Annotated in this window: 37 protein-coding genes and 5 pseudogenes (1 of these 42 cut by a window edge); 19 read left to right on the forward strand and 23 right to left on the reverse strand. The window is 71.4% G+C overall.

The genetic code is table 11. The features are described 5' to 3' along the window. Positions 1–11 precede the first annotated feature (11 nt). The 3 genes and pseudogenes from FPZ22_RS13075 to FPZ22_RS13085 all read right to left on the reverse strand — a co-directional run bounded on the left by FPZ22_RS13075 (position 12) and on the right by FPZ22_RS13085 (position 3,318). Positions 12–1,553, reverse strand: a complete 1,542-nt coding sequence (locus FPZ22_RS13075; RefSeq protein ID WP_144893645.1) for a pseudouridine synthase — start codon at positions 1,551–1,553, stop codon at positions 12–14. 5 nt (positions 1,554–1,558) lie between these two features. After that, a pseudogene (gene scpB, locus FPZ22_RS13080) lies at positions 1,559–2,356 on the reverse strand (SMC-Scp complex subunit ScpB); the annotation flags it as partial. A 31-nt stretch (positions 2,357–2,387) separates the two neighbouring features. After that, positions 2,388–3,318: pseudogene (locus FPZ22_RS13085) on the reverse strand (segregation and condensation protein A). A gap of 348 nt (positions 3,319–3,666) precedes the next feature. Between FPZ22_RS13085 and FPZ22_RS13090 the strand changes: the two are divergent. From FPZ22_RS13090 to FPZ22_RS13125, 7 genes are all read left to right on the forward strand, one after another. Next, entirely contained in the window at positions 3,667–3,966 is a 300-nt protein-coding gene (locus FPZ22_RS13090; RefSeq protein ID WP_144893647.1) for a YciI family protein, read from the forward strand. An 86-nt stretch (positions 3,967–4,052) separates the two neighbouring features. After that, positions 4,053–5,636 carry a glucoamylase family protein gene (locus tag FPZ22_RS13095; RefSeq protein ID WP_144893649.1) on the forward strand — a complete coding sequence of 528 codons (1,584 nt, stop codon included), beginning with the start codon at positions 4,053–4,055 and terminating at the stop codon, positions 5,634–5,636. Between the two features lie 20 nt (positions 5,637–5,656). Next, entirely contained in the window at positions 5,657–6,937 is a 1,281-nt protein-coding gene (locus tag FPZ22_RS13100; RefSeq protein WP_484177340.1) for a sugar ABC transporter substrate-binding protein, read from the forward strand. After that, entirely contained in the window at positions 6,927–7,805 is an 879-nt protein-coding gene (locus FPZ22_RS13105; protein ID WP_144893653.1) for a carbohydrate ABC transporter permease, read from the forward strand. The genes FPZ22_RS13100 and FPZ22_RS13105 overlap by 11 nt, the downstream gene beginning before the upstream one ends. After that, the gene (locus FPZ22_RS13110) at positions 7,802–8,638 is read left to right on the forward strand and encodes a carbohydrate ABC transporter permease (protein ID WP_144893655.1); all 837 of its coding nucleotides are present in this window, start codon (positions 7,802–7,804) and stop codon (positions 8,636–8,638) included. Before FPZ22_RS13105 ends, FPZ22_RS13110 begins: the two co-directional genes overlap by 4 nt. A 125-nt stretch (positions 8,639–8,763) precedes the next feature. Beyond that, complete coding sequence (locus FPZ22_RS13120; RefSeq protein ID WP_246120754.1) at positions 8,764–11,907, forward strand: discoidin domain-containing protein; 3,144 nt, start codon at positions 8,764–8,766, stop codon at positions 11,905–11,907. Beyond that, positions 11,904–12,620 carry a hypothetical protein gene (locus FPZ22_RS13125; protein WP_144893659.1) on the forward strand — a complete coding sequence of 239 codons (717 nt, stop codon included), beginning with the start codon at positions 11,904–11,906 and terminating at the stop codon, positions 12,618–12,620. Before FPZ22_RS13120 ends, FPZ22_RS13125 begins: the two co-directional genes overlap by 4 nt. Positions 12,621–12,636: 16 nt before the next feature. Here FPZ22_RS13125 and pgl read toward each other — a convergent pair whose 3' ends face one another. Then, on the reverse strand, positions 12,637–13,401 hold the full coding sequence (pgl, locus tag FPZ22_RS13130; RefSeq protein ID WP_144893661.1) for a 6-phosphogluconolactonase: 765 nt from the start codon (positions 13,399–13,401) through the stop codon (positions 12,637–12,639). A gap of 58 nt (positions 13,402–13,459) precedes the next feature. Further along, positions 13,460–14,836, reverse strand: coding sequence for a GH1 family beta-glucosidase (locus FPZ22_RS13135; protein WP_144893663.1), 1,377 nt, complete (start codon positions 14,834–14,836; stop codon positions 13,460–13,462). A gap of 115 nt (positions 14,837–14,951) precedes the next feature. Between FPZ22_RS13135 and FPZ22_RS13140 the strand changes: the two genes are divergently transcribed. Continuing rightward, positions 14,952–16,043, forward strand: coding sequence for an ABC transporter ATP-binding protein (locus FPZ22_RS13140; RefSeq protein WP_144893665.1), 1,092 nt, complete (start codon positions 14,952–14,954; stop codon positions 16,041–16,043). Between the two features lie 26 nt (positions 16,044–16,069). On the opposite strand, the gene FPZ22_RS13145 is transcribed toward FPZ22_RS13140, so the two are convergent. Further along, a complete protein-coding gene (locus FPZ22_RS13145; protein ID WP_144893667.1) occupies positions 16,070–17,011 on the reverse strand; it encodes a DNA ligase in 942 nt (313 codons plus the stop codon). Positions 17,012–17,254: 243 nt separating this feature from the next. Between FPZ22_RS13145 and smc the strand changes: the two are divergent. The 8 genes and pseudogenes from smc (at position 17,255) to pbpC (ending at position 36,422) form a co-directional block, all read left to right on the forward strand. Beyond that, positions 17,255–20,759: pseudogene (smc, locus tag FPZ22_RS13150) on the forward strand (chromosome segregation protein SMC). A 19-nt stretch (positions 20,760–20,778) separates the two neighbouring features. Beyond that, positions 20,779–21,534, forward strand: coding sequence for a cell division protein ZipA (gene zipA / locus FPZ22_RS13155; protein WP_144893669.1), 756 nt, complete (start codon positions 20,779–20,781; stop codon positions 21,532–21,534). Positions 21,535–21,613: 79 nt separating this feature from the next. Then, on the forward strand, positions 21,614–23,962 hold the full coding sequence (gene ligA / locus FPZ22_RS13160) for an NAD-dependent DNA ligase LigA (RefSeq protein WP_144893671.1): 2,349 nt from the start codon (positions 21,614–21,616) through the stop codon (positions 23,960–23,962). 5 nt (positions 23,963–23,967) lie between these two features. Continuing rightward, positions 23,968–24,941: pseudogene (gene epmA / locus FPZ22_RS13165) on the forward strand (EF-P lysine aminoacylase EpmA). 54 nt (positions 24,942–24,995) lie between these two features. Further along, entirely contained in the window at positions 24,996–26,063 is a 1,068-nt protein-coding gene (gene mtnA / locus FPZ22_RS13170; protein ID WP_144893673.1) for an S-methyl-5-thioribose-1-phosphate isomerase, read from the forward strand. Between the two features lie 181 nt (positions 26,064–26,244). Further along, positions 26,245–28,932: a DNA gyrase subunit A gene (gene gyrA / locus FPZ22_RS13175; RefSeq protein WP_144893675.1), complete on the forward strand. Its 2,688-nt coding sequence runs from the start codon at positions 26,245–26,247 to the stop codon at positions 28,930–28,932. 178 nt (positions 28,933–29,110) lie between these two features. Continuing rightward, positions 29,111–34,033 carry an alpha-2-macroglobulin family protein gene (locus FPZ22_RS13180; protein WP_144893677.1) on the forward strand — a complete coding sequence of 1,641 codons (4,923 nt, stop codon included), beginning with the start codon at positions 29,111–29,113 and terminating at the stop codon, positions 34,031–34,033. 7 nt (positions 34,034–34,040) lie between these two features. Beyond that, positions 34,041–36,422: a penicillin-binding protein 1C gene (pbpC, locus tag FPZ22_RS13185; RefSeq protein ID WP_144893679.1), complete on the forward strand. Its 2,382-nt coding sequence runs from the start codon at positions 34,041–34,043 to the stop codon at positions 36,420–36,422. 3 nt (positions 36,423–36,425) lie between these two features. Here the strand turns inward: pbpC and FPZ22_RS13190 are convergent, their stop codons facing one another. Next, positions 36,426–36,905: a peroxiredoxin gene (locus FPZ22_RS13190; RefSeq protein ID WP_144893681.1), complete on the reverse strand. Its 480-nt coding sequence runs from the start codon at positions 36,903–36,905 to the stop codon at positions 36,426–36,428. 142 nt (positions 36,906–37,047) lie between these two features. On the opposite strand from FPZ22_RS13190, the pseudogene FPZ22_RS13195 reads away from it, so the two are divergent. Beyond that, positions 37,048–37,954: pseudogene (locus FPZ22_RS13195) on the forward strand (DnaJ C-terminal domain-containing protein). 40 nt (positions 37,955–37,994) lie between these two features. Here FPZ22_RS13195 and pilH read toward each other — a convergent pair. The 6 genes from pilH to FPZ22_RS13225 all read right to left on the reverse strand — a co-directional run bounded on the left by pilH (position 37,995) and on the right by FPZ22_RS13225 (position 45,798). Next, the gene (gene pilH, locus FPZ22_RS13200; protein ID WP_144893683.1) at positions 37,995–38,384 is read right to left on the reverse strand and encodes a twitching motility response regulator PilH; all 390 of its coding nucleotides are present in this window, start codon (positions 38,382–38,384) and stop codon (positions 37,995–37,997) included. Positions 38,385–38,452: 68 nt separating this feature from the next. After that, a complete protein-coding gene (locus FPZ22_RS13205) occupies positions 38,453–39,445 on the reverse strand; it encodes a YhdH/YhfP family quinone oxidoreductase (RefSeq protein WP_144893685.1) in 993 nt (330 codons plus the stop codon). 71 nt (positions 39,446–39,516) lie between these two features. Continuing rightward, positions 39,517–40,110 (reverse strand): LOG family protein, encoded by a 594-nt coding sequence (locus tag FPZ22_RS13210; RefSeq protein WP_144893687.1) that lies wholly within the window; start codon positions 40,108–40,110, stop codon positions 39,517–39,519. A gap of 101 nt (positions 40,111–40,211) precedes the next feature. Next, a complete protein-coding gene (gene lpdA, locus FPZ22_RS13215) occupies positions 40,212–41,648 on the reverse strand; it encodes a dihydrolipoyl dehydrogenase (RefSeq protein ID WP_144893689.1) in 1,437 nt (478 codons plus the stop codon). A 16-nt stretch (positions 41,649–41,664) separates the two neighbouring features. Next, complete coding sequence (sucB, locus tag FPZ22_RS13220) at positions 41,665–42,891, reverse strand: dihydrolipoyllysine-residue succinyltransferase (protein WP_144893691.1); 1,227 nt, start codon at positions 42,889–42,891, stop codon at positions 41,665–41,667. Between the two features lie 36 nt (positions 42,892–42,927). Next, on the reverse strand, positions 42,928–45,798 hold the full coding sequence (locus FPZ22_RS13225; RefSeq protein ID WP_144893693.1) for a 2-oxoglutarate dehydrogenase E1 component: 2,871 nt from the start codon (positions 45,796–45,798) through the stop codon (positions 42,928–42,930). Between the two features lie 277 nt (positions 45,799–46,075). Here FPZ22_RS13225 and FPZ22_RS13230 point away from each other — a divergent pair, with 277 nt between their 5' ends. Next, positions 46,076–47,125 carry an alpha/beta hydrolase family protein gene (locus tag FPZ22_RS13230; RefSeq protein WP_144893696.1) on the forward strand — a complete coding sequence of 350 codons (1,050 nt, stop codon included), beginning with the start codon at positions 46,076–46,078 and terminating at the stop codon, positions 47,123–47,125. 3 nt (positions 47,126–47,128) lie between these two features. Here FPZ22_RS13230 and FPZ22_RS13235 read toward each other — a convergent pair whose 3' ends face one another. The 3 genes from FPZ22_RS13235 to purB are packed head-to-tail and all read right to left on the reverse strand — an operon-like array spanning position 47,129 to position 50,760. Continuing rightward, positions 47,129–48,037: a GNAT family N-acetyltransferase gene (locus FPZ22_RS13235; protein WP_144893698.1), complete on the reverse strand. Its 909-nt coding sequence runs from the start codon at positions 48,035–48,037 to the stop codon at positions 47,129–47,131. 3 nt (positions 48,038–48,040) lie between these two features. Further along, positions 48,041–49,360: a cupin domain-containing protein gene (locus tag FPZ22_RS13240; protein WP_144893700.1), complete on the reverse strand. Its 1,320-nt coding sequence runs from the start codon at positions 49,358–49,360 to the stop codon at positions 48,041–48,043. 29 nt (positions 49,361–49,389) lie between these two features. After that, the gene (purB, locus tag FPZ22_RS13245) at positions 49,390–50,760 is read right to left on the reverse strand and encodes an adenylosuccinate lyase (RefSeq protein ID WP_144893702.1); all 1,371 of its coding nucleotides are present in this window, start codon (positions 50,758–50,760) and stop codon (positions 49,390–49,392) included. 546 nt (positions 50,761–51,306) lie between these two features. Between purB and FPZ22_RS13250 the strand changes: the two genes are divergently transcribed. Further along, entirely contained in the window at positions 51,307–52,701 is a 1,395-nt protein-coding gene (locus tag FPZ22_RS13250) for a class II fumarate hydratase (protein ID WP_144893704.1), read from the forward strand. A 28-nt stretch (positions 52,702–52,729) separates the two neighbouring features. Here FPZ22_RS13250 and FPZ22_RS13255 read toward each other — a convergent pair whose 3' ends face one another. The 7 genes from FPZ22_RS13255 to FPZ22_RS14205 all read right to left on the reverse strand — a co-directional run. Further along, a complete protein-coding gene (locus FPZ22_RS13255) occupies positions 52,730–53,623 on the reverse strand; it encodes a universal stress protein (RefSeq protein ID WP_144893706.1) in 894 nt (297 codons plus the stop codon). A 91-nt stretch (positions 53,624–53,714) separates the two neighbouring features. After that, a complete protein-coding gene (locus tag FPZ22_RS13260) occupies positions 53,715–54,539 on the reverse strand; it encodes a DUF4097 family beta strand repeat-containing protein (RefSeq protein ID WP_144893708.1) in 825 nt (274 codons plus the stop codon). 22 nt (positions 54,540–54,561) lie between these two features. Next, on the reverse strand, positions 54,562–55,263 hold the full coding sequence (locus tag FPZ22_RS13265) for a hypothetical protein (RefSeq protein WP_144893710.1): 702 nt from the start codon (positions 55,261–55,263) through the stop codon (positions 54,562–54,564). A gap of 24 nt (positions 55,264–55,287) precedes the next feature. Beyond that, positions 55,288–56,334, reverse strand: a complete 1,047-nt coding sequence (locus FPZ22_RS13270; protein ID WP_246120763.1) for a hypothetical protein — start codon at positions 56,332–56,334, stop codon at positions 55,288–55,290. Continuing rightward, on the reverse strand, positions 56,331–57,203 hold the full coding sequence (locus FPZ22_RS13275; RefSeq protein ID WP_144893712.1) for an ABC transporter ATP-binding protein: 873 nt from the start codon (positions 57,201–57,203) through the stop codon (positions 56,331–56,333). Before FPZ22_RS13275 ends, FPZ22_RS13270 begins: the two co-directional genes overlap by 4 nt. Next, on the reverse strand, positions 57,200–57,562 hold the full coding sequence (locus tag FPZ22_RS13280; RefSeq protein WP_144893714.1) for a GntR family transcriptional regulator: 363 nt from the start codon (positions 57,560–57,562) through the stop codon (positions 57,200–57,202). Before FPZ22_RS13280 ends, FPZ22_RS13275 begins: the two co-directional genes overlap by 4 nt. Positions 57,563–57,565: 3 nt before the next feature. Then, positions 57,566–57,671, reverse strand: partial view of a hypothetical protein gene (locus FPZ22_RS14205; protein WP_281287419.1) — the 3' portion only. 20 nt of this gene lie beyond the right edge of the window; 106 of the gene's 126 nt are visible here — the last part of the coding sequence; its start codon lies off the right edge, out of view; its stop codon occupies positions 57,566–57,568.

Below are 57,671 nucleotides of genomic sequence, written 5' to 3' on the forward strand. Positions count from 1 at the left end.
CCCGGCGCGGGTCAGGCTCCGCGCCGGCCGCCGCCGCCGCGAGGGCCACGGTTTCCGCCGGGGCCCGGAGGCCGGCCGCCACCCGGACCGGAAGGCCTTCCGCCGCCCGGCCGGGCGCCGGAAGGGCGTGCGCCACCGGGCCTGCCGCCGCCGGGCTTGCCGCCACCGGGCTTGCCGGAGCGGGGACCGCGCGGACGGTCGTAGGCGCCGCCGCCGCCCGGAGTGGCATGGTCGGACGGGAACACCGGTGCATTGCCCGGATGCCCATAGGGATGCGCGGCGCGCGTCGGCTTGCCCGGCCCGCCAGCGCCCGGGCGCCCGCCGCCGGCGGGCTTGCGGCCGCCCGGCTTGCGCGCTCCGGGGCCGGCGTTGCGGTGGCCGGCCGGGCCGGTGTCGACGCCGTCGGGCACGTACCAGCTGCGGAACGCCGCGGGGTTGCCTTCGGGCAGGGCGCGCTTGTCCTTGCGCTGCTTCAGGGGCTTGTGCGACTGGCGTGCGGCGGCCTCGCCGGATACCGTCAATCCCCCGGACGGCTTGCGCTGCCCGCGGCGGCCGCGGTCCTCGCGGACGTGGTCGAAGCGGCGCAGCTCGCGGCCCTCGTCGGCGGTGCTGTGGCCTCCGATGTAGCCGGCGCTGCGGTGCTGGCCGCCCACCTGCACGGTGGACTTGCCGGCGCGGCGCTGGCCGATGACCGGCAGCAGGGTGAGCGCGGCCGGCGCACCATCCTCGAGCCCGAGTTCGGCCCGCAGCGCCTGCACCTTGTCGGCCGCGAGCTCCTGCGACTGCCCGCGCAGCAGCGGCTGCGGCAGTTCCACACTGCCGTAGCGGATGCGCTTGAGGCGGCTCACCTGGCAGCCCTGCGACTCCCACAGCCGGCGCACCTCGCGGTTGCGCCCCTCCTTGACCGTCACCTGGAACCATTCGTTCGAATCGGTGCCGCCGATGCGCTTGACCTCGTCGAACTTGGCCGGACCATCGTCGAGCGCCACGCCCCGACGCAGCCGGTCGACGATGTTCTCGGGCACGGTCTCTTCGCCCTCTGGCGCGCGAACGCGGCAGACGTACTCGCGTTCGACCTCGAACGAGGGATGCATCATGGCGTTGGCCAGCTCGCCGTCGGTGGTCAGCAGCAGCAGGCCGGTGGTGTTGATGTCCAGGCGGCCGATCGCGATCCAGCGCGCGCCCTTGAGCGCGGGCAGGGCGTCGAAGATCGTCGGCCGGCCCTCGGGGTCCTCGCGCGTCGTGACCTCGCCCTCGGGCTTGTTGTAGATCAGCACGCGCGCCGGCTCGGTCAGCGCGCTGGCGACGAAGGTCTTGCCATCGAGCTCGACGCGGTCGCCGCCGCGCACGCTCATGCCCACCTGGGCGACCTCGCCGTTGACCTTCACCAGGCCGTCGGCGATGCGCTGCTCCAGCGCCCGGCGCGAGCCCAGGCCGGCCTGCGCCAGCACCTTGTGCAGGCGTTCCTCCAGGCGCGGAGCCTCGGTTCCGGGGGTTGCGGCCTCGCCGCGCTTCAGCGACAGCTTGCGGCCGCCGGTCTTGTCCTGCGTCATTCTTCTTCCACTCCAGTGCTGTCGCCTTCCACGGCGAGGGCATCGTTTTCGTCGGGTGCCGCGTCGAGCGGCGGAAGGCCTCCGTCGTCCGTGGTGTCCACGGCGCCGGATCCAGTGTCTGTGTCTGTGTCTGTGTCTGTGTCTGTGTCGCCGGGATCGGCGGGGCCGTCGGCATCGTCGTCGCCCGGCAGGTCAGCGGCGATGTCGCCGACCGGCATCGCGCCGCCGTCATCGTCCTTCGACTCCCGCTCGAAGGGCAGCTGCGGCTCCAGCTCGCCGAAATCCTTCAGCTCCGACAGGGGAGGCAGTTCGTCCAGGCGCTTGAGGCCGAAGTAGTCGAGGAAGCCCCTGGTGGTGCCCAGGAGCTCCGGCTTGCCGGGCATGTCGCGGTGGCCGACCACGCGGATCCACTCGCGCTCCTCCAGCGCCTTGATGATGTTGCTGTTGGTGGCCACGCCGCGGACCTGCTCGATCTCGCCGCGCGTGATCGGCTGGCGGTAGGCGATCAGGGCCAGGGTCTCGAGGGTGGCGCGGGTGTACTTCGTCTGGCGCTCGGTCCACAGCCGGGCCACCCAGGGATGCACCTCGGCCTTGACCTGGTAGCGCCAGCCCGAGGCGACCTCGACCAGCTCCACGCCGCGGCCTTCGCATTCCGCCTGCAGCGCCTCCAGCGCCTGGCCGATGCCGCCCTCGGGCGCCGGTTCGTCGAGCGTGAACAGCGCATTGAGCTGGGCCACGGTGAGCGGCTGGCTGGCCGCGAGCAGCGCGGCCTCGACGATGCGTTTGATCAGTTGCGGGTCCATGTGCGTCCTGTTGCGGGAAGCGGGCGGCGACTCAGTGCGCCGCGCCGTCGTTGGCGACGGTGTCGTCGTCGAACTCGCTGGCGAACTCCAGCGGCGGCCCGTCCTCGCGGGACAGGGCCAGCGACTTGACGTAGATCGGCGCCAGCGGCGCCTCCTGCACCACGTCGAGCAGACGCTCCTTGGCCAGCTCGAGGATCGAGAGGAAGGTCACGACCACGCCCAAACGCCCCTCGCGGGCCTCGAACAGCTGCTCGAAGCGGTGGAAGGCGCCGTCCCGGAGCCGCTCCAGCAGTTCGCCCATGCGCTGGCGCACGCTCAGCGCGTCGCGCTTGATGGCATGCCCGGTGAAGAGCTCGGCGCGCTTGAGCACGTCGTGCAGGGCCAGCAGCATCTCGCGCAGCTCGACCGGCGGCGGCTCACGCAGCACGGTGCGCTCCGGCACGAAGGCATGCGCCGGCGAGGTGTCCCGATCCATGCGGGGCAGGGAGTCGATGTCCTCGGCGGCCTGCTTGAAGCGCTCGTATTCCTGCAGCCGGCGCACGAGGTCGGCGCGCGGATCGTCCTCCAGGCCCTCCTCGGACGGCGGCCGCGGCAGCAGCATCCGCGACTTGATCTCGGCCAGGATCGCGGCCATCACCAGGTACTCGGCGGCGAGCTCGAAGCGCAGCTCCTGCATCACGTCGATGTAGGCCACGTACTGGCGGGTGATCTCGGCCACCGGGATGTCGAGGATGTCGAGGTTCTGGCGGCGGATCAGGTACAGCAGCAGGTCCAGCGGGCCTTCGAAGGCCTCGAGGATCACTTCGAGCGCATCCGGGGGGGATGTAGAGGTCCTGCGGCACCTGCAGCAGCGGCTGGCCGTGCACCATCGCCAGCGGAATTTCCTGCTGCGTCGGGCGGGTCGCCGGCGCGGCGGCGTCGGGCGCGGGAACGGCTGCGGTGTCTGGGCCGGCTTGGATCATCGGGTCGCGGCCCCCTCCGGGCCACTTGAACTTGGGACGTCGCGCGCCGCGCTCCTGTCGGGAGTCGGGTCGCGCCTCTGCGGCAGGCTGCCGCGGGCAATGCAGCCCTGCCACTCCGGCCGGCGCGACGGCAATGCTGCCGTGGCGGCGCGGTGGCGGTGGCGGTGAAGTCGCGGGGCGGACCGGTTGGGGGCAGGACGGGCGGACTTTGCGCCGCCGCTGCGTTCCGGTGCCGGAACCGGGCCTTAGGGTACGGGCTGCGAACATGTCTTGTCCAGCCCGCCGGCGGCTGGCTTCATCGCGGGTTGGGGCTAGCATGTCCGCCCTTGCCGCAGTGGAGCATGACCGATGTGGTACGCGATCGAAGGGCGCGACGGCGCCGATGTGCTGGACCGGCGCATGGCCGCGCGCGGCGCCCACCTCGCGCGCCTGGAGGCGCTGCGTGACGAGGGCCGGCTCCTGGTGGCCGGGCCGTGTCCGGCGGTGGATGCCGAGGATCCGGGACCGGCGGGCTTCAGCGGCAGCATCGTGATCGCGCGCTTCGAGTCGCTCGACGACGCGCGGACCTGGGCGGAGGCCGATCCCTACATGGCGGCCGGGGTGTACGCGAGCGTGGAGGTGCGCCCGTTCCGCAGAGTGCTGCCCTGACGCCGTCCGGGGGCACGAGCTTCCACCCGGCGCTCACCGGCGGGCGGGTAGACAGGAGCGGGCCGATCGGATTCGATGGGTAAGCCATGCCCCGAACCTGGTTCCGAAGCGGCCTCGCCGCCCTTGCGCTGCTGCTGCTCGCCGCCTGTGGCCGCGAGCGGCAGCCCGAGGTGGAGCCGCCCCGGCCGGGGCCGATCGAGGAGATGGTGGTGACCGCGCCGGCCGACCAGCCCCCGCTGCCGCCACGGCCGGAGCCCCTGCCACCGCTGTTCCGCGACATCGAGAAGCGCACCTTCCAGTTCTTCTGGGACACCACGGACGAGCGCAACGGCATGACGCCCGACCGCTTCCCCTCGCGGCCCTTCGCCAGCGTGGCGGCGATCGGCTTCGCGCTGACCGCGTACCCGGTGGGGATCGAGAACGGCTGGATCGGTCGGCGCCAGGCGGTGGACCGCACCCTGCTGACGCTGGAGTTCCTGCACGATTCACCGCAGGGGCCGGCGGAGACCGGCACCATCGGCCACCGCGGCTTCTTCTACCACTTCCTCGACATGCGCAGCGGGCATCGCTACGAGCCCTGGGTGGAGCTCTCGAGCGTGGACACCGGGCTGATGATGCTGGGCGTGCTGTTCGCGCAGAGCTATTACGATCGCGACGACCCCGCCGAGCAGCGCATCCGCGAGCTGGCCGACGCGCTCTACCGGCGCATCGAATGGCCCTGGCTGCAGGTGCGCCCGCCGCTGGTCTCGATGGGCTGGTATCCCGAACGTGGCTTCATCGACCACGACTGGACCGGTTACGACGAGGCGATGCTGGTCTACATCCTGGCGCTGGGCTCGCCCACGCATCCGGTGGAGCCCGAGGCCTGGACCGCGTGGACTCGGACCTACGACGACAGCTGGGGCATCTTCCAGGGCCAGGAGTACCTGAGCTTCGCGCCGCACTTCGGCCACCAGTACAGCCATGTGTGGATCGATTTCCGCGGCATCCGGGATGCCTACATGCGCGGCCGCGGCATCGACTACTTCGAGAACTCGCGGCGCGCGACCTACGCCCAGCGCTCATACGCCATCGAGAATCCGATGGGCTGGAAGGGCTACGGCGCCGACATCTGGGGCCTGACCGCGAGCGACGGCCCGCAGCGCACCGACCAGGAGTATGGCGGCCGGCTGCGCGAGTTCCGTCACTACAGCGCACGCGGCGCCGGCATCGCGGTGGCCTTCGACGACGGCACCATCGCGCCCACCGCGGCCATCGGCTCGCTGCCGTTCGCGCCGGAGCTGGTGGTGCCGGCCACCCGCGCGCTGGTCGAGCGGCACGGCGAGTACCTGTATTCCAGCTACGGCTTCCTGGACGCCTTCAACCCCAGCTTCGAGTACGACATCCCGCTCAAGACCGGGCGCATCGTGCCGGGCAGGGGGTGGGTGGCCAGCGACTACATCGGCATCGACCAGGGGCCGATCCTGTTGATGATCGCCAACCATCGCAACGGATTCGTGTGGGAGGTGATGAAGCGCAATCCCTACATCCGCCGGGGCCTGGAACGCGCCGGCTTCACCGGCGGCTGGCTGGCGGAGCTGCAGGCGCAGGAAGCGGCGGAGGCGGAAGCGAGCGCGCGCGAAGCGTCCGCGGAAGACGGCCGCGTCGATGCGCCGGCGCCCAAGGACTGACCGGAATGCGGCATTGGCGCATCGCTACCCTGCTGGTGCTGCTGCTGGCCGCCGCGCTGGCCGCGCTGGCGGGCTGCACGCGGCGCGACGCCCCCGGCACGACCACGATCCGCTTCTGGGCGATGGGCCGCGAGGCCGAGGTGGTCGCCGAGCTGCTGCCGGAATTCGAGCGCGCGCATCCCGGCCTGCGCGTGGAAGTGCAGGCGATCCCGTGGAGCGCGGCGCACGAGAAGCTGCTGACCGCCTGGGCCGCCGACGCCATGCCGGACCTGCTGCAGCTGGGCAATACCTGGATCCCCGAGTTCGGCGCGCTGGGCGCGCTGGAGCCGCTGGATGGACGGGTGGCGGCGTCGGAAGCGGTGGACGCGAGCGACTACTTCCCCGGCATCCTCGACACCAACATCGTGGAGGGACGGCTGCTGGGCGTCCCCTGGTACGTCGACACGCGGCTGCTGTACTACCGCAAGGACATCCTGAGCGGCGCGGGTGTGACTGCGCCACCACGCACCTGGGACGAGTGGGCCGCGGCGATGGAGGCGGTCACGCGCCACGTCAGCCCCGACCGCTACGCGATCCTTCTGCCGCTCAACGAGTTCGAGCCGCAGCTCTCGCTCGCGCTGCAGCAGTCCGATCCGCTGCTGCGCGAACAGGACACCCGCGGCAACTTCGACAGTCCGGGGTTCCGCCGCGCCCTGGCCTTCTACGCGCGGATCTTCGAGGAGGGCTGGGCGCCGGCGGTCTCGGAAACCCAGGTCTCCAACGTCTGGGACGAGTTCTTCCGCGGCACGTATGCCTTCTATCTCTCCGGGCCCTGGAACATCCGCGAATTCCGCCGCCGTGCGCCGCCGGAGCTGGCGGGCGAGTGGGGGACGATGCCGCTGCCGGGTCCCACCGGCCCGGGCGCCGGCATCGCCGGCGGCACCAGCCTGGTGCTGCCGCGCGGCGGTGCGCACGCGGACGCTGCGTGGCGGCTGGTGGAACACCTGTCCCGCCCCGAGGTGCAACGGCGCTTCCACGCACTCAGTGGCAACCTGCCCCCGCGCCGCAGCACCTGGGAGCATCCGGACCTTGCCGGAGATCCGCTCGCCGCCGCCTTCCGCGACCAGCTGGAACGCGTGCGCGCCACGCCCGGAGTGCTGGAGTGGGAGCGCATCGCACAGGAGCTGCGCCTGGTGACCGAGCGCGTGGTGCGCGGCAGGCTGTCGCAGGACCAGGCGGTGCGCGAGCTCGACGCCAGCGTCGACGCGATCCTTGCCAAGCGGCGCTGGATCCTGGCGAAGGAGGTCCGCGATGCGCGCTAGCAGCGCGGGATGGATGTTCGTGGCGCCGGCGCTGATCGTGCTCGGGCTGTTCTTCGCGCTGCCGGTGGCCTCGGCCCTGCTGCTGAGCCTGACCGACTTCGACCTTTACGCCCTGGCCGACCGCGAGCATCTGCGCTTCGTGGCGCTCGGCAACTACCTGGAGCTGCTGCGCACGCCGCTGTTCTGGAAGGCGCTGTGGAATACCGTCTACTTCGTGGCCGTGGGCGTGCCGCTGTCGATCGCGGCCTCGCTGGCCGCGGCGCTGCTGCTCGATTCGCGTCTGGCGCGCGCACAGGCCTTCTTCCGCACGGCGCTGTTCGCACCGGTGGTGACGACCCTGGTGGCGGTGGCGGTGATCTGGCGCTATCTCTTCCATGCCAGCTATGGCCTGGTGAACTGGGCGCTGGGACACGCCGGGATCTCACCGGTGGACTGGCTGGGCGACCCCCGCTGGGCGATGCCGACCATCATCCTGTTCGCGGTGTGGAAGAACTTCGGCTACAACATGGTGATCCTGCTCGCCGGCCTGCAGGCGATCCCGCGCGAGCTGTACGAGGCCGCGCGCATCGACGGCGCATCGACCTGGAAGCAACTGGTCCACATCACGCTGCCGGCGCTGGGTCCGGTGCTGCTGGTGGTGTCGGTGATCACGGTGTCGGGCTATTTCCAGCTCTTCGCCGAACCCTATGTGATGACTCGCGGCGACCCGCTGCAGTCGACGGTGAGCGTGCTCTATTTCATGTTCGAGGAAGGCTTCAAGTGGTGGAACCTCGGTCGCGCCTCGGCGGTGGCGTTCCTGCTGTTCCTCCTGATCCTGGCGGTGACCACCCTGCTGCTGCGCGCCGGACGCCGGAGGGACCTGGTATGAGCCGGCCGCCGAGCGGGGTAGCCCTGGACGCGCTGCTGGTCAACGGCGCGCTGGTGCTGCTGTCGTTGCTGGCGCTGGCGCCGCTGGCGTGGATGGTCTCGGTCTCGTTCATGCCCATGGGCGAGGCCAGCCGCTTCCCGCCGCCGTTGCTGCCCGCGACGGCCACGCTCGACAACTACCGCGAGCTGTTCGCACGCACCGGCTTCGGCCGCGCCTTCGCCAACAGCCTGGCCGTGTCGCTCGCGATCACCCTGGGCTCGCTGCTGTTCAACACCGCCGCCGGCTACGCCTTCGCCAAGCTGCGCTTCCGTGGCCGCGAGCGGCTGTTCCAGCTGCTGCTGGCCGCGCTGGTGGTGCCGGCCCAGGTGGCGATGCTGCCGCTGTTCCTGCTGATGAAGGAGCTGGGCCTGGTCAACAGCCTGGGCGGGGTGGTGGTGCCGGCGCTCGCGGGCGTGTTCGGGATCTTCCTGGTGCGCCAGTACGCGCGCTCCATTCCGGACGCACTGATCGAAGCGGCGCGCATGGACGGTGCCGGGGAGCTGCGCATCTTCGTGCAGGTGGTGCTGCCGATGCTGAAGCCGGTGCTGGTGACGCTGGCGGTCTTCACCTTCCTGGCCGCCTGGAACGACTTCATGTGGCCGCTGATCGTGCTCGCGGACCAACAGCAGTACACGCTTCCGGTGGCGCTGGCGGCGCTCTCGCGCGAGCACATCATGGACGTGGAGATGATGATGGCCGGCGCCGTGGTCACGGTGTTGCCGGTGCTGCTGCTGTTCCTGGCGCTGCAGCGCTGGTACATGCAGGGGCTGCTGTCGGGCAGTGTGAAGGGCTGAAGGGAAGGTGGGCATGGGGGGGGCATGGCAGGGACGGGCGGCAACGGGCACGGACAGTGCGCCCGGCGGAAACGCGTGCACGGAAACGGACGGGGGCGCTTCTGGCGGCGCTGGCAGCGGCGTCCGTGCTCGCGCCGGCCACGGCGCAGGAGGTGCTGTCCACGCGCCTGCTCGACGGCTTCGATGATCCGCGGGCGTGGACCGTGGTCGCCTCCGACCAGGTCGACGCGGCGATCCGCGAGGTGGAAGGCGCCGGCGAAGACGCCGGCCCGGACGGGCGCGCGCTGTGCCTGGACTACGACTTCAACGGCGTGTCCGGCCATGCCGGACTCCAGCGTCCGATGCCGATCGAGTATCCCGGCAACTATCGCTTCGACCTGCGCCTGCGCGGCGACGCGCCGGCCAACGACCTGCAGTTCAAGTTGGTGGACGCCAGCGGCGACAACGTCTGGTGGGTCAACCGCACCGCCGTCGAACCCCCGGCGGAGTGGGCTCCTCTGCGCTACAAGGCGCGCCACGTCACGAAGGCCTGGGGCCCGGGAGCGGATCCGGTGCTGCGCCAGAGCGCGAGGCTGGAGCTGGTGGTCCACAACCGCGTCGGAGGCAGGGGTTCGGTGTGCTTCGACGATCTGAGCTTCAGCGAGCTCGCGCCGGCCGACCACAGCCCGCTGCGGGCCGACGCGATGGCGACGGCGGGCGACGCCGCCGCCGCGGTCGACGGCAATGCCGCCAGCGCATGGCGCGCGCCGGTGGTCCCGGGCGGGCAGCGCCTCGTGCTCGACCTCGGCAGCGTGCGCGAGTTCGGCGGGCTGATCCTGGACTGGCTGCCGGGCGGCCACGCTTCGCGTTATCGCGTGCAGCACTCCGCCGATGGCCTGGCCTGGCAGGACGGGCGCGAGGTGAAGGGCGGCAATGGCGGCCGCGACTGGATCGCACTGCCCGAATCCGAAGCACGCTGGCTCGCGCTGGACTTCCTGGACGGCGCGGGTGCGGACTTCGCCCTGGCGGAAGCCACGGTGCAACCGCTCGGTTTCAGCGTGCACCCGAACGATTTCGTGCGCGCGGTGGCCGCGGACATGCCGCGCGGCCGCTGGCCCCGCGGTTTCAGCGGCGAGCAGCCCTACTGGACGCTGCTGGGTCTCGATGGTGGCCTGCAGCAGGGACTGATCAGCGAAGACGGCGCGGTCGAAGTCGCTCGCGGAGGCTTCACGATCGAGCCCTTCGTGATCGCGGACGGACGACTGGTCAGCTGGGCCGACGCCATGCCACGGCAGTCGCTGCAGGACGGCTACCTGCCGATCCCGAGCGTGGACTGGCGTCAGGCGGACTTTTCCCTGCGCACCACCGCCTTCGCCGCAGGCAGTCCCGAACGGTCACAGCTGGTGCTGCGCTACCGGCTCGCCAATACCAGCTGCCGTGCGCAGGACCTGCGTTTGACGCTTGCGGTGCGGCCGCTGCAGGTAAATCCCCCGTCGCAGTTCCTCAACACGATCGGCGGCGTCAGCCGGATCCAGGACATCGAGGTCGACGGCGGCATGGTCTCGGTGGCCGGCGTCCCGCGGGTGTTCGCCAAGCAGGTTCCGGATGCGGCCTTCGCCTCGGCGTTCGATGCCGGCGATGCCGTCGCCCATCTCGCGACCGGCCGGCTGCCGTCGACCACGCGCGTGGTCGGCGATCCCACCGGGCTCGCGTCGGCCGCACTCGTGTACCGGATGCGCCTGGATCCGGGCGAAGTCGGCAGCGTGGAAGTGATGGTGCCGATGACCGGCGGCAGCGCGCCGGCGCGCCGCTGGTGGGACGGCGAGACGCTGCAGCAGCAGGTCGCCGCGGACTGGCGCGACAGGCTGGACCAGGTGCGCCTGGACCTGCCGCCGCAGGGCCAGGCGCTGGCCGACAGCCTGCGCACCGCGCTGGCGCACATGCTGGCCTCGCGCTTGGGCCCGCGGCTGCAGCCGGGCACGCGCTCGTATTCGCGCAGTTGGATCCGCGACGGCGCGATGATCTCGGAAGGGCTGCTGCGGCTGGGTCGCGCCGACGCCGTGCGCGAGTACCTGCAGTGGTACGCGCCGTTCCAGTTCGACGATGGCAAGGTCCCCTGCTGCGTCGACGACCGCGGCAGCGACCCGGTGCCCGAGAACGACAGCCATGGCGAACTGATCTTCGGCATCGCCGAGTACTGGCGCCACACCCGCGACGGGGTCTTCCTCGAACGCATGTGGCCGCACGTGCTGGCCGCCTGGCGGTACATGGAGGCGCTGGCGCTGAGCGAGCGCACCGAAGGCAACCGCGCGCTCGATCCCGCCTTCCACGGAATGATGCCGGCCTCGATCAGCCATGAGGGCTATTCCGCCAAGCCGATGCACGCGTACTGGGACAATTTCTGGGCGTTGCGCGGCTACAAGGACGCCGTGGAGATCGCGGAAGCACTGGGCAGGACGGAGGACGCCTCGCGCATGGCCGCCTCGCGCGATCGCTTCCGCGCCGACCTGCTGGCCTCGCTCGACGCCGCCGCGGCGCTGCACGGCATCGATTTCCTGCCCGGCGCCGCCGAGCTCGGCGACTTCGACGCCACGTCGACCACGATCGCGCTGGCGCCTGGCGGCGAACTGGCCAACCTGCCGCCCGGTCGCGTACGCGCCACCTTCGAGCGCTACTGGCGCGAGTTCGTCGAGCGCCGCGACGGGCTGCGCGCATGGGATGCCTATACGCCTTACGAATGGCGCAACGTCGGCGCCTTCGTGCGCCTGGGCTGGCGCGAGCGGGCCTGGGAGGTGGCGCGCCACTTGCTGGCCGACCGGGCACCGCCGGCCTGGAACCAGTGGGCCGAGGTCGTGACGCCGACGCCCCGGCAACCGTTCTTCCTCGGCGACCTGCCTCATGCCTGGGTGGCCTCGGACTTCGTGCGTTCGGCGCTGGACATGTTCGCCTACCGCCGCGAGTCCGACGACAGCCTGGTGCTCGCGTCCGGGGTGCCGGTGGACTGGCTCGACCATGGCATTGCGGTACGCGGACTGCGTACGCCGGGCGGCACGCTCGCGTATTCCCTGCGGCGCGTCGAGGACCGCCTGGTGCTCGAGGTGGAGGACGGTCTGGAACCGCCGTCGGGCGGCCTGGTCCTGCCCTGGCCCTGGCCGGACGAGGCGCCGGGCACCACCACCATCGACGGCCGGCCCGTCGCCTGGAAGGACGGCGAACTGCGCATCCCGCAGCTTCCGGTGCGCGTGGAGATCGCCGGCGCGCAGGGGCAACCGGACGGCCGCGGTCGATGAGGACGCCTGCCGGCCACGAGGGGGGCGGCATTCCGCTGTGGCCATTGCCATCCGCGATCGCGGCGCTGCTGGTGGTGGCCGTGCACGTCCCGCTGTGGCTGTCGCTGCGCGATGGCCACGTGCCGGCCTGCGTGCCCTACCTGGAAGGATGCACCTCGATCAGCCGGGCCGCACGGCATGGCCTCGGCAACCACGTCTTCCGCCTGTTGGTGCTGCCGTGCGCGGCGCTGTTGGCGCTGCACTGGTGGACGTCGGTGCGTTGGCTCGCGCTGCGCGGAGCGCTGCGCGGCGGCCGCGTGCTGCTCGCGCTCGGCCTGCTCGCGGCGGTGGCGCTGGCGGTGTACGCGACCTTCCTCGGCAGCGACGGTGCCGGCTACCGTTTCATGCGCCGCTACGGGGTGGTGCTCTACTTCGGCGCCAGCTACCTGGCGCAGCTCGTGTTCCTGCGCATGGGACGCGACGCGCTGCCGCCGGCCCTGCGCGCCGCGATGGTCGCGACCTGCGTGCTGATGCTCGCGCCGGGGCTGGGCAACGTCGCCGCTTCGGCGCTGGTCGGCGATGCGCTGCTCAAGGACCGGGTCGAGAACGCGCTGGAGTGGCAGCTGGGCGTGCTGCTGGTGGCCTGGTACCTGCTGCAGGCCCGGCTGTGGTGGATCGAGGGCTATCGCTTCGGCCTTGACACCGGCCGCCCGGGCGGCCGCGCGGCCGGCTGAGCTGCGGCGGCCCGGTTCAGGGGCACCACAGGATGCGCAATGGTGCACCCGGCGTGGTGAAGGCCAGTCGCACCGGGAACTCCATCGGGTCGTCGCCGGCCAGCACGCGGTCGAGCAGCGCGCGCTTGTGCGCGCCGCGGATCAGCAGCAGCCGCGTCTGCGCCGGCGCCAGGCCGGCAGGCGTCAGGCTCACCCGGCGCGTCCACGGGCCCGCCCCGGGACAACCGGTGGCGTCGACGGCGACATAGGGCCTCGGAGAGGCGATCGCGTCGGCGAGCCCGATCATGTTCGGGAACAGGGAAGCGACATGGCCGTCCTCGCCCATGCCCAGCACCACGACCGCAGCCGGGTGCGCGGCGTGCATGTTCGCGGCGGTGACGGCCTCGTCGATGCTGCGTCCCGGGCGGGTGATGGATTCGAAGCGCGCTGCGGCCGCGGCGTTGGCAAGCAGGGACTCGCGCACCAGGCGCGCATTGCTGTCCGGATCGTCGGGCAGCAGCCAGCGTTCGTCGACCAGGGCCACGTCCACCCGGTCCCAGGCCAGTGGCGCACGGGCGAGGGCGGCATAGGCCGGTCCCGGCGTGGTGCCGCCCGACAGCAGCAACCGCACCCGGGGGCCGGTCTCGAGGGCGCGGCGCAAGGCCGCGGCCACGGTCACGGCCGCCGCCCAGGCCCACTGCGTGCTGTCCTGGAACGCTTGCAGCTCGACCCCCGGACGCAGTCCGGTACCGCCGTTGGTGCTGTTGGTGCCGTTGGCGCCGGTGCCGCCGTGCGCGCTCATGCCGGAATTCCGGGGTGCTGGCGGGGAGTGGGGTGCATGCCGGCGCCGGGATCCTCGATCAGGGCAGGGGGTCCGACAGCGTGCGCCCGTTGCTGGCGATGACCCGCGAATACCAGCGCGCGCTGTCCTTGGGCGTGCGTTCCTGCGTTCCGTAGTTCACGTGCACGATACCAAAGCGCTTCGAGTATCCAAGCGACCACTCCAGGTTGTCCAGCAGCGACCAGGCCATGTAGCCGCGCACGTCGACCCCGGCGTCGATGGCGTCCAGGATGGCGATGAGGTGCTTGCGCAGATAGTCGGTGCGCAGCGGATCGCGCACCCGGCCGCCCTCGGCCACGGCCGGATCGAAGAAGGCCGCGCCGTTCTCGGTGATGTAGACGGGCAGCGTCCCGTAGGTGTCCCTGAACCAGACGAGCAGGTCGGTCAGGCCCTGCGGGAACACCTCCCAGCCGGTCTCGGTGTAGGTGCCCAGTGGCTGCCGCACCACGCGTGTCTTCAGCGGCCAGCTGTCGCCCGCGGCGGTCACGCTGCGCGTGTAGTAGTTGATGCCGACATAGTCCAGCGGCTGGCGGATGAGTGCGAAGTCCTCCGCCGGCCAGTCCGGCCAGGCGTCGCCGAAGATCTCCTTCAGTTCCGGCGGGTAGTGGCCGAGCAGGGCGGGGTGGAGGAACTGCTCGTTCATGTAGGCGTGCGCGCGGCGCACCGCCGCGGCATCTTCCGGCGAATCGCTGGCGGGATACTTCGGCTCGATGTTCACCACCAGGCCGATCGCGTGCCCGCCCTCGGCGCGATAGACCTGCACCGCGGCCCCGTGCGCCCGCATCAGGTTGTGCGCGGCGATCGGTGCCTCGTAGCGGTTGCGGTGGCCCGGCGCCAGCGCGCCGTGCAGGTAGCCGCCGTCGGTGACCACCCAGGGCTCGTTGATCGTGGCCCACTTCTTCACGCGGCCGTCGAGAGCGCGGTAGAGCGTGGTGCCGTAGTCGGCGAACCAGTCGGCGCAGTCGCGGTTGAGCCAGCCGCCGCGGTCGTCCAGCGCCGCCGGCAGGTCCCAGTGGTAGAGCGTGACGAGGGGCTCGATGCCGTTCTCCAGCAGTTCGTCCACCAGCCGGGAGTAGAAGTCCAGGCCGGCCTGGTTGACGCGCCCGGTGCCTTCGGGATGGATGCGTGACCACGAGACGCTGAAGCGATAGGCCTTGAGCCCCAGCTCGCGCATCAGCGCCACGTCCTGCTTCCAACGGTTGTAGTGGTCGCAGGCCACGTCGCCGGTGTCGCCGTTGAGCGTCATCCCCGGGGTGTGCGCGAAGCGCGTCCAGATGCTCGGGCCGGCGCCGTCGGCAAGCGGCGAGCCTTCTATCTGGTGCGCGGCGGTGGCGGCGCCCCAGAGGAAGCCGTCGGGGAGGCCGAGGTCCCGTGAGCGTGACGACGGATCGGTCATGGAAGCGGGCGCCCGGTTGCGCGAGGGGTGCGGGAGAGGCGTTACATTGCGAGGATAGCGCAGGGGATCCGGCGGCATCATTGCGGCTTCCCGTGCGAACCGTCGAGGAGCGGCGATGGCGCAGGTCCGGCTGGAACACGTCCGCAAGACCTATCCGAACGGCTTCGTCGCCGTGGACGATGCGAGCTTCACCGCCGACGACGGCGAACTGCTGGTGCTGGTCGGTCCCTCGGGCTGCGGCAAGTCCACCCTGCTTCGGATGATCGCCGGCCTCGAGGACGTCGACGACGGCACCATCTCGATCGGCGACCGCGTGGTCAACGAGGTCGCCCCGCGCGACCGCGACATCGCCATGGTGTTCCAGAACTACGCCCTGTACCCGCACATGACCGTGGCCGGGAACCTGGCCTTCGGGCTGACGCTGCGCGGCATCGGCAAGGCGGAGATCGCCGCGCGCGTGGGCGAAGCGGCGCGGATGCTGGGGCTGGAGGAGCTGCTCGAGCGCAGGCCCGCGGCGCTCTCCGGCGGGCAGCGCCAGCGCGTGGCGCTGGGGCGCGCCCTGGTGCGGCAGCCGCAGGTGTTCCTGCTCGATGAGCCGCTGTCCAACCTCGACGCCCGCCTCCGCGCGGCGATGCGGGTGGAGATCGCGCGCCTGCACCGCAGGCTCGGCACGACGATGGTCTACGTCACCCATGACCAGGTGGAGGCGATGACCCTGGGGGAGCGCATCGTTGTGCTCGACCGTGGCCGCGTCCAGCAGATCGACACGCCGATGGCGCTGTACGAGCGGCCGGTGAACCTGTTCGTGGCGACGTTCCTGGGCAGCCCGGCGATGAACGTGATCCATGGGCGGCTGGAGGCCTCGACCGGAACTGGCGATGCGGCCCTGCTTGCCGGGAGCGGACTGCGCATTCCGCTGCCGGGGCTGCAGGTCCCGACGGAATGGCAGGGAAGGGAGCTGGCCGTCGGCGTGAGGCCGGAGCATCTCGTGCCTGCGGACGGCGCGGAGGGGGAAACGATCGAGCCGGTGATCGAGGTGGTGGAGCCGGTCGGCAGCGAGGTCTTCGTCAACCTGCGGCTGGACGGACAGGTGCTGGTGGCGCGGCTTCCGCCCGGCCCGCTGCCGCGCGTCGGAGAACGGCTGGCGATGCGGGTGTCCGGCGGCAAGTCCCATGTCTTCGATGCCGGCGATGGCCGCAGGCTGTGAGCCGGGTGACGCTTTCCTCACCACCCTCAACGAGTTCCCCCGCCCTCCACGGGCTCCGGGCGCAGTCGCAGGTAGCGGGGGAAGCGCGGCAGGCCGTTCACGGTGAGGCCGTTGTGGCGGTAGGTGACCAGGCTGCCGACGGGCGGAGGGTCGGCGCGCAAGGCGTCGCTGAGGCCGCTGCCGATACGGAAGCGGACGCCGTCCTCGCGCTCCACCAGCAGGGCGCCCGCAAGACCGGCGTATTTGCCGCGGCCGGGCAAGTGGGCGACCACGCGGGCCTCGGCGTCGTCGTGGGGCTTGAGCTTGAGCAGGGCGTCGCTGCGCCCCGGCACGTAGCGGGCGTCGCCGCGATGGAGCATCAGGCCCTCGCCGCCGGCATCGAGCACGGCGCGCAGCCGGGCCCGCAGCCCGGCGCGGTCGGTGACCCGGGACTGGGCCACCGGGCGCAGCCACGGGGGGACGCCGGTGCCCGGCAGCGCGCGCATCGCCCGGACCCGCTCGTCGAAGCGCCCGCCATGGCCGGGCAGGTCGAAGACAAGGAAGCGGACCTCCCTCCATGGGGCATCGTCGGGCGGCGGGTTCCGCACCAGGCCGCTGATCTCCTCGAAGCGCCCGCGGCCGAGCCAGAGCTCGCCGTCCAGGGCCCGCTCAGGCCAGCCGGCGGTGAACCAGGCCGGGGCGTCCACTGGAAGGCCGCCCCGGGTCCACAGGCGACGGCCGTCCCAGCGGCCACGCAGGCCGTCCAGCTTCTCGCTGACCCAGTAGGCGGACAGCGGGTGGGCGCCGGTCGGCGCAGCGGCGATCGGCACTGCGGAGGCGTGCATCAGGCCCCCGGGCGGCTCCGCCGCGACCACGGGTGCCGCGCAGGAGGCGGCCAGCGCCAGCGCAAGCGCCACCGGCAGCGTGCTGCCGCGGAATCCGGGAGCGGTTGCCGGAGCGAAGTCGGGCGGGCGGTGTGGGCGGTGCATGGGGCGATGGTCCGCGGTCCGCGCGACGGCGTCCGTCGGCGTCCGCCGCGACCGGTGATCGGCATCCGTCCACGAACCGGGTAGGCGTCCGGCGGTTCCAGGTCCGGCGCGGGCGCCCGGTCCCTCCCCCACCTGCCGCTATACTGCGGCGCTTGCGGCCCGGGAGGCCGCATTCCCGCTGCATTCCCGCAACCGACCGCCGCCACGGCCCGCCCGTGCGCCGCCGAGGCATCCGACCGCCGCATGCGCCTGTCCACAATCAAGCTTTCCGGCTTCAAGTCCTTCGTCGACCCGACCGTCCTGCACCTGCCGACGAACATGACCGGCGTGGTCGGCCCCAACGGGTGCGGCAAGTCCAACATCATCGACGCCGTGCGCTGGGTGATGGGAGAGAGTTCGGCCAGCCGTCTGCGCGGCGACTCGCTGACCGACGTCATCTTCTCCGGCTCGACTTCGCGCAAGCCGGTGTCGCAGGCGACCGTCGAGCTCATCTTCGACAACTCCGACCACAGCATCAGCGGCGAATTCGCGGCCTTCAACGAGATCTCGGTCAAACGCTCGGTGTCGCGCGACGGCCAGAGCAACTACTACCTCAACGGCGCGCGGTGCCGCCGCCGCGACATCACCGATCTGTTCCTCGGCACCGGCCTGGGCCCGCGCAGCTATTCGATCATCGAGCAGGGCATGATCAGCCAGATCATCGAGGCAAGGCCCGAGGACCTGCGCGTCTATCTGGAAGAGGCCGCCGGCATCTCCAGGTACAAGGAGCGCCGGAAGGAGACCGAGACCCGCATCCGCCACACCCGCGAGAACCTCGACCGCCTCAACGACCTGCGCGAGGAGGTCGGCAAGCAGCTGGGCCATCTCGCGCGGCAGGCGCGGCAGGCCGAGCAGTACACCGCCATCCAGGAAGAGCGCCGGGTGCGCGACGCCGAGTGGAAGGCGCTGGAATACCGCGCGCTCGACGCCAAGCTGTCGCGGCTGCGCGAGGGCCTGTCGCAGGAGGAGACCCGTCTGCAACAGCTGATCGCGGAGCAGCGCGAGGCCGAGCGTGCCCTCGAAGAGGGTCGTGTGAAGCGCGAGGAGGCGATGGACGCGCTCAGCCGGGCCCAGGCCGCGGGCTACGAGGTGGGGGGGCGCGCTGGCACGCATCGAGCAGCAGATCGCCCACCAGCACGAACTGTCGCAGCGCCTGGAGCGCGCGCGCGAGGAGGCCGAGGACGCGATCGCCGAGCTGGCGCAGCACATCAGCGGCGACGAGGAGCGCCTGGCGATCCTCGAGGAGTCGATCGCCGACGCCGAACCGGCGCTGGACACCCTCCGCGAAAGCGACGAGTCGCGGCAGGAGGCGCTGCGCGAGGCGGAGGCCGCGCTGGCCGCGTGGCAGCAGCGCTGGGACGCACACAGCCGCGAGGCGGCCGAGGCCGCGCGCGCCGCCGACGTCGAACGTACCCGCGTCGACTACCTCGACCGCCAGTCGCTGGAGTCCGACCGCCGCCGCGAGGCGCTGTCGGCCGAGCGGGCGGGCCTCGACCTCGACGCCCTGGCCGAGGCCTTCGCCGCCGTGTCCGAGCGCCACGAGGAGCAGAAGCTGGCGCTCGACGGCCTCAACGAGAGCCTCGAGGAACGCAGGCAGGCCGCGCTCGACCTGCAGGACCAGCAGCGCGCCGCGCAGCAGGAAATCTCCGAGGTCCGCAAGCAGGCGCAGGAGGCCAGGGGCCGGCTGTCGTCGCTGGAAACGCTGCAGCACGCGGCGCTGGGCCAGGAGCAGGGCGCGGCCATGGCCTGGCTGCGCCAGCGCGGCCTGGATTCGGCCACGCGCGTCGGCGAAGCGCTCGAGGTGGAGGCCGGCTGGGAAAACGCGGTCGAGGGTGCGCTCGGGCAGATGATCGAGGGCGTGCTGGTCGACAGCCCCGAATCGCTGGTCGAAGCGCTGGCCGACCTCGGCGATGGCCGCCTGGCGCTGGTCTCGGCCGAGCGCGGTGATGCCGGGTTCGCGCCCACTTCGCTGGCCTCGCGCGTGCGCGGTCCGCTGGCGATCCGCCGCCTGCTATCGCGCCTGCACGTCGCCGATTCGCTGGCCGAGGCGCGCGCGTTGCAGGCACGGCTGGAGCCCGGCGATTCCGTGATCACCCGCGACGGCGAGCGCCTGGGCGCCGGCTGGCTGCGGGTGCTGCGCTCGGGCGCCGCGCGCCAGGGTGCGCTGCTGCGCGAACGCGAGATCCAGGCCCTGCGCGAGCAGATCGAACAGCTGCAGGAGCGGGAGGCCGGGCTGGAAGAGGCCCTGGCCAGCGGCCGGGAGCGCCTGCTGGCCGCCGAGCAGGCGCGCGAGGATGCGCAGCGCCAGCTCTACCACGCCCACCGCAGCGTGTCGGAGCTCGCCGGCCAGCTGCAGGGCCAGCAGGGCCGGCTCGACGCGGCCCGCAACCGCATCGAACGCATCGACGCCGAGCTTGCGCAGCTGGGCGAATCCATCGCCAGCGGCGGCGAACAGGCGCGCGAGTCGCGCGGCCGCCTCGAGGACGCGGTCACGCGTATGGCGGATCTCGAAGCGGTGCGCCGCGAACTCGACGCGGAGCGCGCGCGTCTGTCCGCGGCCCGCGACGAGGCCCGCACCGCCGCCCGCGAGTCGCGCGAGCAGGCCCACGTCCTGGCACTGCAGCTGGAGACCCAGCGCACCCAGGCGGCCGGCCTGCGCCAGGCGCTGCAGCGCATGAGCGGCCAGCGCGGCCAGCTCGACGCCCGCCTGGGCGAGATCAGCACCCAGCTCGCGGCCGGCGACAGTCCGGTGGACGAGCTGGAACAGCAGCGCCAGGCCGCGCTCTCGCAGCGCGTGCACGCCGAGCAGCTGCTGGCGCAGGCGCGCAGTGCGCTCGAGGACGTCGACGCCAGCCTGCGCGGCCACGAGCAGGTCCGCCACCAGCGCGACGAGCAGGCCATCGCCCAGCGCGAGGCGATCGCCCAGCGCCGGCTCGACCAGCAGGCGCTGGCGATCCACGCCGAGCAGCTCGGCGCGGCGGTGGTCGAGGCCGGCTTCGTGCTCGACGAGGTGATCGCGGGACTGGCGGAGGATGCCGGCGCCGACGCCTGGGGCCGCATGGTCGCCGACCTCGATGCGAAGCTGCGGCGGCTGGAGCCGGTCAATCTGGCCGCGATCCAGGAGCATGCCGAGGCCGCGCAGCGCAAGGAGTACCTCGACAGCCAGGACGCCGACCTCAACGCCGCGCTGGAAACGCTGGAGGACGCCATCCGCAGGATCGACCGCGAGACCCGCGGCCGCTTCAAGGACACCTTCGATCGGGTCAACGCGGGCGTGCAGCAGATCTATCCGCGTCTGTTCGGCGGCGGCCATGCCTACCTGGAGCTCACCGGCGAAGACCTGCTCGACACCGGGGTCGCGATCATGGCGCGGCCGCCGGGCAAGCGCGTGTCCAACATCTCGCTGCTCTCGGGCGGCGAGAAGGCGATGACCGCGGTGGCGCTGGTGTTCGCGATCTTCCAGCTCAACCCGGCGCCGTTCTGCCTGCTCGACGAGGTCGACGCGCCGCTGGACGAGGCCAACGTGGGACGCTTCAGCGCCATGGTCACCGAGATGAGCGAGAAGGTGCAGTTCCTGTTCGTCACCCACAACAAGGCGACGATGGAAGCCGCGCAGCAGCTCTCGGGCGTTACCATGCGCGAGCCCGGCGTCAGCCGGCTGGTGTCGGTGGACCTCGCGGAGGCCGCGCGCCTGGCCGGTGCCGCCTGAATCAACACGGGAGAACACGATGAGCGACGTCTGGATGCTGCGGATCGGAATCCTGGTCGCCGGCGTGCTGCTGTTCGCCGCCATCTGGTACTTCGGCACCAGGCCGCGCAGTCCCCAGGGTCGCCGCGTACCCGCGAGGACCGCGCCCGCGGCGCGCGAGGAGCGCATGGAGCCGACCCTGGGCGCGCAGCTCGAGCGCGAGTTGGGCGAAGGTGGCGAAGCGCCGGATGCGGAGGCCGTGCAGGCCGAGATGGAACTGCTCGACGGCGCCGTGGGCGGCACCGCCGGCGCCACCGTCAGCCAGTACGGGCAGCGCGTCAGCGACGAGTTCGACAGGATCGTGACCCTGTACATCGCCGCGCGCGCCGGCCGGGTGCTGCGCGGCCCGGACATCGTGGTCGCCGCGGAAAAGGCCGGCCTGACCTATGGCCACCTCAATGTCTTCCATCGCCTGGTGAGCGGCCATCCGGAGCGCGGCCCGGTGTTCAGCGTGGCCAACATCCGCCGTCCGGGCAGCTTCGAGATGGCCGACATCCAGTCGATGGAGACGCCGGCGATCGCCTTCTTCCTGACGCTGCCGGCGCCCGTGTCGGCGCTGGAAGCCTGGGACGCGATGCTGCCCACGGCCGAACGCATGGCCGATCTGCTGGAAGGCGTGCTGCTGGACGAGCACCGGAACGCGCTCGGTCGCCAGCGCATCGCCCACCTGCGCGAGGAACTGCGCGGCTACGACCGCGAACAGAAGATTGCCGTCACCCGCAGCCCCGGCTGGTGACGCCCGGCAGCCCGTGGGAGCGACCGAGCCCCGATCGCCGCTGTAGCGGCTCCCGCTGGTTCCGGGGGACAATCCGCCCATGTCCCCGACCCCGCAGCAGCGCGCCGCCGAACTGCGCCGTCTGATCGACGACGCCAACTACCGTTACCATGTGCTCGACGACCCCGAACTGCCGGACGTCGAGTACGACCGACTGCTGCGCGAACTGGCCGCGCTCGAGGCCGCCGATCCCTCGCTGCGGACTCCCGATTCGCCGACGCTGCGCGTGGGCGGTGCGCCTTCGGGGAAGTTCGCCACGGTGCAGCACGCCGTGCCCATGCTCTCGCTGGGCAATGCCTTCAGCGAGGAGGAGGTCGCCGACTTCGTCGCCCGCATCGTGCGCGAAGGCGACGGGGCCGAGCCGGTGTTCTCGGTCGAGCCGAAGTTCGACGGACTGGCGATCAGCCTGCGCTACGAGGACGGGCTGTTCGTGCGCGGCGCCACCCGCGGCGACGGCGCCACCGGCGAGGACGTCACCGCCAACCTGCGGACGATCAAGGCCATTCCGCTGCGCCTGCGCGCGCCTGAGGGCATGGAAGCGCCGGCGGTACTCGAGGTGCGCGGCGAGGTCTACATGCCCCGCGCCGGTTTCGAGGCCTGGAACGCATGGGCGCTGGCCAATGGCGGCAAACCGTTGGCCAACCCGCGCAACGGCGCGGCCGGCTCGCTGCGCCAGCTCGATCCCGCGGTCACCGCGAAACGGCCGCTGGCGTTCTTCGCCTATGCGCTGGGCGAGGTCGAGGGTGTGGACGTGCCCGATACGCATTCGGGCGTGCTCGCCTGGCTGCGCGGATTCGGACTACCGGTGTCGCCGCTGGTCGAACGCGCCAGCGGACTCGCCGGCGTGCTCGACTACTACCGTCGCATCGGAGAGATGCGCGACGCGCTGCCGTACGACATCGACGGCGTCGTCTACAAGGTCGACAGCCATGCGCTGCAGCGCGCGCTCGGCTTCGTCTCGCGGGCGCCGCGCTGGGCGATCGCGCACAAGTTCCCGGCGCAGGAGGAGGCCACGGTCGTCGAGTCGATCGAGGTCAACGTCGGCCGCACCGGTGCGGTCACGCCCTGGGTGCTGATGCAGCCGGTGCACGTGGGCGGCGTGACAGTCACCCGCGCCACCCTGCACAACGCCGACCAGGTCGCGCGCCTGGACGTGCGCGTCGGCGACAGCGTGATCGTGCGCCGCGCCGGTGACGTGATCCCGGAAGTGGTGCGCGTGATCCCCGAGCGCCGCCCGGACGGCACGACGCCCTGGCGCATGCCCGGACGGTGCCCGGTCTGCGGCTCGGAGATCGTGCGCGAGGAGGGAGAAGTGGTCGCGCGCTGCAGCGGCGAGCTGGTCTGCCCGGCGCAGCGCGTGCAGGGCCTGTTCCACTTCGCCTCGCGCCGCGCGATGGACATCGAGGGCCTGGGCGAGCGCCTGATCCAGGCCCTGGTCGACTTCGACCAGGTGCAGAGCATCGCCGACCTGTACCGCCTGGGCGTGGGCGACTTCGTCGAAATGAAGCGCCGCGCCGACGAACGCGACGGCACCACACCGGAGACGGTGAGGTCCGGCAAGGTGGCGACGAAGTGGGCGGAGAACCTGGTGGCCGCGATCGAGCGCAGCCGCGAGACCACGCTGGAGCGCTTCCTGTTCGCGCTGGGTATCGAGCACGTCGGCGAGAGCACCGCCAAGGCGCTGGCCGTCTGGTTCGGCGACCTCGACCGCATCCGCCGCGCGCCCTGGCCGCTGTTCAAGCGCGTCCCGGACATCGGCGACGAGGTCGCGCGCGCGCTCGGCCATTTCTTCGACCAGCCCGGCAACCAGGCGGTGATCGACGACCTGCTGGCCGCCGGCGTGCACATCACCGACGCGCATCCCCCGTCGCCGAAGCTGCGGGAAGGGCTGACGCTGGCCCAGCTGCTGGCGGACTCCGGGATCCCGAAGCTGACGCCGCTGCGCGCGAAGCAGCTTGCCGATGCCTTTCCGGACGCAGGCACGCTGCTCGACCAGGAGCGCCACAATTTCGTCATCGCCGGGCTTCCGGACGAGGCCGCGACCTCGGTCGCCGAGTGGCTGTCCATCGACGCCAACGCACGCATGCTGCTGGCGGCGGCCGCGATGCAGGCCGAACTGCTGGCGGCGCTGCCCGAGGACGAAGCCGCGGTGGGGCCACTGGACGGCGTGACCGTGGTGATCACCGGCACGCTGGAGGCGATGGGTCGCGACGAGGCGAAGGCGACGCTGGAAGCGCTGGGCGCGAAGGTCTCGGGCAGCGTGTCGAAGAAGACCGGCTTCGTCGTCGCCGGCGCCGAGGCGGGATCCAAGCTGGCCAGGGCCACCGAGCTCGGCGTCGAGGTCTGGGACGAGGCACGGCTGCTGGCCTTCCTCGCGGAACATCGGTGAACGCCATGGCCATCGCTTCCGGACGCGGCGTGAGCCACGAAGCACTGCGGCTGCGCGCGGGACTCAACCGCCTGGTGCGCGACTTCTTCGACCAGCGCGGCGTGCTCGAGGTCGAGACACCGGTGATGTCGCGCGCCGGCAACACCGAGCCCAACATCGCCTCGTTCACGGTCGAGTTCGGCGGCCGCGTCGAAGGGGCACCGCGCACCCGCTGGCTGCGGACATCGGCCGAGTATCCGATGAAGCGCCTGCTCGCCGAGGGCATCGGCGATTGCTACGAGCTCGGTCGCGTCTTCCGCGACGGCGAGGCCGGCGGCGGCCACAATCCCGAGTTCACGATGCTGGAGTGGTATCGCGTCGGCTGGACGCTGGATCCGCTGATGGACGAGACCGCGGCCCTGGTGCAGTCGGCGCTGGCCCTGGTCGGGCGTGAAGCGACGCTGCGCAAGGCGAGCTTCCGCGAGGTCTATGGCGAGGCGCTGGGCCTCGATCCGATGACCGCCTCCATCGCCGAGCTCCAGGCCGCGTTCCCCGGCGAGGTCGATCCCGCGGGCCTGACCCGCGACGACTGGCTGGACCTGCTGATGACCCACCGCATCCAGCCCGCGTTCCCAACGGGCCAGCTGCTGGCGATGCACGACTATCCGGCCAGCCAGTGCGCGCTGGCGAAGGTCGTGCGTCGCGGCGACGTCGACGTGGCCGAGCGCTTCGAGCTCTATCTCGGCCCGCTGGAGCTGGCCAACGGCTACCACGAGCTCGTGGACGCGGCCGAGCAGCGCGCGGCTTCGAGCGCGACCACGGCGTGCGTGCCGCGCGCGGACTGGTCCAGCCGCCGATCGACGAAGCGCTGCTCGAGGCGCTTGCCGCGGGCATGCCCGAGTCCTCCGGCGTCGCGCTCGGCATCGATCGCCTGCTGATGGCGATGCTCGGCACCGGTGCCATCGCCGACGTGCTGGCCTACGACTTCAATCGCGCCTGATCCGGCAGGGGCGTCGTGCACGGCGAGCGCGCCCTCGCCGCGTAGAATCGCCGCATGACCGACATCGACTACGCCCGCTACGACCGCATCCGCCCGATCCACTGGACCGGCGATACGCTCGAGCTCCTGGACCAGCGCAGGCTGCCCTTCGCCACAGAATACGTGACCTGCGGCGACAGCGACGCCGTTGCCGCCGCGATCCAGGCGCTCGCGGTGCGCGGCGCGCCGGCCATCGGCATCGCCGCGGCCTGGGGCGTGGTGCTGGCGGCGCGCGATATCGAGGCCGATGACGCAGCCCAGGCGGCCGGCCGCATCGAACCGGCGCTGCAGCGCCTCAATGCCGCGCGCCCCACGGCGGTGAACCTGGCCTGGGCGCTGGCACGCATGCGCGCGGCGATGCTGCGCGCGCAGGCCGGCAAGGGCGGTGACTGGCGCAACGCGCTGGAGGCGGAAGCGCGTGCGATCGAGACCGAAGACCTGGCCGCGAACCGCGCCATGGGCGTGCTCGGTGCCTCGCTGATCGAAGAAGGCAGCGGCGTGCTGACCCACTGCAACACCGGTTCGCTGGCCACCGCCGGCTTCGGCACCGCGCTGGGCGTGATCCGCGCCGGCGTCGCCCAGGGCCGCATCGACCGTGTGTTCGCCGGCGAGACCCGGCCCTGGAACCAGGGCGCGCGGCTGACGGTGTGGGAACTGCAGCAGGACGGCATCGACGCGACCCTGATCGCCGATGCGGCCGCCTCGCACCTGATGAAGGGCGGGGGAGTGCAGTGGGTGGTGGTGGGCGCCGACCGCATCTGTGCCAACGGCGACGTCGCCAACAAGATCGGCACCTACCAGCTCGCCATCGCCGCCCGCCACCACGGGGTGAGATTCATGGTCGTGGCGCCGTCGTCGACGGTCGACATGGAGACGCCCTCGGGCGAACTGATCGAGATCGAGGAACGCGACCCCGGCGAACTGCTGGGCGTCGGCGGCAGTCGCACCGTGGCCGAGGGCGTGCAGGCCTGGAACCCTGTGTTCGACATCACGCCGGCCGCGCTCATCGATGCCATCGTCACCGAGAAGGGGATCGTCGAGCGGCCGGATACCGCCTCGATGCAGTCACTGTTCCGCGGTTGAGAACACCCCCGCCGGAACCGCAGGAGCCGCGCTCAAGGCGCGCAAGTCGTTGATTTCCAGCGGTATAGATCGGGCGGAGCCAGGCCCCCTGTGATAGAATCCACAGGTTCTGTCCCGACATGCGCGCGCCTCCGGCGCGGTGTGCGTGGACAGGCCCACGAACCACTTCCAAAGGGTCCCAATGGCCGAGCTCGCCAAGGAAATCATCCCGGTCAACCTCGAGGACGAGATGCGCCGCAGCTACCTCGATTACGCCATGAGCGTGATCGTGGGCCGCGCGCTCCCCGACGTCCGCGACGGTCTCAAGCCGGTGCACCGCCGCGTCCTGCACGCGATGAACGAGCTCGGCGCGCACAGCAACAAGCCCTATTACAAGTCGGCGCGAATCGTCGGTGACGTGATCGGCAAATACCATCCGCACGGCGACCAGTCGGTGTACGACACCCTGGTGCGCATGGCGCAGCCGTTCTCGCTGCGCTACATGCTGGTGGACGGGCAGGGCAACTTCGGCTCCATCGACGGCGACTCGGCCGCGGCCATGCGTTATACCGAGGCGCGCATGTCGCGGCTCGCGCACGAGCTGATGGCCGACATCGACAAGGACACCGTCGACTTCCAGCCCAACTACGACGAGAAGGAGCTGGAGCCGTCGGTGATGCCGACCCGGTTCCCGAACCTGCTGGTCAACGGCTCCGCGGGCATCGCGGTCGGCATGGCCACCAACATCCCGCCGCACAACCTGGGCGAGGTGATCGACGCGCTGATCGCTCTTATCGACAACCCGGAGATCGACATCGACGGGCTGATGGAATACATCCCCGGCCCCGACTTCCCCACCGGCGGCATCATCAACGGCGTCGGCGGCATCCACCTGGGTTACCGCACCGGCCGCGGCCGCGTGCGCATGCGCGCCAAGGCCGACATCGAAGTCGCCGACAACGGCCGCGAATCGATCATCGTCACCGAGATCCCCTACCAGGTGAACAAGGCGCGGATGATCGAGAAGATCGCCGAGCTGGTGAAGGAGAAGAAGCTCGAGGGCATCAGCGAGCTGCGCGACGAGTCCGACAAGGACGGCATGCGCATCTACATCGAGGTCAAGCGCGGCGACTCGGCCGAGGTGGTGCTGAACAACCTCTACCAGCAGACCCAGATGGAGTCGGTGTTCGGCATCAACATGGTGGCGCTGGTCGACGGCCGCCCGAAGTTGCTGAACCTGAAGGACTTCCTGGAAGCCTTCGTGCGCCACCGCCGCGAGGTGGTCACGCGCAGGACGATCTTCGAGCTGCGCAAGGCGCGCAACCGCGCCCACATCCTCGAGGGCCTGACGGTCGCGCTCGCCAACATCGACGAGATGATCGAGCTGATCAAGACCTCCGAGAACCCGCAGGTCGCCCGGGAGCGCATGCTCGACCGGGTGTGGCAGCCCGGCCTGGTCGGTGCGCTGCTGGGCGCGGCCGGCGCCGAGGCCTCGCGTCCCGAGGACCTGCCGTCGGGCGTGGGCCTGCTGGCGGACGGCTACCAGCTGACCGAGGTCCAGGCGCAGCAGATCCTGGAGATGCGCCTGCACCGCCTGACCGGCCTCGAGCAGGAAAAGCTCACCGAGGAATACAAGCTGCTGCTGGAGACCATCCGCGGCCTGATCGGGATCCTCGAGGATCCCGAAGTGCTGCTGGACGTGATCCGCACCGAGCTGCGCAACGTCAAGGAGGAGTTCGGCGACGCGCGCCGCAGCGAGATCCGCGCCAGCGAGGAAGACCTCGACATCCTCGACCTGATCGAGCCCGAGGACGTCGTGGTCACCGTGTCCCAGGCCGGCTACGCCAAGCGCCAGCCGGTCAGCGCCTACCGCGCGCAGAAGCGCGGCGGACGTGGCCGCAACGCGGCGGCGACCCGGGACGAGGATTTCATCGCCCAGCTGTGGCTGGTGAATACCCATGACACCCTGCTGGCCTTCACCAGCAAGGGCCGCGTGTTCTGGCTGCCCGTGCACCAGTTGCCGGAGGCCGGCGCCAATGCGCGCGGCCGCCCGCTGGTGAACTGGATGCCGCTGGAAGAGGGCGAGAAGGTCCAGGCCGTGCAGCCGGTGCGCGAGTACCGGGATGACCAGTACGTGTTCTTCGCCACCCGCCGCGGCACGGTGAAGAAGACCCCGCTGACCGAGTTCGCCTACCGCCTGGCGCGCGGCAAGATCGCGATCAACCTCGAGGAGGGCGACGCGCTGATCGGCGCCGAACTCACCGACGGTGGCCGCGACATCCTGCTGTTCGCCAGCAATGGCAAGGCCGTGCGCTTCGACGAATCCGCGGTGCGCGCCATGGGCCGTACCGCCACCGGCGTGCGTGGCATCCGCCTGGCCGAGGGCGAGTCGGTGGTCAGCCTGATCGTGGCCGCGCCCGCCGACAGCCTGGACGAGCACGAGGACGACGACGAGGCGCAGGCCGACGGCGTCGAGGCGGTGGAGGAGGGCAACGGCGCCGCCGGTCCCTTCGTGCTCACCGCCACCCAGAACGGCTACGGCAAGCGCACTCGCCTGGCCGAGTACCCGCGCAAGGGCCGCGGCACCCAGGGCGTGATCGGCATCCAGACCACGGATCGAAACGGTCCGCTGGTGGCCGCTGCGCTCATCAATGCCGAGGACGAGCTGCTGCTGATCTCCGATGGCGGCACCCTGGTGCGCACCCGCGCGGCCGAGATCTCGGTGGTGAGCCGCAACACCCAGGGCGTGACCCTGATCCGCCTCGGCGACGGCGAACGCCTGCAGGCGATCGAGCGCGTCGACGGCTCGATCGGGGACGACGACGGGGATGGCGAAGACGGCGAGGGCGAGCGCGCCGATCCGCCCGGCGAGGCGACCGCCGCCGAGTGACCTCCCCGGCCGGGCCTCGACCCGGCCGCCGTGCCATGCCTCCCGCAGGAGCGGCTGGGCGCGATCGCGCGCCAGCCGCTCATCGCGGCGGGGCAGTCGAGGCTGCGACCACTCCTCACTCCTGCATCGGGCGGCGGCGCTTCTATACTGCCGTCGACTCCCGGGGAGCGGACTGGTGATGAAAGGAATCGGATCTTCGTGCGGCCTGCGGCTACTCGCGGCGGGTGCCGTCGCGCTGGCGCTGCTGGCGGGTGGCTGCAGGCGAGACAAGGGCGGACAGCTGCCGGTGCCCGGCGGCGAAGCCATCGTTGCCGAACGCGCCGAGGTCGAAGGCTTCGGCCTGGTGCGCGTCTGGCCGGACCAGGAAGCCGGCGGACTGGCGCTGGCGGTCGAGTTCTCCCGGCCGCTGGTGGGCACCCAGGATTTCGACAGGCTGCTGACCTTCGCCGAACCGGTGGCCGAGGACAGCAGCTGGAGCCTGGATGAGGGCGGCCGCGTGCTGCGCTTCCCCTTCGTCGAGGCCAACCGCGACTACACCCTGCGCGTCTCGGCCGCGCTCACGGCCGCCGACGGCAGCACGCTCGGCCGCGATATCGAGCGGAAGGTCCACACCGGCGAGCTGAAGCCAGCCGCCGGCTTCGCTTCCCAGGGCAGCGTGCTGCCGGCGCGCGAGTCGCGCGGCCTGCCCGTGGTGTCGGTGAACGTGCCCGAGGTGGACGTCGAGTTCCTGCGCGTGCGCGAATCCGAACTGCCGCGTTTCTTCGCCCATTACCAGCGCGGGGGGCGCCGTAGCGGGTGGGAGCTGGACAACACCTACCGCGAGGGGCGCAGCGTCGCGCGCATGGCCGAGCCGGTCTACGTCAACCGTTTCGTCCTGGGCGGCGAACGCAATGAACGCGCGGTCACCTATCTCCCGCTGCAGGACATCGCCGAGTTGCAGCAGCCTGGCCTGTACTTCGCCACCATGAAGCGCGCCGGCAGCTTCGAGGGCATGTATGACACCGCCTTCTTCACCGTCAGCGACATCGGCCTGCACGTGCGCGCCTACGCCGACCAGCTGTTCGTCCACACCGCGTCGCTGCAGGGCGGGGGCGCGCTGGGTGGGGTCGAGCTGAAGGTGCTGGGCAAGGACGGCGAGCCGGTGTTCAAGGCGGAAACCGATGCCAACGGCAACGCCGTGCTCGGCCACAGGCTCGACGCCGCCCAGGTGCTGGTGGCGACCCGCGGCAGCGACGTGTCGCTGCTGCCGTTCAACCAGCCGGCGCTGGATCTGTCGGAGTTCGCGGTCTCGGGCCGGAAGCAGGCGTGGTTCGAGGTCTTCGCATGGTCCGGGCGCGACCTCTACCGTCCCGGTGAGGCCGTGCGCGTGTCCGCGCTGCTGCGCGACGCCGACGGCAAGCCGGTGCCGACCGCCGCCGACGGCAAGGCGCAGCCCCTGTTCGCGCGCCTGAAACAGCCCGACGGCAAGGTCTTCGTCGAGTCGCGGCTTGAAGCCGGCGCGCAGGGCTACTACCGCTTCGAGCGCGAGATCCCGGTCGAGGCGCCCACCGGCCGCTGGCAGGTCGAGTTCCGCACGGATCCGGCCAGCAAGGACGTGGTGCAGGGCATGGACCTGCGCATCGAGGAGTTCCTGCCCGAGCGCATGAAGCTCGAGCTCGGCAGCCCGCAGGCGCGCCTGGCCAAGGGCGACGCGCTGCGGCTGCAGGTCGAGGGTGCCTACCTGTACGGCGCGCCCGCCGCGGGCAACCGCTTCACCGCGCGCATGACGGTGTCCGTCGCGCAGCATCCGCTCGAGTCGATGCCGGGCTGGTTCTTCGGCGATCCCACGGTGGCGCTGCCGCGCGCGGCCAGCGACGTGGTCGACAGGGCCCTCGACGACGCCGGGAAACTGGAGCAGGCGCTGCCGCTGCCCGCCGAGGTCCGCGGCGACACCCCGGTATCGGTGGTGGTCGCCGGCAGCCTGTACGAAACCGGCGGTCGCACGATCAATCGCAGCCTCAGGCGCGTGCTGTGGCCGGCCGATGCGCTCGTCGGCGTGCGCCCGCTGTTCGACGACGCCGACGGCAGCGATGCCAATGCAAACGCGGGCTTCGAGATCCTGCGCGTGGACGCGGACGGCAAGGCGATGCCGCAGGCGGGCATCGAACTGAAGCTGGTGCGCGAGCGACGCGACTACCACTGGAACTTCGACGAGGAAGGCGGCTGGAGCTACAGCCACACCAGCCGCTTCGAGGTGGTCGAGACACGCAGGGTCGACGCCGGCACCACTGCGCTGCGCGTCGATTTCCCGGTGGAGTGGGGCGAATACCGGATCGAGGCGCACGATCCCGCGACCGGCCTGGTCACCCGCTATCCCTTCCGCGCCGGCTGGAGCTGGGACGACGACAACCGCGGCCTGGATGCGCGTCCGGACAAGGTCAAGCTCGCGCTGGACCGCACCGGTTACCGTGCGGGCGAGACCCTGGAAGTCACCGTGACCCCGCCGCACGCGGGCAAGGGCCTGCTGCTGGTCGAGAGCGACCGGCTCCTGTACGTGCAGGCGATCGACGCCCGTGCCGGCAACAGCTACAGGATTCCGGTCACCGAGGACTGGGAGCGCCACGACGTCTACGTGACCGCCCTGGTCTTCCGCGGCGGCAGTGCCCGCAGCAAGGTGACGCCGGCGCGCGCGGTGGGCGTGGCCCACGTGCCGATGGCCCGCGGCGACCGCCGCGTGGCGGTGGGCCTGTCGCTGCCGAAACAGGCGAAGCCCGACGAAACGCTGCGCGTGACCGTGGCGGTGCCGCAGCTCGCGGGGAAGGTCGCGCATGCCACGGTCTCTGCGGTGGACGTCGGCATCCTCAACATCACCCGCTATCCGGTGCCCGACGCCAACCGGCATTTCTTCGCGCAGCGGCGGCTGGGCGTGGACGCCTGGGACATCTACGGTCGCGTGATCGAAAGCCTGGACGGCGGCACCGCGCGCCTGCGCTTCGGCGGCGACCAGGGGCTGGAGGCGCTGCCGCAGGCGCGCCGCCCGACCGCGCGCGTGCAGACCGTCGACCTGTTCTCCGGCCCCGTGAAGCTCGACGGCAAGGGCAACGCCACCGTCGCGCTCGGACTGCCGGACTTCAACGGCACGCTGCGCGTGTCCGCGCTGGTGTTCGGCGACGAGGTCTACGGCAACCGCGACACCGAAGTGCTGGTGCGCGCACCGCTGGTCGCCGAGGCCAGCATGCCGCGCGTGATGGCGCCGGGTGACCGCGCGACGGTGACCCTGGACCTGTCGAACTTCACCGGCAGGGCCGGCGACTTCCGCGTGCGCGTGGACGGAATCGGCCCGCTGCGGGTGGAGGAGGGAGGGCGCGAGGTGAAGCTCGCCGCGGACGGGCGCACGACCCTGTCCTTCCCCCTGCGCGCGCTCGACGGCCACGAGACCGGAAAGGTGCGGGTGCGCGTGGACGGGCCCGGCGTCGCCGTCGACCGGAGCCACGACCTGCCGGTGCGCGCACCGTGGCCGCAGGTGCTGCGCTCGCGCAGCCTGGTGCTGGATCCGCTGGCTCCGGTGGTGCTCGACGCCGCGCTGGCCGAGGGCATGTTGCCGGCTTCGGTGAACGCACGCCTGGGCGTTTCCTCGACCCCGCCGATCGCCTTCGCCGCCGCCCTGGAAGGCGTGCTGCGCTATCCCTACGGCTGCGCCGAACAGACCGCGAGCAAGGGCTATGCGGCGCTGATGCTGGATGCGCCGACGGCCACGTCCTGGGGCATGTCGCCGCTGCCCGACGACCAGCGCAGGCAGCGCATGGAGGGCGCGCTGGGCCGGCTCGCGGCGCTGCAGGCCGGTTCCGGCCACTTCGCCATGTGGGGCGGAAGCGGCGCACCCGAGCCGATGCTGACGCCGTATATCGTCGAGTTCATGCTCGATGCCCGCGAAGGCGGCTTCGACGTGCCCGAGGCGATGTTGCAGCGCGCGCTGTCGCGCCTGTCCGAGGACCTGTTGTCCGACGCCCAGCAGTTCTACGGGCGCGACAACCGCGACCACCTGCGCCTGGCCTACAGGGCGCACGCCGGCTACGTGCTGTCGCGCGTGAACCGCGCGCCGCTGGGCACGCTCCGGGCCCTGTACGACCGCGAGCGCCGGTCCGCGCGCAGCGCGATGCCGCTGGCCCATCTGGGCCTGGCGCTGTCGCTGCAGGGCGACAGGGCCCGCGGCGACAAGGCGCTGGACGAAGCCTTCGCCTGGAAGGGTGACCGCCCCGGCTGGCTGGGCGATTACGGCACGCCGCTGCGCGACGCCGCGCTGATGCAGGCGCTGGTCCAGAAGCACGATCTGGCCACGCCGGCGCGCACCGCAGCGCTGCGCGGGCTCGGCGCCGAGCTGGACGCGCGGCGCAGGGCGCGCTGGTTCCATCTCAGCACCCAGGAGCAATCGGCGATCGCGCGCCTGGGCCGTGAGCTCGCCGGTGCTCCGGGGCGGACCTTCACCGGCACCCTGAGCGAGGCCGGCGTGGTCGAGGCCCTGGCGCCGACGCGGCGCTTCTCGCGCGGCTACGGACACGCGACCCTGGCGGCCGGAGTGCGCCTTGTGCCGGAAGGAGACCCGCCGCTGTACGCGAGCATGGACGTCGCCGGCATCCCGCGTTCGGCGCCGGCGCCCGACGACGGCGTGCTGCGCGTCGAGCGCCGCTGGTACACCACCGACGGCAAGCGCTGGACGCCGCGTCCGCTGCGCGAGGGCGAGGCGCTCGTGGCGCGGGTCACGCTGACCGCCGACCGCGACATGCCCGACGCCCTGCTGACCGAGCTGCTCCCGGCCGGCGTGGAAGTCGAGAACATGAACCTCGGCGACGCCTCGGCCTGGACCGACGTGGTCGTCGACGGCATCCGCCTGGCCGAGCGCGGGGACGCCGCCGACCTGTTGCACGAGGAGTTCCGCGACGACCGTTACGTCGCCGCGCTGCGCCTCGATGCGGGTCGGGCCGCCGACGTCTTCTACCTCGTGCGCGCGGTCACCCCGGGCGAGTACACCGTGCCGCCGCCGCTGGCCGAGGACATGTACCGGCCCGAGCTGCGGGGCGTCGGCCGTGCGCTGCCCGAGCGGCTGACGGTCGTGCAGCCGTGAGCCTGCGGTGGAGTCGGGGCCAGGCCGCCGCAGGGTGAGAGCCCGCCTGCGCGCGATCCTGCGCTGGGGCGGCGTCGTGCTGCTGCTGGCGCTGCTCGCCCTAGACCTTGCGTTCCCGCCGCCACTGCCCGAAACCCGCGACCACGCCACCCTGGTCACCGCCCGCGACGGCAGCCCGCTGCGGGCCTTTGCCGACGCGGACGGTGTCTGGCGATACCCGGCCTCCGAGGCCAGCGTCTCGCCCCTGTACATCGAGGCGCTGCTGACCTACGAAGACCGCTGGTTCCGCCGCCACCCCGGCGTGAACCCGGTGGCGCTGCTGCGTGCAGTCCGCCAGGCGGCGGCGAACGGACGCATCGTCTCCGGCGGCTCGACCCTGACCATGCAGGTCGCACGCATCCTCGAGCCGCACCCGCGCACGCTGCCGGGCAAGCTGCGGCAGGTGCTGCGCGCAGTGCAGCTGGAGGCGCACCTGTCGAAGGACGCGATCCTCACTCTCTACCTCGAGCGCGCGCCCTTCGGCGGCACCATCGAGGGCGTCGAGGCGGCAAGCTGGGCCTACCTCGGCAAGCCCGCGTCGCAGCTCTCCCATGCAGAGGCCGCGTTGCTGGCCGTGCTGCCGCAGGCGCCGACGCGGCTGCGCCCCGACCGCGAGCCCGAAGCGGCGCGGCGCGCGCGCGACAAGGTGCTGGAGCGGATGGCCTCGACCGGCCGCTGGACCCGTGCCGAGGTCGACGACGCCCTGGTCGAGCCGGTCGTCGCCCGCGCACTCCGGCCGCCCCTGTCGGCCGCGCTGCTGGCCGAGCGCCTGCGCGCCCGCGACCCCCGCGCCGAACGCATCGAGTCGACCATCGATGCCGCCCTGCAGCGCACGCTGGAGGAGCGCCTGTCGAGCTACGTCGGCCGCCTGCCCGAACGCACCTCGGCGGCGCTGCTCGTGGTCGACAACGACACCATGGAGGCCCGCGCCTACCTCGGCACCGCCGCGTTCGGCGATGCCGCGCGGCTCGGGCACGTCGACATGGTCCGCGCCTGGCGCTCGCCGGGCTCGACGCTCAAGCCCTTCGTCTACGGCATGGCGCTCGACGACGGGCTGGTGCATTCGCAGAGCCTGCTGCTGGACGCGCCGCAGTCCTTCGGCGGCTACCGGCCCGGCAACTTCGACGCCGCGTTCAACGGCCCGGTCTCGGTGGCCGACGCGCTGCGCCTGTCGCTCAACGTGCCGGCGGTGGACCTGCTCGACCGGGTGGGGCCGGCGCGATTCGCGGCGCGGCTCGGACACGCCGGCATCGGCCTGCGCTTCCCGCGCGGCACGCGGCCCAACCTCACCCTGATCCTGGGCGGCACCGGCGCCCGGCTTGAGGATCTGGTCGGGGCGCACGCGGCGCTGGCCCGGGGCGGCATCGCCGGGCGCGTACGTTATGCGGTCGATGATGCGGTCATCGACCGCCGGCTGATGTCGCCGGGCGCGGCGTGGATCGTGCACCGGATCCTGGCCGACAATCCGCGGCCCGGGGAGCGCATCGGCACCTTCGACACCGGAAGGCGCGCGCGCGTGGCCTGGAAGACCGGCACCAGCTATGGCTTCCGCGATGCCTGGGCGCTCGGCGCCACGCGGCGCCATACCGTGGGCGTGTGGGTGGGACGGCCGGACGGCACGCCGCTGCCCGGGCAGTACGGCGCGGTAACGGCACTGCCGCTCCTGTTCGAGGTGGTCGACAGCCTGCCGCAGCGTGCGGGTGACGCTGCGCCGCTGCCGCGACCCGGAGCCGTCGACGAGCGCGAAGTCTGCTGGCCATTGGGAACCGAAGCCGCCAGCCAGCCCGCCGAAGCCTGCCAGCGCCGCATGCGCGCCTGGGTGCTCGAGGGCGGGGTGCCGCCGACGCTGCCGGAACGCGAGGCGCAGCGCTGGAGCGCGGGGCTGCAGCGGATCGAAGTGGATGCCTCGAGCGGCCGCAGGCTTTCCGCCGACTGCTCCGCGCACCATGCCCGGGCCGTGCGCCACGTGGCGCGCTGGCCGGCGCTGGCCTCGCCCTGGCTCACGGCCTCGGAACGCATCGCCTCGCGCCTGCCGCCCCTGGCCGCGGACTGCGTCGACGACGGCCGCGGCGGCGCGGTGGCGATGCGCATCGAAGGCGTCAACGAGGGGGCGCTGCTGATGCATGCGCCCGGTTCCGGGAACCCGCCGCGCCTGGCCCTGCGCGCGGTCGGCGTCGAGGGCGAGGTGCAGTGGCTGCTCAACGGACGGCTCGTGGGCCGGACCCGCGCTGGACAGCCGCTGTGGCGCGATTTCGGCGAGGCCGGCCGCCAGCAGCTGACCGCGCTGGCCCCCGACGGCGCCTGGGCGAGCCTGTCCTTCGACGTCGCCCCCAGGGGCGAGGGCCCGTGAAGCTCAGATCGAGGCGAGCACGTGCTCGGCGGAAGAGACCTTGAACTCGCCCGGTGCCTCCACGAACAACTGCTTCACCACGCCGTCCTCGGCGTAGAGCGCGAAGCGCTTGCTGCGCAGGCCCATGCCGAAGGCGGTCGCGTCCATCTCCAGGCCGAGCGCGCGGGCGAAGTCGCCGTTGCCATCGGACAGCATGCGCAGGCCGGCGGGCACGTTCTGGCTTTCGCCCCAGGCCTGCATCACGAAGGGATCGTTGACCGCCATGCAGGCGACCTCGATGCCGCGGTCGCGGAACTCGTCGAAGCGCTCGACGAAGCCGGGCAGGTGGCGCTCGGAGCAGGTGGGAGTGAATGCCCCGGGGACCGCGAACAGCACCACGTTCCGGTGCGCGAACAGGGTCGGGGTGTCGATGGTGTGCACGCCGCCGTCGTCGATATGCTTCAGGGTGACTTCGGGAATGGCGTCGCCGGGCTGGATGGGCATGGGGGGCTCCGTGGGCTGGGCGGCGACGGGGATCGTGCCGCTGTGCACATGGTGCCACGGGGCTTGCGATGCCGGCGTTCGCCCCGATATTGCTACCCTGCCGCGGCCGACGCCGTGCCGCGGACGCGCACGTGGAGAACGCATGCAGTTCAAGGACTACTACGCCGTCCTGGGCGTCGAACCCAGCGCAGGTGACGCCGAGATCAAGGCCGCCTACCGGCGCCTTGCGCGCAAGTACCACCCCGATGTGAGCAAGGAGGCCGGGGCCGAGGAGAAGTTCAAGGCGGTCAACGAGGCCTACGAGGCGCTCCGCGACGGCGAGCGCCGCAAGGCCTACGACCAGCTGCGCGCGCGCGGCTACCGTCCCGGCGACGAGATCCACCCGCCGCCGGGCGGCTTCGGCGGCAACGGTCCGGCGGGAGGCTTCGACTTCGAGGAGGTCTTCGGCGGCGCCGGCGGGGGCGGTTTCAGCGACTTCTTCGAGAGCCTGTTCCGGCGCCAGGCACAGCAGCAGCGGAGCGGGCCGGGGTTCGGCGACCGGCCGCGCGGCGACGTCCGCGCACGCCTGGCGGTGCCGCTGGAAACGGTGCACCGCGGTGGCGCCATGCGCATCGCGGTCAAGGGCCGTACCCTGGAAGTCAAGGTTCCGCGCGGGATCCGCCCGGGGCAGGTGATCCGCCTGGCCGGGCAGGGCGAGCATGGCGGCAACCTCCTGCTCGAGGTCGAGTACGCCACCCACGCCCGCTTCGAGGTCGACGACCGCAACATCCTCTATGCGCTGCCGGTCGCGCCCTGGGAGGCGGCGCTGGGTGCGAGCGTCAGCGTCCCGACCCTCGGCGGCACCGTCGAACTCAAGGTGCCGCCGGGCTCCGGAAGCCGGCGGCCGGCTGCGGCTGCGCGGCCGCGGCCTGCCGGGCACCGGCGGGCAGCCGGATGGCGACCAGATCATCGAGCTGGAAGTGCAGGCGCCGGTTCCGCGCAGCGATGCCCAGCGATCGGCCTACGAGGCCCTGCGCGACGCGTTCTCGGGAGCGTGGCGGCGGCAATAGCGCCCGGGAGCCGACCGGGCGGACGCCCGGCGGCCTGGCTTCAGGCCGCGGCCGGCGGAATCGGCCGCGGCGCGATCACCCGGTTGATCGTTTCCGACAGTTCGGTATCGCTGAAGGGCTTGATGATGTAGGCGCACGCCCCCTGCCTCATGCCCCAGACCTTGTCGGTTTCCTGGTCCTTGGTGGTGACCAGCACCACAGGGATGTGCTTCGTCGCGGGATCGCGGGTGATCGAACGGGTGGCCTGGAAGCCGTTGAGATTCGGCATCACCACGTCCATCAGGATCAGGTCGGGCAGTTCGCGCTTCGCGGCCGCGACGCCGGCGGCGCCATCCTCCGCGGTCAGCGCCTCGTGGCCGAGACTCTCGACGATGCGCCGGATGCCCATCAGCTGCGACGGCGAATCGTCGACGATCAGGATGCGCGCCATGATGTTCCCCGCTGGGTGGCCTGCGATTGTAGCCCGCACCCGCGGGCCTGCAAGCGAAGGCCCGCGCTTCAGAATGCGACCAGCGTCCGTCCGTGCGAGCCGCCGGCCAGCATGCCTTCGAACACTTCCGGCAGTGCCTCCATCCGCACTTCGCGGGTGCAGATGCGCTCGAGGTGGCGCGGCTTCCATTCGCCCGCAAGCCGGCGCCAGACCTCGTCGCGGATGTCGCGCGCGGTACCGGCCGATGCGACGCCGAGCAGCGACACGCCGCGGATGATGAAGGGCATGACGGTGGCGTCGAGGTCATGGCTGGCGGCCAGGCCGGCGCTGGCGACGTTGCCGTAGGGCGCGGTCTGCGCCAGCAGGCTGGCAAGCATGGGACCGCCGACGTTGTCGAGGCCGCCGCCGAAACGCGCCGATTCCATCGGCCGGGTGGTGGCGAGTGCGTCGCGGCCCAGCACCTCGCTGGCGCCGATGGCCTTCAGCCAGGCGGCCTGTTCCGGCTTGCCGCTGATTGCATGCACTTCGTAGCCGGCGGTGGAGAAGATGTCGACCGCGAGCGAGCCCACGCCGCCGGTGGCACCGGTGACCGCCAACGGGCCGAGACCCGGGTGCTGGCGATTTTCGGTCATGCGCAGCAAGGCCAGGGCGGCGGTGAAGCCGGCGGTGCCAAGCACCATCGATTCGCGCAGCGAGAGGCCCGCGGGCAGCGGGATCGCCCACTTCGCCTCCACGCGCGCGTACTCGGAATAGCCGCCGTCGCGGGTCTCGCTCAGGCCGCAGCCGGTGACCAGCACGTCGTCGCCTTCCTTGAACGCGGCATCCGCCGACGCGACCACGTGCCCGGCGACGTCGATGCCGCCCACCAGCGGGAAACGGCGCAGGATCTTTCCCTTCCCCGTCCCGGCCAGCGCATCCTTGAAGTTGATCGAGGAATACGCGGTGCGCAGCACCACTTCGCCGGGGGAGAGGTCGGCCAGGCCGACCTCCTCGATGCCGCTGCGGTAGCCCGCTTCGTCGTCGTGGATGCGGAACGCGCGGAACGTCGCGGGGATGGCCATGCTGATCTCACCGTCGCGGGGGCAGGCCATTGTGCCACCGCCCCATGCGCCGGGGCTCGCGCCGACTCCCGTCAGCGCAGTTCGCGGCCGCGCTTCTCGTCCAGCCACTTCGAGGCGACGGCGGGCTCGTAGCTGCGCATCCAGTCGAGCATGGCGCCGATGTCGTCACCGGCCCAGAGGTCGTCGCGCTGGCCCGGGTGCAGGAAGCGCTCCTGCACCATGCGGTCCATCATGGCGATGAGCGGCCGGTAGTAGCCCGCGACATCGAGGATGGCGCAGGGCTTGGTGCCGATGCCGAGCTGGCGCCAGGTCAGCATCTCGACGATTTCCTCAAGCGTGCCGAAGCCGCCGGGGAGGGCGACGAAGGCGTCGGCGAGGTCGAACATGCGCGACTTGCGCTCGTGCATCGAGGCCACGACCTCGAGCTCCGTCAGCTCCAGGTGCGCGACCTCCATGTCCATCAGCTGCTTCGGGATCACGCCCGTGACCTGGCCGCCGGCCGCGAGCACCGCGTCGGCGAGGGTGCCCATCAGGCCGATGTTTCCACCACCGTAGACCAGACGGATGCCATCGCGCGCCATGCGCGTGCCGAGCGCGATCGCCGCTTCCGCGTAGGCCGGGTTGGCGCCGCTGTTGGAACCGCAGTAGACACAGAGACTCTTCATGCCGTTGAAGCCAGGTTGGATCCGGAAAGGACGACGCCGGGCAGGGGCCCGGCGCCGGTGATGCGCGATGGACGGGGCGCCATGGGGCGGCCCGACCGTCCTCAGTTCGCCTTGTGGATCGCGCGCTTGTCCACCGCCATCGCCGCATCGTGGATGGCTTCCGACAGGCTCGGATGCGCGTGGCAGATGCGGGCGAGGTCGTCGGCGGAGCCCTTGAACTCCATCGTCAGCACGCCTTCGTGCACCAGCTCGGACACGTTGGCGCCGACCAGGTGCATGCCGAGCACGCGGTCGGTCTCGGCGTGCGCCAGCACCTTCACGAAGCCCGCCGGCTCGACCATGGCCACCGCGCGGCCGTTGGCGGCGAAGGGGAAGCTGCCCGACCTGTAGGGGATGCCTTCCTCCTTCAGCTGCTGCTCGGTCTTGCCGACCCAGGCCAGCTCCGGCTCGGTGTAGATCACCCACGGGATGGTGTCGAAATTGACGTGGCCCGGCAGGCCGGCGATCAGCTCGGCCACGGCGATGCCTTCCTCGAAGCCCTTGTGCGCCAGCATCGGGCCGCGCACGCAGTCGCCCACGGCCCAGACGCCGTCGACGCCGGTGTGGCAATGCTCGTCGACCTCGATCTGGCCGCGCTCGGTGAGCTTCACGCCGCTGCCTTCGGCCAGCAGGCCCTTGGACGCGGCCTTGCGGCCCACGGCCACCAGCAGCTTGTCGACGGTGATGGTCTCTTCGCCCTTCTTGTCGGCGAAGGTGACCTGGACTTCCTTCTTCTTGCCCTTGCCGGTGACCTCGGCCTTCGAGACCTTGGCGCCCAGGCGGATGTCCAGGCCCTGCTTCCTGAACTCGCGCGCGGCGACCTTCGAGACCTCGGCGTCGGCCGCGGCCAGGAAGTCCGGCAGGGCCTCGAGGATCACCACCTCGGCGCCCAGGCGCTTCCAGACGCTGCCCAGCTCCAGCCCGATGACGCCGGCGCCGATGACGGCCAGGCGCTTCGGAACCTCGGTGAAGTCCAGCGCACCGACGTTGTCGACGATGGCCTCGCCGTCGAACTTCGCGAACGGCAGTTCGATCGAGTCCGAGCCCGCCGCGATGATCACGTTGGTCCCGGTCAGCTCGACCTCGCTGCCGTCGTGCTGCTTCACCTTGACCAGGCGGTCGGCGTGCAGGGTGGCGAAGCCGTAGTACGGCGTGACCTTGTTGGCCTTGAACAGCTGCGCGATGCCGCCGGTGAACTGCTTCACGATGGCGTCCTTGCGGCCGACCATCTTCTCCACGTCGATCTTCGGGTTGCTGGCGGTGATGCCGTGCTCGCCGAAGATATGCTGCAGGTTGTGGAACTGGCGCGAGCTGTCGAGCAGCGCCTTGGACGGGATGCAGCCCACGCGCAGGCAGGTGCCGCCGAGCGCCGGCTTGCCGTCCTTGCCCAGGGCGGCGTCGATGCAGGCGACCTTCATGCCCAGCTGGGCGGCGCGGATGGCCGCGTGGTAGCCGGCGGGGCCGGCACCGATCACGACAACGTCGAATTGTTCAGCCATTTCGGTTCCTTGTTCCTTACATGCCCAGGAGCATGCGGTGCGGGTTTTCCAGCTGGTCCTTGATGTCGACCAGGAACAGCACCGCTTCCTTGCCGTCGATGATGCGGTGGTCGTAGCTGAGCGCGATGTACATCATCGGCGCCGCCACGATCTGGCCGTTCTCGACGATCGGGCGCTCCTTGATGGTGTGCATGCCCAGGATCGCGGACTGCGGCGGGTTGACGATCGGCGTCGACATCAGCGAGCCGAAGGTGCCGCCGTTGGTGATGGTGAAAGTGCCGCCCTGGAGGTCGTCGAGCGACAGCTTGCCGTCGCGCGCCTTGGTGGCGTAGTCGGCGATCGCCTTCTCGACGTCGGCGAAGCCCATGCGCTCGACGTTGCGCAGCACCGGGGTCACCAGGCCCCGGTCGGTCGAGACCGCGATCGAGATGTCGGCGTAGCCGTGGTAGATGATGTCGTCGCCGTCGACCGAGGCGTTGACCACCGGGTACTTCTGCAGCGCGTTGGCGGCAGCCTTGGCGAAGAAGCTCATGAAGCCGAGCTTGATGCCGTGCTGCTTCTGGAAGGATTCGCCAAGCTCCTTGCGCATGGCCATGACCTTGCCCAGGTTGACCTCGTTGAACGAGGTCAGCATGGCGATCGATTCCTTCGACTGCATCAGGCGCTCGGCGATGCGCTTGCGGATGCGGGTCATCGGCACGCGCTCTTCCGGACGCGCGCCGCCCGACACGCCGGCGGTCTTGCCGGAGGCGTAGTTGAGCAGGTCTTCCTTGGTCACCGCGCCGCGGCGGCCGGTGCCCTCGACCTGCGACGGATCGATGCCCTGGCTGACGGCGGTGAAGCGCGCACCCGGCGGCAGCCCGGCGGCACCGCCGGACACGGGCGCAGGGCGGGTGGAGGCGGGCGCGGCGGCCTCGGCCTTCGCGGCGGCGGCCTTCGGCTGCACCTGCTCGGCGCCGGCGGCCGGCGCGGCCTTCGGGGCCTCGGCGGACTTCGCGGGTGCGGCGCCTTCCTCGATGATCGCCAGCACCTGCTGGCTGGTGACGGTGTCACCCTCGGCGTACTTCAGCTCCCTGATCACGCCCTCGACGGTCGAGGGGACCTCGAGCACGACCTTGTCGGTCTCGAGGTCGACGATGTTCTCGTCGCGCGCGACGGCGTCGCCCACCTTCTTGTGCCAGGTGGCGATGGTGGCGTCGGAAACGGATTCGGGGAGTACCGGTACCTTGATCTCGGTGGCCATGGTGTCGATGGGTCCTGGTCGTAAGCGGTGTGGGGGTCAGTCGGCGGCGAAGACGCTGCCGACGGGCGAGGCGAGGGCGTCGTCGACCAGCTTCTGCTGTTCGGCGACATGGTCGGAGAAGAGCCCGACGGCGGGCGATGGCGAACGCTGGCGCCCGGCGTAGTGCAGCTCGAGGCCCTCGGGAACGCAGGCCTGCAGGTGGTGGCGGATCTGGTACCACGCACCCTGGTTCTGCGGCTCCTCCTGGCACCAGACGACATTCGTCGCCTTGCCGAAACGGGCCAGCTCGGCCGACAGCGCCGCGCGCGGGAACGGGTAGAGCTGTTCGACGCGCACCAGGGCGATGTCGTCCTGGCCGCGCTTCTCCTGCTCCTCGAGCAGGTCGTAGTAGACCTTGCCCGAGCACAGCACCACGCGCCCGACCTTCTTCGGGTCGGCCGAGGCGTCGCCGATCAGGTGCTGGAATCCGCCCTTGGCCAGCTCGTCCAGGCTCGACACCGCGAGCTTGTGGCGCAGCAGCGACTTCGGACTCATCACCACCAGCGGCTTGCGCGTGGTCATGTGCATCTGCCGGCGCAGCATGTGGAAGGCCTGGGCGGGCGTGGACGGCACGCAGACCAGCATGTTGTCCAGCGCGCACAGCTGCAGGAAGCGCTCCAGGCGCGCCGAGCTGTGCTCCGGGCCCTGGCCTTCGTAGCCGTGCGGCAGCAGCAGGGTCAGGCCGCTGATGCGGCCCCACTTGGCCTCGCCGGACGCGATGAACTGGTCGATCACGACCTGGGCGCCGTTGGCGAAGTCGCCGAACTGCCCCTCCCAGATGCACAGGGTGTTCGGGTCGGTGGTCGAGAAGCCGTACTCGTAGGCCATCACCGCCTCCTCGCTCAGCAGCGAGTCGATGACGGTGGCGCGCTCCGGGCTGTCGACCAGCTGGCGCAGCGGCAGGTGATAGCTGTCGGTCTTCTGGTCGTGGAGGATCGCGTGGCGGTGCGTGAAGGTGCCGCGGCCGACGTCCTGGCCCACCAGGCGCAGTCCGAAGCCTTCGTCGAGCAGGGTCGCGTAGGCGAGGTTCTCGGCGAAGCCCCAGTCGGCCGGGACCTCGCCCGCGGCCATCTTCCGGCGGTCCTCGTAGACCTTGGCCACGCGCGGATGCAGCTGCACGTCCCCGGGGATGGTGGTGATCGCCTTCGCGAGCTCCTTGAGCCTGGCCGGCTTGACCGCGGTGCCGGCCTTGTCGGTGATCCTGCCCGCGACCAGCTTGCCCCAGTCGACGAACAGGCGGCTTTCGGCCGGCGTCTTGCCGACCTCGACCAGTTCGGTGGTGACCTCGCCCGAATCGAGCTTGTCGCGGTAGCTGTCGACCAGGGCCTGGCCGCCCTTCTCCGGCAGCACGCCGGCGGCTTCAAGCTGCCCGGCGTAGAGCTCGCGGGTGGTCTTGTGCTTGCGGATGACCTGGTACATCACAGGCTGGGTGATCGCCGGCTCGTCGGCCTCGTTGTGGCCATGGCGGCGGTAGCAGACCAGGTCGATGACCACGTCCTTGCGGAATTCCTGGCGGAAGTCGTAGGCCAGGCGCGCGGCGAAGGCCACAGCCTCCGGATTGTCGGCGTTCACGTGCAGCACCGGCGCGCCGATCATCTTGGCGACGTCGGTGCAGTACAGCGTGGAACGCGCGTCTTCGCGGGCGCTGGTGGTGAAACCCACCTGGTTGTTGACCACCACGTGCACGGTACCGCCGACGGCGAAGCCGCGCGCCTGCGACATCTGGAACAGTTCCATCACCACGCCCTGGCCGGCAAATGCCGCGTCGCCATGGATCAGGATCGGCATCACCTGGCGGCGGTCCGTGTCCCTGCGCCGCTCCTGGCGCGAGCGCACCGAGCCGGCGACCACCGGGTCGACGATCTCGAGGTGGGAAGGGTTGAAGGCCAGCGCCAGGTGCACCGGGCCGCCGTCGGTGGCGACGTCGGCGGAGAAGCCCATGTGGTACTTCACGTCGCCGGCGTGGGCGAGCGCGTTGTACTCGAACTTGCCCTCGAACTCGTCGAACAGCCGGCGCGGGTTCTTGCCCAGGGTATTGACCAGCACGTTCAGGCGGCCGCGGTGGGCCATGCCGATCACGATGTCCTTGACGCCGTCCTTGCCGGCGCCGCGGATCACGGTGTCGAGCAGCGGGATCAGCGAGTCGCCGCCCTCGAGCGAGAAGCGCTTCTGGCCGACGTACTTGGTGTGCAGGTAGCGCTCCAGGCCCTCGGCCGCGGTCAGGCGCTCGAGGATGCGACGCTGCTCTTCCGGTGCGGGGCTGTAGCGGCCGCCGGCCTGCTCCATGCGCTCGTACATCCAGCGGCGCTGGTCGGCCTGGGGGATGTGCATGAACTCGGCGCCGATCGGGCCGGTGTAGGTGGCGCGCAGCAGGGCGAGCAGGTCGCGCAGGCGCATGCGCGGGGCGCCGCCGAAGGTGCTGGTGCCGCCGCCGGGGCCGGTGGCGAACTCGGTGCCGAGGTCGGCGTCGGACAGCCCGTGGAAGGGCAGCTCGAGGTCGGGCGCGTCGATCTTGGCGGCCATGCCGAGCGGATCGGTATCGGCCTGGAGGTGGCCGCGCGAGCGGTAGGCGGTGATCAGCTTCAGCACCGAGCCCTGCTTGCGCTGGGCCTCGAGGTCGGCGGTGCCGGCGCCGCCGGAGGCGACCAGGCCGGCCTTGGCCTCGCGCCCGGCGCGGGCGACCGCGTCCATGATCACGGAGTGCGGGATGTCCCCGGCCTCGCGGCCCTTGAAGCCGTCGAACCAGGCCTTCCACGTGTCGCCGACGCTGTCGGGGTCAACGAGATACTGCTCGTACAGGTCCTCGATGTAGGCGGCATTGGCACCGAGCTGGGAGGACTGCGCAAACTGCTTCAATAGATTGGCCACGATGGCGTCGCAAGACTCAGGAAGGGGGAGGGAAGGGGGCTCCGTCCGGAGGGCGGAGTGACCGCCGCCTGTTCAGGCGGGCGATCCGCGCAATTATAGCCCTCCCGGCGGGCTTGAGGCGCCGTGCGCGGCGCAGGAACGCATTGTTGCCCATGCCCCGTCAGGTCCGCGTGCCCGGGCGTCGCGAGCGGCGCGCCCTCGCGTCGATGACTTCCGGCACGCGTTGCCCGTTCAGCTGTCTCCGTAGGCTGCGCGCCACAACCACGGGAGTCCGACCATGCGCCGCCCCCTCTCCTTCCTTGCAGCGGCGGCACTGCTGTCGCTCGCCTGCGCGGCCCATGCGGCCGAACACGAGGTCACCATCCCGACCGCCGACCCTGCGGTCACGCTCGCGGGCACGCTGCAGGTTCCCGACGGCGTCGATCGGCCTCCGGTCGCGATCCTCGTGACCGGCACCGGCAACCACATCCGCGACCAGGTGATCTCGGGCCTGCCGATGTTCAAGGTGCTGGCCGACCGCCTGGAAGCCGACGGCATCGCCAGCCTGCGCGTTGACTCGCGCGGGAGCGGCGGCTCGACGGGCCCGAAGGCCTTCGAGTCCACGACCCTGGACCGCATCGAGGACATGCGCGCGGTGGTGGGCTACCTGCGCGGCACGCCCGCGGTGGAGGTGGGCCGGATCGGTCTGGTCGGCCACAGCGAGGGCGCCATGATCGCCGCGGAGCTGGCGCGTGAACCCGGGGTCAGCTGGGTGGTGCTGATGGCGCCGCCGGCGCGTGCGGGCCGCGTGGTCTGGGTGGAGCAGCAGGCCGCGCCGGCCGAGGCCGAACTCGAGGGCCGGCCGGACGCCCAGGCGCGGGCGCGCGCCCTGCTGGAGCAGGCCGCGGCGCAGTCGATCGCAGGTGCCGGCCGCGATGCGCTGGAGCGCACGGCGGTCGAACTGTTCGGGCTGGTGGGCGTGGACGAGGACACCGCGCGCGCCGACGGCTCGATCGACCAGTTCGCCGGGCGCATGGTCGATCCCTGGATGCGCGGCTTTCTGGCCTACGATCCGCAGCCGGCGCTGCGGCGGCTGCGCGGCCCGGTGCTCGCGGTCTATGGCACCCACGACCGCTTCACGGCGCCGGCGCAGAACGCGGGCCGCCTCGTGGAGCTGGCGAGCGAGGGTCGCGAAGCCGACCTGACGCTGCGCCTGCTGCCGCGCCAGGACCACTTCTTCCTCGAATCCGAGGGCCGCGAGCCCGGCGAGCACAAGCGCGGTGAGATGTCGCTGGCGCCGGCGCTCTCGACCTTGCTGGTCGAGTGGATCGGCGCGAACGCGCGCTGAACCTCAGATCCCGAGGGCGCGGTACTCGCTGCAGGGACGGGCCCGCTCCCAGAAGGGATCGAACACGCCCTGGAGGTGGCGCGCGCGCCCGGGGCCGTCGAGGCGGGTCTCGCCCTCCCAGCGATGGCCCAGGGGCCGGAAGAAGTGGCCGCCGCGGTCGTTGACGATGAAGGCGGATGGATACGAGCGATCCACCTGTTCCTCGACCGCGCGGAACGCGATCGCGCTGGGCAGGCGCTGGCCGAGCGCGATCAGCGGCGCGAGCGAGTGCTGAGGGGCTTCCGGCTCCTGCAGCAGGATGCGGATCGCGCATTCGCCGCCCGCCGCGGCGCGCCGGATCGCGTCGACGATCTCCGGCTGGTCCAGCAATCCCGGATCGAGGTCACGGCTGTAGAGGTCGAGCCGGCGGCGCGCCCCTGCGACCACGCCCCAGGTCGCGGCCACCGCCGCGGCGCGCGAGTCCACCAGGTTGAGCGCGCCGATGAGCAGGCGCATGCCCTGGTGCTCGATGCCCGCCTCCTGGAAGCGGCCGCCGACCGGAAGGAAGCCGGCGCGCGCGTAGAAGCCGATGGCCGTGGCCTGCGCGTGCAGGGTGACCTCGGGCCAGCCCAGCGTCCGCGCCTGCCCGACCAGCGCGGCCAGCAGCGCCTCGCCGACGCCGCGGCCGCGCCACTGCGGCAGCACCGCCATGCGGCCGATGGCGCGGGTGGGCGTGAGCCGGCCCGTGCCGATCGCATGGCCGGCGTCGTCGCGGGCGATGACGTGGTGGCTGGCCGGATCCAGTTCGTCCCACTCGAGTGCCAGCGGCACGCCCTGCTCATGGACGAACACCGCTTCGCGCACGCTGCGCAGGCCCGTCAGTCCTTCCTCGTAGCCGGCCGCCTGGATGTGGAATGTCCCGGCCTGGGTCATGGCTCAGTCCCCGTCGTCGTCGTGGTCTTCGTCTTCGTCGCCGTCGTCGAGCGCGAGCCGGTAGTGCCCCTCTTCGAGCAGCGCCAGCACGCAGCTGCGCCCCTCGGTCGAGAGGGCCGCGTAGGCGGTGCCGTCGATCAGCGGCGCATTGGCGATGCCGGCAGCGTCGGCAGCGGGCAGCGCGTGCGCCTCGCCGTTCACGTACAGCCGCGCGCCGGCGCCGTCGCCGTTGCCGGTACGGCGCCAGGCCATCCGGGTGTAGGGATGACGGTGCAGCGCGGCGCCGCGCTCGAGGTCCCACTCGATCTCGATACGCGAGCGGGGCGCGCCCTCGGCATCGTCGGGAGCCGCGACCTCGCCGGCGTTCCTGTAGAGAGTGATGAAGCGGCCGAACCAGTCGCCCAGGCGCTGCGGGTCGTCGGTGCGCAGCAGGTCCAGGGCCCGGACGACCCGCGCCATGGCGGCGGCATCGATCTCGGCCGGGTCGGCGGGCAGGGCCAGGTCCGGGTCGGCGTAGCGCAGATCGTCGTCGGCGTCGGCCAGCAGGCTGTCGGCGAGGTCGCCGAGAAGCTCCGCCGCCGACGGCGCGCGCATGCCGACGGAAAAGGTCAGGCAGGCATCCTCGGCGACGCCGTGATGGGGCACGTTGGGCGGGAGGTAGAGCATGTCGCCGGGACCCAGCACCCGCTCATGGGTGACGGTGAACTCGCGCAGCAGCCTGATGTCGACGTCGTCGCGGAAATCCAGCGGCGGATGGTCGCCGCCCATGGCCACGCTGGCGTCGATCATCCACCGGCGATGGCCCAGCGCCTGGAGCAGGAACACGTCGTACTGGTCGACGTGGGCACCGACCGAACCGCCGGGCGCGGCGAAGGACACCATGATGTCGTCCAGGCGCCAGCGCGGCAGGAAGGTGAAGTGCTGCAGCAGGGCGGCGATGTCCGCATCCCACTTGTCGACATCCTGCACCAGCAGGGTCCAGTCCCGATCCGGCATCGCCGGGAATGCTTCTTCCGGGAACGGCCCCTGGCGTACGGTCCAGGTGTCCGCGGCGCGGTCGTGCTCGATGATGCGGGCGAGGACGCCGTCCTCGCAGGCCAGGCCGGCGAGGTCCTCCGGCGTGATCGGCGATCCGTACCCGGGGAAGGCGTTGCGGATCAGCAGGGGCCGTTTCTGCCAGTAGTCCCGGAGGAAATCGGCCGGCGGCATGCCGAGCGGGCCCTTGCCGGCGGCATCGATCTCAAGCGGCAGGTCGCCCCCGGGAGGGGCGGCTGTCCTGGCACTGGGGGCGCTCTTGCGCGCGGGTTCCTTGCGACTGGTCATGGCTGCGGATCGTGCATCGTGTGCGGGGATCAGACCTCGCGGGCGAGGGCCTCGGCGTGGCCGACGTAGCTGGCCGGCGTCATGTCCAGCAGCCGCTGCTTCGCGTCGTCGGGCAGCTCCAGCCCGGCGATGAACGCGCGCATCGACTCCGCGGTGATGCCCTGGCCGCGGGTCAGCGCCTTGAGATGCTCGTAGGGATTGGGCAGGCCGTGGCGGCGCATCACCGTCTGGACGGCCTCGGCCAGGACTTCCCAGGAGGCGTCGAGATCGGCGGCCAGGCGCTCCGGGTTGGCGCTGAGCTTGCCCAGCCCGCGGCCGAGCGCATCGAAGCCGATCAGCGCATGGCCGAACCCGGTGCCGAGCGCGCGCAGCACGGTGGAGTCGGTGAGGTCGCGCTGCCAGCGGCTGACCGGAAGTTTGATGGCGAAATGTTCGAACAGCGCCACACTGATCCCGAAGTTGCCCTCGGCGTTCTCGAAGTCGATCGGGTTGACCTTGTGCGGCATGGTCGAACTGCCGACCTCGCCGGCCTTGACGGCCTGCCTGAAGTAGCCCAGCGAGATGTAGCCCCAGACGTCGCGGCAGAGGTCGATGAGGATGGTGGCGATGCGCTTCTGCGCGTCGGCGATCTCGGCGATGCAGTCGTGCGGTTCGATCTGGGTGGTGTACGGGTTGAAGACCAGGCCCAGCGATTCGACGAAGCGCTGCGAGAACGCCGGCCAGTCGAGGTCGGGATAGGCGGCCAGGTGGGCGTTGTAGTTGCCGACCGCGCCGTTGGCCTTGCCGGTCAGGGAAACAGCGGCAAGCTGGGCGCGCTGGCGCTCCAGGCGCGCCACCACGTTGGCGAGTTCCTTGCCCACCGTGGTCGGCGATGCGGTCTGGCCGTGGGTGCGCGAGAGCATCGGCAGCGAAGCGAGGTCATGGGCCATCGCGCGCAGGCTGGCGGTGACGCGGTCGAGCGCGGGCAGCATGACCTCGCGCCGTGCGGCGTCGAGCATCAGGCCGTAGGAGAGGTTGTTGATGTCCTCGCTGGTGCACGCGAAATGCACGAATTCGAGCGCGGGCCCCAGTTCGGCGTCGTCGGCCAGGCGTTCCTTGATGAAGTACTCCACGGCCTTGACGTCGTGGTTGGTGGTGGCTTCGATCTCCTTCACGCGGGCGGCGTCGGCGGGCGAGAAGCCGTCGGCGAGGGCGCGCAGGCGGGCCGTGGCGGCCTGGTCGAACGGTGCGAGTTCGGGGATGCCCGGCTCGGCGGCAAGGGCCAGCAGCCATTCCACTTCGACGCGCACGCGGGCGTGGATCAGGCCGAACTCCGAGAATACCGGCCGCAGCGCCTCCACCTTGCCGGCGTAGCGGCCGTCCAGGGGGGAGAGGGCGAGCAGCGGGTCGAGGGCGGGCATGGCGGGCTTCGGTGGTGGCGGGTCGCACATTCTACCCGGCGCGGGCGCTCGCCTCGGATTCGTGGGGGGGGGGCGCCCGGCTTCGTGGGGGACGCGTGCCACTGCGGGGTGGGCATGGACCGCCGCCTCAGCCATCCATGGCTGAAGCGGCTACCGCGCACATCCATGTGCGCTGTCCATACCCACCCCGCAGTGTCCCGCTCCCGCGGGCCCGGGTGTGTCGGCTTCGAATCAACACTGCTCCCGCTTTGGCGACATGGCCGGGGGTTCGGGTGCGCCAGCGGCGGCGGCCGGCCGGGCTGCGGGCGCAGTTCTCCACGAGGCCGACAGCGGTGGTGCGGGAGGTGGCTGGCGGGGGAGTGCGGAGAGTGGGCCATGGATGGCCCACGTCCCCGCTTCCAGCCATGGATGGCTGGCGGCGGGGCGCAGCACTCCCCCCGCCAGCCGCCTCCCGCGGCGCGAAGGATCAGGTCGCTCGACGGGAAGTTCCTTTCCGCGACGTATCCTTCGACGCATGCGCCCCGCGCGCGCGCACTGGAGGACGAAATGGCAGACACGCAGTTCCGTATCGAACACGACAGCATGGGTGAACTGCAGGTGCCCGCCGAAGCCCTTTGGGGGGCGTCGACGCAGCGCGCCGTGGACAATTTCCCCGTGAGCGGGCGGCCGATGCCGCGGGGGTTCATCCGCGCGCTGGGGCTGGTGAAGGCTGCCGCCGCGGAGTGCAACGCGGGCTTCGGGCTGCTGCCCAAGGGCGTGGCCGCGTCGATCCGGAAGGCGGCGAACGCGGTGGCCGCGGGTGAGCATGACGCGCACTTCCCGGTCGACATCTACCAGACGGGCTCGGGCACGTCGTCGAACATGAATGCCAACGAGGTCATCGCGACGCTCGCGACGCGGGCGGGGAAAAAGGCGGTGCATCCCAACGACCACGTCAACCTCGGGCAGAGTTCGAACGACGTGGTGCCGACGGCGCTGCGTGTTTCAGCGCAGCTGGCGGTGGTGGAGGAACTGCTGCCGGCGATCCGGCACCTGCGGCGAAGCATCGACCGCACGGGCGGCAGGCTGGGCAAGGTGGTGAAGACCGGGCGCACGCACCTGATGGATGCGATGCCGCTGACCTTCGCCCAGGAATTCGGGGCCTGGTCGGCCCAGCTGGCGTCCGCGCAGGGGCGGCTGGAAGATGCGCTGAAGCGGCTGCGGCGGCTGCCGATCGGCGGCACGGCCATCGGTACCGGCATCAACGCCCACCCGGGCTTCGGCAAGGCGATGGCGAAGGCGCTGTCGGCGGCGACGGGCACGCGCTTCGAAGCGGCGGCGGACCGGTTCGAGGGGATCGCGTCGCAGGACGATGCGGTCGAGCTGTCGGGCCAGCTCAATGCGCTGGCGGTGGCGCTGACCAAGATCGCCAATGATCTGCGCTGGATGGGTTCCGGGCCGCTCGCGGGGCTGGGCGAGGTCGAGCTGCCGGCGCTGCAGCCCGGCAGCTCGATCATGCCCGGCAAGGTCAATCCGGTGATCCCGGAGGCGACGCTGATGGCCTGCGCGCAGGTGATGGGGCACCACGTGGCGATCACGATCGCCGGACAGGGAGGCAACTTCCAGCTCAACACTGGGCTGCCGCTGATCGCGGCCAACCTGCTGGATTCGATCCGGCTGCTGTCGTCGGTGTCGCGGCTGCTGGCCGACCGGGTGATCGTCGGGCTGAAGGTGCGGCGCGACGCCGTGGAGGCGGTGCTGGCGCGCAATCCGATCCTGGTCACGGCGTTGAACCCGGTGATCGGCTACGAGAAGGCCGCGGCCATCGCAAGGCAGGCCTATCGCGAAGGACGCCCGGTGCTGGAGGTGGCGGTGGAGGCCACGGGGATGCCGGAAGAGAAGCTGCGGGCGCTGCTGGATCCGCTGGCCCTCACGCGCGGCGGCATCCAGAGCGCGGGGTGACGCGGGTGCCGCGGCAGCGGCGGCGCCTTCACCCTTCGCCGCGGGCCTTCGGCTCCGGGACCAGCAGCGTGTCGCATGGGCTGGCGTCGAGGATCTCCCGTGCCACGCTGCCGATCAGCAGGTGGTACAGCGCGCTGCGTCCGTGGCTGGCCACCACCACCAGATCGGCGCCGGTCCCGGTCGCGAACTCGCGCAGCCGGGCGGCGGCATCGCCGCGTGCAGCCGCCACGTCCACGCCGGCGTGGCCATGCTGCAACAGGAGTTCACGGCCGGCCTGCAGCGCGGCCGTCCGGGCCTGTTCCAGCGCCCCCTCGCGGTCGCCGTCGCGCATGCCGAGGTAGGGCAGGTCGAAGGCGCTGAACAGCGTCGTGGCGGCATCCGGGAACAGTGCGCGGGCGACGTCCAGCGCCCGCGCCGAGGACGGCGAGGCGTCGCTGGCCACGACCACGCGCGCATAGGGCGCGTGCGCTCGATCGCGCACGACCAGCAGCGGCTGGCGGCTGTGGCGCGCAAGCCAGTCAACGGTCGAACCCAGCAGATGGCGGCCGAACAGCGCATCGCGTGCGACGCCGGTGACCAGCAGGCTGCAGCCGGATTCCGTCGCGACGGCGGCGATCGAGGCGCCGACTTCGCCTTCGCGCACCACAAGTTCGACGTCCAGCCCTTCCGCCGTCGGTCCGACGTCGCGCCGCAGCCGGGCGGCCGCGCGCAGTGCGGCCTCGCTGGCCCGGAGGCGGGTCGGTTCGCCGGGGCGCGGCGGGGGTGCGATGGCGGGTTCGATCACGGTGAGGACGACCAGCCTGGCGCCCCAGCCGTGGGCCAGAGCCACGGCGCGGTCCAGGGCGCGGTCGCAGCGGCCGTCGAGGTCGGTTGCGAGCAGGATCGCGCGCGGTGAGTCCGGCTTCCAGACGATGTCCTGCATGGTGTCCTCGGCAGTTGCGGGCCGCAACGACGCGGCGCGGCGTTGCCTGCCGAGTCTAGCCCGCCGGGCCGGGCGTCCGGATGCGCACGGCTCAGCGCTTGCGGGGAAGCTCGATCTTTCCGGTCACACCCCGGTGGTCGACCGAGCCGCTGCCCAGAGCGCGTACCCGCAGGTCGCCTCCCACGCGGTCGACGTCGATGTCGCCCGAACCGACCGAGCCGACCTCGAGGCTGCCCGCGATCCGCTCGAGGTCGGCATCGCCGGAACCCACCGATCCGATCTCGACGCTGCCGCCCACATCGCGGAGCGCAAGGTCGCCTGAGCCGATGCTGCCCACGCGGGCGTCCCCGCGGACGCCGCGCGCCTCGAGGTCGCCGGAGCCGATCGAGCCGACGTCGAGGCTGCCGATGTCCGCAAGCACGATGTCACCGGAGCCGACGCGAGCGTCGACGCGACCGCGGATCTTCCGCGCATCGGCGTCGCCGGATCCCACGGTCAGGCCGAGCTCGGACAGGCCGGTGGCCCAGGCATCGCCCGAGCCCACCGACATCTCGACGCGCACGTCGTCGGCCACGGTGCCGGCCAGGTCGAAGTACGCGTAGCGTTCACCGAAGGTCCAGCCGGTGCGCTCTTCGCGGAGCAGGCGTACCACCAGCCGGTCGCCTTCGCGGGACTGTTCGATCCGCAGCCGCTCGAGCTGCGCGGCGCTCGAGCCGCAGGCGCGGCCCTGCAGCGCGCCGGACTTGCCGGGGGCGGCATCGAGCCGGAGCTTGCTCGCGCCGACGTGGAACTCGACCGTGCGCACCCCTGTCAGGTCCAGCGCGAGCTGGTGGGGCGCCGAGTGGCGGCAGGCGTCGGTGGCCTGGGCGGCTGCGGGCAGCAGCAGGGCGCAAAGCAGCAGGGGAATCCGGGTCATGGTCGCTCCGTGTCCGTGGGTCTCAGGTGCGGCTGCCGCTGGCGGCGTCCGCGTCGGGGTCGGTGTCCAGGTCCTTGCCGCACTCCTCGACCTCGTCGCGGGACATCGTCGCGTAGGGGGCAAAGGCCGGCAGCGACGCTGCCAGCGCCTGCTGGCTGTCGTACAGCGGCGGCAGCAGCGTGCAGAGCCTGGTCGCCTCCCGCTTCAGCTTCTCCGCCTCGGCCTCGATCCGCTGCTCGTACGCCCTGCGGCCTTCATCTCCACCGAACAGCACGCTACCGATCCCGGTGAGAGCCGAACCCGCGATGTCGGCGCCCTGCGCGCCCATCGCCATCCCGGCCTGCGCGAGGTCGAGGAGGTGCCGGCGGTGGGCCAGCAGCAGCTCGCGCTGTCCAGCGGTCGTGGAAACGGGCTCGCCTTCGATCAGGAGCTCGCCCCGGGGCGTGATCTCGGCCTTGGGGAGGTTCCCGGTGGAGCGGTCGCGGCTGAAATACTGGCTTCCGTTCACGGTGATGTGGCTGTCCCCGATGCTGATGTTCTCCGTCTCGAGCTTGCGGCTGGCTTCGGCGATCGCCTTCGCCGCCTGGCGTCCGATGAAGGACTTTTCCGCATCCGCGTCAGTGGTCACGGCGGGCCGCGCGTCCCTGGCGCCGTCGCAGCCGACGGCAAGGACGCAGAGCAGGGCGATGGAAAGGACGCTTGCGACGCGTGTCCCGATGTTCATGCCGATCCTCCGGAGGGTCTGGTTTCAGCCTTCGTCGCGCCAGCGGCGCAGGCGGGTGGCGAGCAGCAGCATGGCCACGCCGGCGGCGGCGCCGATCCAGGTGGCGGGCTGGAGCAGGTTCGAGTACACCGCGGCGGGCTGGATCAGGTGCAGCAGGCCCGAGCCGCCGAAGTCGGCGCCGTCGAGGCGCGTGAGGTCGTGACCGGTCATCGGGACCACCCCCAGCAGCATGCGCGCCACGATGTTGCTCCAGAACCACTGCGCGTCCAGGCCGAATATCCGCATCACGCTGAACATGGCCACGAACACGCCCGACAGCACCGGCACAAGCACCGCCCAGAGGAAGGGCACGCTGCGCGCCCAGGCCGAGCACAGCATCAGCCAGCCGACGGTCGGCAGCGCCCAGATCGCGTAGACCGGGATGGCCGCGAGCACCGAGAGGGAGATCGCCAGCGGATGACCCGGGCCCCAGATCAGCTCCCAGGGGCTGCCGCCGTGGATCATCACCAGGACGCTGAGCATGACCAGGAACAGCAGCATCGTCGCGACCGCGGCCAGCGTCGCCATCACCGGGATGGTCACCACCGCGCTCACCACCTTGGACAGCACGGTCTCGCCGTCGGACAGCGGGAGCGACTTCCAGAACAGCACGCTGCGGTCCTTGCGCTCGTCGTACAGCGCGCCAAGGCAGTAGAAGAACATCACGAACACCATGACGATGTACGGCCAGCTCGAGGACATCATCATGGCCACGTCGATCCCGGCGGCCAGCTGCGCCTTGTCCTCGGCGGACATCTGTGCCGCGAGCACGCCCAGGTCGAGGCCGTTGATCGACATCCTGGTTCCGTCGTCGAGGAAGATGCCGGCGTCGCTGTCGGCCCGGCGCATCGCGACCATGCCGATGACGAAGAACACCGCGGTCAGCAGCAGCGAGATCGCGCCTGCGATCACCGGCGCCCAGAGGAAGCCGCCCCTGTGCTCCCAGAACTCGCGACTGAGCAGCAGGGCGAAGCGGTGGGTCCTGTGCGCCGGGGTCCGTGCCACCGGCGGGGTGTGGACTGTGGCGTTCATGCGTAGGTTCCCTTCATGGTGGCGACGAACAGGTCTGCAAGGGCGGGAGTGCGGGTCTCGCCGAAGGCGGCGAGCGCGTCGCGCTCGATGCCGTCGAACAGCATCACGGTCTTGCCGAACGGCAGTGCGCGCTCGTCGATGGGGCCAGCCGCGCGCGCGGCCTCGGCCTGGCCGGCGTCGACCAGGACTTCGGTGAAGCGTGCCGCCAGCTCGTCCATCGGTGCGTCGAGCACGATCCGGCCGTCGCGGATGAACAGGGCGTCGGTGAGGATGTGTTCGACCTCCTCGACCTGGTGGGTGGTGATGAGGATCGTCTTCTCCTCGTCGAAGTAGTCCTCCAGCAGACGCTGGTAGAACTCCTTGCGGTAGAGCACGTCCAGGCCGAGCGTCGGCTCGTCCAGCACCAGCAGGCGGGCGTCGATGGCCATCACCAGCGCGAGGTGCAGCTGCACGATCATGCCCTTGGACATCTCGCGCACCCGCATCTTCGGGGTCAGCTTGGTGTTGGCCAGGAAGCGCTCGCAGCGGGCGCGGTCGAAGCGCGGGTGCACGCCCTCGACGAAGGCGATCGCCTCGCGCACCCGGATCCAGCGGGGCAGCACGGCGACGTCGGCGATGAAGCAGACGTCGTTCATCAGCAGGTTGCGCTGCGTCCGCGGGTCGCGGCCGAGCACCGTGAGCGAGCCTTCGAACGGGATCAGGCCGAGGATCGCCTTCAGCGCCGTGGTCTTGCCGGCACCGTTGGGGCCGATCAGGCCGACGATACGGCCGGAGTCGATCCGGAAGTCGGCGCCGTCGAGGGCCGGCTTGCCCTTGTAGGCCTTGCCCAGGCCGCGGGCGTCGATGACGGCGGTGTCGTGTGCGTTCATGCGGAGTCCCCTTCGCGCAGCAGTTCTTCGGGCGAAAGGCCGAGGAGACGGATCCGCTCCAGTACCTGCGGCCATTCTTCATTGAGGAAACGTTCGCGCTCGTTGCCGAGCAGCTTCTTCGATGCCTGTTCGGTCACGAACATGCCCAGCCCGCGGCGCTTCTCCACCAGGGCCTCGTCGGCCAGCTCCTGGTAGGCGCGCGAGACCGTGATCGGGTTGAGCTGGTACTCCGCGGCGACCTGGCGCACCGACGGCAGGGCGTCGCCGGGCTTGAGCTGGCCATCGAGCATCATCGCGATGACCCGCTCCTTCAGCTGGCGGTAGATCGGAGCGCTGTCGCTCCACTGGATGCCGGACATGGCTCAGCCTCCGATACGGCGCAGGCCGCGGGCGAAAGAGAAATAGGGCAGGGCGAGCCCCCGGCGCGCGGCGGTGGCGCCGGTACGGGCCTCGACTTCTTCGGAAGCA

This window comes from Luteimonas granuli (assembly GCF_007795095.1).
Lineage (GTDB): Bacteria > Pseudomonadota > Gammaproteobacteria > Xanthomonadales > Xanthomonadaceae > Luteimonas > Luteimonas granuli.

Bases quoted from the DNA above. Each gene is read 5' to 3' on its own strand.
- FPZ22_RS13075 (WP_144893645.1), bottom strand. From the start codon at position 1,553: ATGACGCAGGACAAGACCGGCGGCCGCAAGCTGTCGCTGAAGCGCGGC.
- FPZ22_RS13090 (WP_144893647.1), top strand. From the start codon at position 3,667: ATGTGGTACGCGATCGAAGGGCGCGACGGCGCCGATGTGCTGGACCGG.
- FPZ22_RS13095 (WP_144893649.1), top strand. From the start codon at position 4,053: ATGCCCCGAACCTGGTTCCGAAGCGGCCTCGCCGCCCTTGCGCTGCTG.
- FPZ22_RS13105 (WP_144893653.1), top strand. From the start codon at position 6,927: ATGCGCGCTAGCAGCGCGGGATGGATGTTCGTGGCGCCGGCGCTGATC.
- FPZ22_RS13110 (WP_144893655.1), top strand. From the start codon at position 7,802: ATGAGCCGGCCGCCGAGCGGGGTAGCCCTGGACGCGCTGCTGGTCAAC.
- FPZ22_RS13125 (WP_144893659.1), top strand. From the start codon at position 11,904: ATGAGGACGCCTGCCGGCCACGAGGGGGGCGGCATTCCGCTGTGGCCA.
- pgl (WP_144893661.1), bottom strand. From the start codon at position 13,401: ATGAGCGCGCACGGCGGCACCGGCGCCAACGGCACCAACAGCACCAAC.
- FPZ22_RS13135 (WP_144893663.1), bottom strand. From the start codon at position 14,836: ATGACCGATCCGTCGTCACGCTCACGGGACCTCGGCCTCCCCGACGGC.
- FPZ22_RS13140 (WP_144893665.1), top strand. From the start codon at position 14,952: ATGGCGCAGGTCCGGCTGGAACACGTCCGCAAGACCTATCCGAACGGC.
- FPZ22_RS13145 (WP_144893667.1), bottom strand. From the start codon at position 17,011: ATGCACCGCCCACACCGCCCGCCCGACTTCGCTCCGGCAACCGCTCCC.
- zipA (WP_144893669.1), top strand. From the start codon at position 20,779: ATGAGCGACGTCTGGATGCTGCGGATCGGAATCCTGGTCGCCGGCGTG.
- ligA (WP_144893671.1), top strand. From the start codon at position 21,614: ATGTCCCCGACCCCGCAGCAGCGCGCCGCCGAACTGCGCCGTCTGATC.
- mtnA (WP_144893673.1), top strand. From the start codon at position 24,996: ATGACCGACATCGACTACGCCCGCTACGACCGCATCCGCCCGATCCAC.
- gyrA (WP_144893675.1), top strand. From the start codon at position 26,245: ATGGCCGAGCTCGCCAAGGAAATCATCCCGGTCAACCTCGAGGACGAG.
- FPZ22_RS13180 (WP_144893677.1), top strand. From the start codon at position 29,111: ATGAAAGGAATCGGATCTTCGTGCGGCCTGCGGCTACTCGCGGCGGGT.
- FPZ22_RS13190 (WP_144893681.1), bottom strand. From the start codon at position 36,905: ATGCCCATCCAGCCCGGCGACGCCATTCCCGAAGTCACCCTGAAGCAT.
- pilH (WP_144893683.1), bottom strand. From the start codon at position 38,384: ATGGCGCGCATCCTGATCGTCGACGATTCGCCGTCGCAGCTGATGGGC.
- FPZ22_RS13205 (WP_144893685.1), bottom strand. From the start codon at position 39,445: ATGGCCATCCCCGCGACGTTCCGCGCGTTCCGCATCCACGACGACGAA.
- FPZ22_RS13210 (WP_144893687.1), bottom strand. From the start codon at position 40,110: ATGAAGAGTCTCTGTGTCTACTGCGGTTCCAACAGCGGCGCCAACCCG.
- lpdA (WP_144893689.1), bottom strand. From the start codon at position 41,648: ATGGCTGAACAATTCGACGTTGTCGTGATCGGTGCCGGCCCCGCCGGC.
- sucB (WP_144893691.1), bottom strand. From the start codon at position 42,891: ATGGCCACCGAGATCAAGGTACCGGTACTCCCCGAATCCGTTTCCGAC.
- FPZ22_RS13230 (WP_144893696.1), top strand. From the start codon at position 46,076: ATGCGCCGCCCCCTCTCCTTCCTTGCAGCGGCGGCACTGCTGTCGCTC.
- FPZ22_RS13235 (WP_144893698.1), bottom strand. From the start codon at position 48,037: ATGACCCAGGCCGGGACATTCCACATCCAGGCGGCCGGCTACGAGGAA.
- FPZ22_RS13240 (WP_144893700.1), bottom strand. From the start codon at position 49,360: ATGACCAGTCGCAAGGAACCCGCGCGCAAGAGCGCCCCCAGTGCCAGG.
- purB (WP_144893702.1), bottom strand. From the start codon at position 50,760: ATGCCCGCCCTCGACCCGCTGCTCGCCCTCTCCCCCCTGGACGGCCGC.
- FPZ22_RS13250 (WP_144893704.1), top strand. From the start codon at position 51,307: ATGGCAGACACGCAGTTCCGTATCGAACACGACAGCATGGGTGAACTG.
- FPZ22_RS13255 (WP_144893706.1), bottom strand. From the start codon at position 53,623: ATGCAGGACATCGTCTGGAAGCCGGACTCACCGCGCGCGATCCTGCTC.
- FPZ22_RS13260 (WP_144893708.1), bottom strand. From the start codon at position 54,539: ATGACCCGGATTCCCCTGCTGCTTTGCGCCCTGCTGCTGCCCGCAGCC.
- FPZ22_RS13265 (WP_144893710.1), bottom strand. From the start codon at position 55,263: ATGAACATCGGGACACGCGTCGCAAGCGTCCTTTCCATCGCCCTGCTC.
- FPZ22_RS13270 (WP_246120763.1), bottom strand. From the start codon at position 56,334: ATGAACGCCACAGTCCACACCCCGCCGGTGGCACGGACCCCGGCGCAC.
- FPZ22_RS13275 (WP_144893712.1), bottom strand. From the start codon at position 57,203: ATGAACGCACACGACACCGCCGTCATCGACGCCCGCGGCCTGGGCAAG.
- FPZ22_RS13280 (WP_144893714.1), bottom strand. From the start codon at position 57,562: ATGTCCGGCATCCAGTGGAGCGACAGCGCTCCGATCTACCGCCAGCTG.